Genomic DNA, 56,960 nt, shown 5'->3' on the forward strand with positions numbered 1-56,960 from the left:
CAGCACAAACACCGAAAGCTGTCACATACCCAATTTGCTGAAGCGAGGCCATCTGGTCACGACTCAGTACCCGAATTTCTTGACGACCATAGAGCGTTGGAACCACCTGATCCCATCCCGAACTCAGCAGTGAAACGATGCATCGCCGATGGTAGTGTGGGGTTTCCCCATGTGAGAGTAGGTCATCGTCAAGATTAAATTCCGAAACCCCAATTGCGAAAGCAGTTGGGGTTTTGTTTTGCCTATAGAAAAATTTATCCGGGATAAAGTTCGGGCAGACTATCAAGTTCAAATTCAAAGCCCCGTCGCAATGGAAATTGCGACGGGGCTTTTTGCATTACCGTCAGCCGACGAATTGCCATGGCGAGCCGCGACTACATCATTGATTGTGAACATTAGACAGGATGCACAGTTAACCTTCGTTCAGCTCAACTTTACCCATTGAAGTGCTGACTTCGGTTATGTGTCGGCGACCGTAGACTTCGTATGTGCGGCTGCCGTCATCGCTGTCCGGTTTACGCAATGCCAGTTGCGCGAACAAACCATTCTTTTCGCTGTAACTGCCGAACCAGTCGATCAAAGCACCGATGTAACAATCATTGCCAATGAAGACCGGCAGGTCGGCGACTTTTTCAATGCTGTAATGCGCCGGGCCAAAGCTGTAGTAATCGTTTTCACCGGCACCGGTAGCAGGAATAGGGCAGAGCGGTTCTTTTGAAGGGATAGCGGCGGTTTCATTTACTTTCACCACTGCCAGATTGAGCGCTCGGTGTAGATCGGGTTCGAGTTCAAACGTGCTGTTGCCGTCATCTTTGTGTTGAAGAACGGGCACTTCGAGGTCGTAGCGATAACGGATCGTCATCGTAGGCACCTGGACGTTGATTTTCAGCGGGTTGAGCAAGTAGATCCGATCAGCGCCGTACTCGCTGTTTCGATAAGCCGCGTAAGTCTTGCCACGCAGGCTTATCCAGTCCACTGACTGATTGGCACCGCGATCGTTGGTGTAGAGCAGCGAACTTTCGGGCTCAATAGAGCGTTTGACGAACCGTTCTCCGTCGCGACGCCAGGTTTCCACATAGGTGAACAGGCCCGTGCCCCCGGCGTAGGTATTCACAATCAGATCACGCTGCCCGTCGCCATCCAGATCCTGCAAGGTGTAAGAGGTCAGGCCGGTTTCGGCAGCGTCAGTGATCCGCGAAGCGGTCAACGCTCGCCATTCATTGGCAGTAACGCCTTTGGGCTGCGCTGTCGGAAAGTGCGTTATCGAAGAGTCATCTTCATTGGCATCGCCGTGAAAACCGACGGCAGTCGTTTTGACGGCGAGTGCGGCGAGTGCCCGGTCCAGCGCAAATTCGGGATCATCTTTACTGGCGGCTTGAATGCGTTTTTGCAGATCGTCCAGCGCCTGTTCATCGAGGTCATCCGGTTGATAGGCAAGCGCTGCCTGCCACTGCGCGCGTAACGCTTGCAGGCGCTCTTGATAGTGCTGGCTCAGGCACGAAACGTCTTCGGCGCATTCATTGCGGGCTTTTAACCACAGCCGTTGAGTGCGCTTGAGTTCAGCTTGTGCGGGAGCAGAGGCTTTGAATAAATCCCGATAAACCACACCCATCTGCGCATCCAGTTCGTACAGCGATTCGTTCGCGCAAACAGTGTTTTCGACGGCATTCGCCGCTTTTGTGCAATCCATTCCAGCCGCCATTGCCTGCTGAACAAACAGCAGAGCGCAGGCGGAAGCGATGTAGCGTCCTTTGATGTACACGATCTAAGCCTTGTAGTGGGAGGGTGTCCTAGTGCGCAGGGTAATCGTTGGGTGAGGAATCTTGAAGCGCCGGCTTCAGGGAACAGCACTTCTGGCCGATAACCCATTCGGTGACTTAAAAGTCGCGCGAAATCGCTTGATAGCATTTTGCCGCCAGCTATCATCTGCGCGCCTGAAATTGCCCTCACTTCAATTGCCTGGAAATCTTCGATGCTGTCGTATCACCAAAAAAGTTTTCTGATCGTCGATGATTTCTCGGATTTCCGCAGTTCCGTCCGTTCGATGCTGCGTGAGCTTGGGGTCAAGGACGTCGATACGGCCGACACCGGTGAGCAGGCGCTGAAGATGTGTGCGCAGAAGTCCTACGATTTCATCCTGCAGGACTTCCATCTTGGTGACGGCAAGAAGAACGGCCAGCAGGTGCTCGAAGACCTGATGTCGGAAAAGCTCATCAGCCATGAAGCGGTGTTTGTCATGGTGACGGCCGAGACCAGTCAGGCGATGGTGCTCAGTGCTCTGGAGCACGAGCCGGATGCGTACCTGACCAAACCGTTCAACCGCTCCGGCCTTGCTCAGCGCCTGGAGCGTCTGGAGCAGCGCAAGACGCTGCTCAAACCGATTCTGCAGGCCCTTGATCGTGGCAAACCGGTCGAGGTACTCAACGCCTGCATTGCCTTGTGCAAACAGGACATTCGCTATTCGCCGTTGTGCCTGCGTTATCGCGCCGATGCGCTGCGCGACATGAACCAGAACGAAGCACTCGAACGCCTGTACGACAGCATCATTGCCGACCGACCGTTGCCGTGGGCATTTGCCGGATTGGGCAAGTTGCTGTTCAAGCGTGGCCAGGTGGCGCAAGCCAAAGGCGTCTATGAAAAGGCTCTGAAGGTGTTTCCGATGATGCCGGCGCTGTACGACGGCATGGCCGATGTGCTGGTTTCCGAGGGTGACACCAAAGGTGCGCAGCGGGTGCTGGAGGAGGCGATTCGCCTGTCACCGTTGGCGGTGCGCCGACAGGCGTTGCTGGGCAAACTGGCGATGACCAACGAAGATTTTGAGACGGCTTCGCGCGCCTATCGCCAAGCAGTGTCGCAAGGCGCGCAGTCGCGCTTCAAGGATCCGGAAAGCAACCTCGGGCTGGCTCACGCGCTGATCAGCAAGGGCAGTGAGCGCGGTCTCGACACACGCACGCGGCTGGAGATCAACACCACGCTCAGTGCGGTGGCCAAAGAGAACCCGACTGACCCCGGCCTGCAGATTCGCGCGCGTCTGATGAAGGCTACCAGCCTGTTGCTCAACGATGCCGAAACCGCCGACAAGCTCACCGAGCAAGCGATGATGCGCCTCGACGGCATGGAGCAATTCATGAGTCCTGAAGCAGCGCTGCTGGTTGCCAAGCAATTGCAGATGCTCGGTCAGGCCGAAGCCGGAACGTCAATGCTCAAGAGCTGCGCGGAGATCTACGGTGATGATCCGGCGGTGATGAAAGACATCGCCAAGCTGACCGATGACCCGACTATTCTCAGCTCCAGCAACGCTGCTGCCGACCTCAACCGTCAGGGCGTGCGGGTGTACAAGACCGGCAACCTGGTCGAGGCCCGCGAGGTCTTCCGCAAGGCGCTGAAGATGCAACCGAAGAACATCAGTATCGCGCTGAACATGGCCCAGTCGCTGCTCCACGGCACCGACACCAGTGTGCCGTCGGCGGAGCTGGAAGAATGTCGGGCCTGCCTGAAAATGGTCGGCCTGATGCCCGACACCGACGCGCGTTTTGCGCGTTATCAGAAGCTGAAAAGCAAGGCGTTTGGCGAATGAGCAACGACAAGCAGGCTCTGGATTTTTCCACGGTGATTGCCTCCACCGTCCACGACATGAAGAACTCGCTGGCCATGCTCATGCAGGCCCACAGCCAATGGCTGGCGCGCTTGCCTGAGGCGCAGCGCCAAGGCTCGGAGCAGGGGGTGATCGACTTCGAGTTCGCCCATCTCAACGGCATGCTGGTGCAGTTGCTCGGGCTGTATAAGCTCGGCGTCAACCAGATGCCGCTGCAACCGGCGTATCACGAACTTGATGACTTCATCGAGGCGCAACTGGCAGCGCATCAAGAGGTGTTTGCCAGTCGCGGGATCATCGCCACCTATGAAGTCGATCCGCTGAGTCCGTTGGGTTTCTTCGACCGCGAACTGATTGCCTCGGTGTTGGGCAACTGCATCAACAACGCCATTCGTTACGCCCGCGAATCACTGCTGATCACCGTCAGTGACGAAGCCGGGCAACTGGTGCTGAGTATCAACGACGACGGCGACGGTTATCCGGCCGAGATGCTCGAGCGTCAGGCCGATTACGTGCAAGGCATCAATCACAGCAGCGGCAGCACCGGGCTCGGTTTGTATTTTGCCAATCGGATTGCGGCGCTGCATCAACGCAATGGTGTTGAAGGGCGCACCGAAATCGGCAATGGCGGACCGCTTGGTGGCGGGGTGTTTAGCCTTTATCTGCCGTGACTCAGGTTTTTGTTTGACGCTGCTTGATATTCCGAACAGCCGGAGCCTATTTTGTACGAGTCGCCGTTCGCGGCTCGCACAATAACAAGGATTGCGTCATGACAACCGATGGCCAACGTTCACTCGCGCAGCGATTGACGGGCATTGATGAGATTGAATGTGTCACGCCGGATTTGAACGGCGTGCCGCGAGGCAAAGTGATGACCGCCGAGGGTTTCCTCGAAGGGCGGCGTTTGCAGTTGGCGCGGGGTGTGCTGCTGCAATGCATCATGGGTGGTTATCCTGCGGCGCGGTTTTACGGCAGCGATGACGGTGATCTCGCACTGATTGCTGAACCGACCCAGATCCATCGCTTGCCATGGAGTGACGAACCGCGCGCTCTGGCCATTTGCGATGCCGACGAACTGAGCGGCGAAAGCTCCAACCTGTCGACCCGTGGTCAACTCAAGAAGGTTATTGCCCGTTACGCCGCACGCGGCCTGGCGCCGGTGGTGGCGACCGAGCTGGAGTTTTTCGTCTTCGCGCCCAACACCGATACGACGCAACCGTTCCGCCCTCCCGTTGGCCTCGACGGTCGTCGCGAGGATGGCCTGTCGGCGTTCAGCGTCAGCTCCAATAACGGCCTGCGCCCCTTCTTCAGCGAAGTCTATAAATGCATGGCCGCCCTCGGTCTGCCGCGCGATACGTTTATGCACGAGATGGGCGTCAGCCAGTTCGAGATCAATCTGCTGCACGGTGATCCGCTGCTGCTGGCCGACCAGACGTTCCTGTTCAAGCACCTGCTCAAGGAAGTCGCGCTCAAGCATGGCCTGACCGTGGTGTGCATGGCCAAGCCACTGGCGCACACGCCGGGCAGTTCGATGCACATTCACCAGAGCATCGTCGAGATCGCCAGCGGCAAGAATGTGTTCAGTGACGCGCACGGTGAGCCGACGGCGATGTTCCGCCACTTCATCGCTGGTCAGCAGGCCGGCATGGCCGATTTCACCGCACTGTTTGCACCCAATGTGAATTCCTACCAGCGCCTGTGTCATCCCTACGCATCGCCTAACAACGCCTGCTGGTCCCACGACAACCGTGCGGCCGGGCTACGAATTCCGGCCAGCTCGCCAGTCGCTCGGCGGGTGGAAAATCGTTTGCCGGGCGCCGATGCGAATCCGTATCTGGCGATCGCCGCGAGTCTGGCCGCCGGTTTGCATGGCATCGAGCATGAGCTGGAACCGAGTGAAGCCATTCAGGGCGAGTTCGAGGTGCCGGACAATCTTTCGCTGCCATGTACTTTGCATGCCGCGCTCGAGCGTCTGAAGCGTAGTCAACTGGCGAGGGAACTGTTCGGACAGGAGTTCATCGAAGGCTACATCGCTTCGAAGACCATGGAGTTGACCAGCTTCTTTGATGAAATCACTCCCTGGGAACGGCGTGTTCTAGCAGCCCAGGCCTGACGAACTAACGCCACCGGGCTATCGTTTTGATAGTCCGGTCTTTACTGCAAGGAGCCGCTCGGAACGCCGATGCGCCAAATCTGGAAATCCTTTCGAGCGTTGTATTTCGCCTCGCTGATGATGTTGATCGGCTCGGGCCTTCTATCCACTTATCTGGCCTTGCGTCTGGCGGCTGACAACGTCGACGGTCTCTGGGTCGGTGCGTTGATGGCAGCCAACTATTTCGGCCTGGTGCTGGGCGGCAAGATCGGTCACCGGCTGATCGCCCGGGTCGGGCATATCCGTGCTTATTCAGCGTGTGCCGGGATCGTCGGGGCGGCGGTGCTTGGCCACGGTCTGGTCGATTGGCTGCCGGCGTGGCTGGTGCTGCGGACCATTGTCGGTCTGGGCATGATGTGTCAGTACATGGTGATCGAGAGCTGGCTCAACGAGCAGGCGGATGCCAATCAGCGAGGTCTGGTGTTCAGCGGTTACATGATCGCTTCGTACCTGGGCCTGGTGCTCGGTCAACTGATTCTGGTCATGCATCCGGGCTTGGGCCTGGAACTGCTGATGCTGGTCGCCCTGTGCTTTGCGCTGTGTCTGGTGCCCGTGGCGTTGACTCGACGGATTCACCCGGCGCCCCTGCATCCGGCACCGATGGAGCCGCGCTTCTTTATCAAGCGGGTGCCGCAGTCGTTGAGTACGGTGCTGGGGGCTGGTTTGATCATCGGCTCGTTCTATGGTCTGGCACCGTTGTATGCCTCGCAACAAGGGCTGTCGACCGAGCAGGTCGGTCTGTTCATGGGTAGCTGCATCTTTGCCGGTTTACTGGTGCAGTGGCCGTTGGGCTGGTTGTCCGATCGTTATGACCGAGCGCTGCTGATACGCTGCTTTGCCGGGTTCCTGGCGGTGGCGGCGTTACCGTTGGCGGTGCTGCCGCAGGTTCCGCTCGAGGTGCTGTTCGGGGTTGGCTTTCTCTGTTCGCTGGTGCAGTTCTGTCTGTATCCGTTGGCGGTGGCGTTTTCCAATGACCACGTGGAAGGGGATCGCCGGGTGTCGCTGACAGCAATGTTGTTGGTGACCTACGGGGTCGGCGCGAGCATCGGGCCGTTGCTCGCGGGTGTGCTGATGAAGTTGTTCGGCAGTCAGAGCCTGTATGCGTTCTTCAGCTTCTTCGCGCTGGTACTGGTGTGGCGGATCCGGCCGAAAGCGGTGACCAATCTGCATCAGGTCGACGACGCGCCGCTGCACCACGTGGCCATGCCGGACAGCATGTCCAGTTCACCGCTGGTGGCCGCCCTCGACCCTCGTGTAGATGAGCAAGTGGTGCAGGAGCAGATGGTACAGGACCCGGTGCAGGCGCCGGCAAATCCCGAGCCTGAACCTGCTGCGCCGTCAGAGCCTGCGGCAGAAGGCGAACCGGATACCGATAATCCTGCGCCCGATCTCAGCGGCGGCAGACCCTGAACTGAACAAAAATCACCGCGCATAAAAAAGGGCAGTCCCACCAGGAACTGCCCTTTTTATTGGTCGCTGCGAATCACATATCGTCTTTGTCGAAACGGCGTGCTTCACGTTGCAGCTGATACACGAAACGCTCGACGTTACGTGCGGCCTGACCACTGATGTTGTGGAAACGCAGGCCGGCGAAGGTGATGTTGAGTTTTTCTTCGAAGTGCAGATAACGCAATTCGACGGAGGTCGGCTGGTTGCCGAACAGCGGCGGGGCGATCAGGCGGTCATAGACCTGGCCCAGTTGCAGGCGATCAGTGATATCGCCTTCGAAACGCAGCTTGCAGCCGGTTGCGGAGATATCCAGCAGTTTGCCGTTGATCGGCGCCTTGAGCTTTTCGCCGCCCAGTTCAACGCTGACCAGATCAGTCAGTTTCAGTGCGGCGCGGAAAGCATTACGGCGCTGGTGGTAAACCACTTCGGTCGGTAGCTCGCCGGTGTAGAAACGGTCGCCGTCGGATTCTTCAATGTTCAGCGTGCCGTTGCATTCCCAGGCGATACGAACGCCGTCGTGAAAACCCTCGACCTTGAACGGCTCACCGGCCAGCAGAAAGCGTTCGCCATCACGCGGGATCATCTCGTCCAGCGCGATCGAAGCGCTGTCGCGGTCGACTTTGATCAGGTAGCTCTGGAAGCGCTGGCTGCGCTCATGAAAGGTGATGATCAGCGGATCGTGGCTTTCTTGCAGCTGGCGCAGGTTGCTGGAGATTTCCAGTGGCGTGGTAAGCACCTTAGGGGGCTGCGGAGCATCATCCGCGCTGAGGGCGTTGGACACGGTTTATCAATCTCCAGACAAAATATGACGACTAGCCAGCATTTTGCCAGCATGTTCCGCGGGTTGATAGAGCTGGCGCATCAACGGCTCATGCCTGGCTGAGCGGACGCGGCGTGGCGGGTTTGGCAAATGTACCGCTGGCGTTATAAAGCGCTGGCGCTTCACCACCGGTGAGGATCTTCAGCTGATTGGCCGTGGCGGCCTGCTGGATCTGGATCGACTGACCATTCTTGAGGTTGGCGGCCTGGCATTGCGCGATCAGATCGGTCAATGCGTCGCCTTGCGTCAACAACTGCTCGCCAATGCTCGACTGGCCAGCCAACTGCACAAGACCTGTACGATCAGCGGGCAGGTTGAGGCTGGCGAGAATTTCGCTGCGCTTGCGGCCATGCTGTTCAAGCAGAATGATCAATGCCTGTTTGTGCGCCAGAATTTCTTCCAGCAGCGGCATGTCGCGACCGTGCAACGCGAGGGATTCGGTGTGCAGTAACTCCAGCAATTGTTGAGCTGGAGCAAAGTCGTCGTTGATCAGTTGCAATAAATTAGTGTCGTGCATGGCTGGCCTTGGGTTTTAAGCGTCCAAAAGCCTCGCGCTGGCAAAGGCCTAGCGCTGGGCTTCGAAGTTGAGCAGTTTGCTGGCTACACGGTTGCTGTCGACTTTATAGCTGCCATCGGCAATCGCGGCTTTCAACTCGGCCACACGGGCTTTGTCGACAGCAGGTTGATCGCGCAGCTTGTCAGTGACCTTCTGCAACTGTTGAGCCTCATTGCTGAGGTGTACCGATTCCCCGCTTTTTGCGGTACTGGCCTGTTCGGCCGGGGTATTCAGCGGCGCGGAGGTGCCGGTTTCGGCGGTTTCCTTGGCGTTGCTGGTACGTGTACTGCCCGTAAGTGACGAGGAGCTGTTCAAACGGCTGAAATCGATGACCATGATAAAAAACCTCTGGGAATTTGGACGCTTGCCATGTTTTCGGCCATCCCCTGGAAAACTTTAGGCACATTTACAATGAGCCTTGCATGCGCCGGCGCGTGTCCTGCTGCGGCACAGTTTAGGGAACAGCCGTGGTCAGCGCCAGTTTTCTACATCGCCACTTCCACTTGGCCCGGCGCGGTGACTTGCGCCTTGATGACCCGTTGCGAGTTGAGGTTTTTCACGCGGATCTGTTCTTTCAAACCGCCATTGGCCAGCGCTTCGCCGGGCATGCGCACGGCGAGCGTACCGCTGCGCGCAGTGATGACCACTTGATCGCCCTTGCGAACGACTTCCGCCTGTTCCAGATGAACCAGAGTAATGACCTGATCGGCTACCGTTGGTCGGGTTAATTTCTGTCCGATCGCTTCGTCTACCGAGGTCAGAAAGCCTTGGTTGATCGTGCTCACGTCGCGCTCACGCAGGGTCACGTCCTGTGGTTCGATAATCCCCGCACGTTTGAGCGGGCGCGTGGTCGTCACAATCTCGCGAAACAGGCGGACTTGAGCGGGCACGAACACGGTCCAGGGCGAGGCGCCTTCACAGCGGACCTTCACGGTAACCCGGCCCAGCGGACGTGCCGGACTCTCCAAAGTAGCTGTCAATTCCTTGTCGCACATAGGCATGCGCATACGCGGGTCGAGCTGGTTTACTTCGATTTCGTAGCGGCCTTCCGTTTGACTGGTAGCCAGATAGTCTTCTACGGTGAACTCAAGAAAGCCCTGAGTGACGCCGATAAGCATGTCAGGCAAGGTAACCGCATCAGCAATGGCAGGGCTGCCAGCGAAAAAGCAGCAAATAGCGCCCGCAGCACAAAGCCCTCTGCGAAGGGGTGATGTCAGGCGTCGAAAAAATGTCGTTTGAGCGTTCATACGAGTTAAAAAGCAAGCGCCGTGCCGTTTAGCAATGAATGTGCGTCGCAACAACACTTGGCGTTGGTGTAGGAGTCTGGGCATGGCTGGTGTAATGGATTCGGTGAACCAGCGCACGCAACTGGTAGGGCAGAATCGCCTGGAGCTGTTGTTGTTCCGTCTTGACGGTCAGCAGCTCTACGGAATCAACGTGTTCAAGGTACGGGAAGTGTTGCAGTGCCCGTCGCTGACGTTGATGCCCAAGTCCAGTCCTGTCGTGTGCGGGGTGGCAAATATCCGGGGGGCGACCATTCCGATCCTTGATCTGGCAATGGCCACCGGTTCCGGAGCGTTGAAGGACAAGAACAACCCGTTCGTGATCATCACGGAGTACAACACCAAGACCCAGGGTTTCCTGGTCCGCTCGGTGGAGCGCATCGTCAACATGAACTGGGAAGAGATTCATCCGCCGCCCAAGGGCACGGGTCGCGATCATTACCTGACCGCTGTGACTCGGGTGGACAATCAGTTAGTCGAAATCATCGACGTCGAGAAAGTGTTGGCCGAAGTTGCGCCGACACCGGAAGCGATTTCGGTGGGCGTGGTCGATGTCGAGACCCAGACCAAGGCACTGTCGTTGCGTGTCTTGACGGTCGATGACTCGTCGGTGGCGCGCAAGCAGGTCACGCGTTGTCTGCAGACGATCGGTGTCGAAGTGGTGGCGCTGAACGACGGCAAGCAGGCGCTGGATTACCTGCGCAAGCTGGTCGATGAGGGCAAGAAGCCGGAAGAAGAGTTCCTGATGATGATTTCCGACATCGAGATGCCGGAGATGGACGGGTACACCCTGACGGCGGAAATCCGCGGCGACGCACGCATGCAAAAGCTTCATATCATCCTGCATACTTCGTTGTCCGGGGTATTCAATCAGGCGATGGTCAAGAAAGTCGGTGCTGATGACTTCCTGGCCAAGTTCCGCCCTGATGACCTGGCATCCCGGGTAGTCGACCGGATCAAAGCAGCAGATATCAGCTAGGAGCGCTTTGCTCCTGGCGGTCAACACGATTTAAGAGGCGGCATCATTGTCTACGGGTAATTTGGATTTCGAACAGTTCCGGGTCTTCCTGGAAAAAGCCTGTGGCATTTTGCTCGGTGAAAACAAGCAGTACCTGGTCTCGAGCCGTCTCAACAAACTGATGGAGCAGCAAGGCATCAAATCCCTGGGTGAGCTGGTTCAGCGCATCCAGACCCAGCCGCGCAGCGGTTTGCGCGAGCAGGTGGTCGATGCCATGACGACCAACGAAACCCTGTGGTTTCGTGACACCTATCCGTTTGAAGTCTTGAAGAACAAGGTGCTGCCTGAAGCGATCAAGGCCAGCCCCAACCAGCGTCTGCGGATCTGGTCGGCAGCCTGCTCGTCGGGCCAGGAACCGTACTCGCTGTCGATGTCGATCGACGAGTTCGAGCGCAGCAACCTTGGCCAGCTGAAAATGGGCGTGCAGATCGTTGCCACTGATTTGTCCGGCCTTATGCTGACCAACTGCAAGACGGGCGAATACGACAGCCTGGCGATCGGTCGCGGTTTGTCGCCGGAACGCCTGCAGCGTTACTTCGACCCGAAAGGGCCGGGGCGCTGGGTGATCAAGGCGCCGATCAAGAACCGCGTGGAATTCCGCTCGTTCAACCTGCTCGACAGCTATGCGGCGCTGGGCAAGTTCGACATCGTGTTCTGCCGCAACGTGCTGATCTACTTCTCTGCCGAAGTGAAGAAAGACATCCTGTTGCGCATTCACAGCACGTTGAAGCCGGGCGGTTATCTGTTCCTTGGCGCTTCCGAGGCGCTGAACGGTTTGCCGGACCATTACCAGATGGTTCAGTGCAGCCCGGGGATCATTTACCAGGCGAAGTGAAGCATGCGGAAAAAAGGGAGCCCTCAAGGGCTCCTTTTTTTTGCCGCATGCTTCACGTAGGAGCTGCCGAAGGCTGCGATCTTTTGATTTTGTTTTTTAAGAACAAGATCAAAAGATCGTCCGATCGCGGCCCGAGCCTTCGGCAGCTCCTACAGGGGGGAGGTGTTAACAGGAAGAAGCGGCAGAAAAGCGGCATCCGGCGGAAACCGGTTGCCGCTTTTCTGGCATTGCCGCTTTGCCGACTCCCGGCAAAGCCCCGGTTTATGAGGGTTTTGTGGTTTGGCACGGCGCTTGCTAAAGCTCAGTTACGAAAAACCGGTCACCTGAAGGTTCCCGACATGAGCATCAGCTTCGATAAAGCGCTCGGCATTCACGAAAAGGCATTGGGCTTCCGCGCCCAGCGTGCCGAAGTGCTGGCCAACAACATCGCCAACGCCGATACCCCGAACTACAAGGCGCGGGATCTGGACTTCTCCAAAGTGCTTGAAGCACAGACCCAGAAAAACGCCAACGGCACCATCGCGTTGAACATGACCAACAGCCGTCACATCGAAGCTGAAGGCCTGGGCAACGGCGACGAATCGCTGATGTATCGCACGCCGATGCAACCTTCGATCGACCAGAACACCGTGGACGCCCAACTGGAACAGTCGAACTACGCGGAAAACGCCGTCGGCTTCCAGGCCAGCTTCACCCTGCTCAACAGCAAATTCAAAGGGCTGGTGTCAGCCCTGCGCGGAGAGTAATTCATGTCCCTGTCCAGCGTTTTCAACATTGCCGGCAGCGGCATGAGCGCACAAACCACGCGTCTGAACACCGTGGCCTCGAACATCGCCAACGCCGAGACCGTCTCGTCGAGCATCGACCAGACCTATCGCGCCCGTCACCCGGTATTCGCCACCATGTTCCAGGGCGGCCAGAACAGCGGCAGCAACTCGCTGTTCCAGAGCCAGGACGCGGCCGGTCAGGGCGTACAGGTACTCGGTGTGGTCGAAGACCAGAGCAACCTCGAAGCGCGCTACGAGCCGAACCACCCGGCGGCTGACGCCAAAGGCTACGTCTACTACCCGAACGTCAACGTGGTGGAAGAAATGGCTGACATGATTTCCGCGAGTCGTTCGTTCCAGACCAACGCCGAAATGATGAACACCGCCAAAACCATGATGCAGAAGGTACTGACCCTCGGTCAGTAATAAGGGGCGACTGCCATGAGTGTTACTGATACCACCGCTACGCCGAGCCTGAAGGACATCCTCGCCAACTCGGCGAAGACCAGCAGCACCACGACGGGCGGCATCGCTTCGGCGACCAACAGTGCCACCGGCGGTCAAGCGCTGGGCAAGGACGCGTTCCTGCAATTGCTGGTTACCCAGCTGAAAAACCAGAACCCGCTCGACCCGCAGGACAACAGCGCATTCGTTGCGCAGTTGGCGCAGTTCAGCAGCCTCGAAGGCATCACCACGCTCAACAGCACCGTGAGTGGCCTGGCCGGCAACTACAACTCGTCGCAAGCGCTGCAGGCTTCGTCGCTGGTCGGTCGCAATGTGATCGTGCAGACCAACACCGCGCAGCTCGACGATCCGAGCAAAGGCCTGACCGGTTCGGTGAACCTGTCGACGTCCATTGCTGAAGGTACCGTGACCATCACCGACAGCAGCGGCAAGACGGTTCGTACCATCGATCTGGGCAGTCGCGCCGCTGGCAGTGCCAGCTTCACCTGGGACGGCAAGGACACGTCCGGCACCCTCGTGCCGACCGGTACCTACACCTTCAAGGCGAGCGCACCGATCAACGGCACCGCGACCGATCTGGCCACTTACCTGCCGGCAACGGTGAACAGCGTGACGATCAGCCAGACCGGTGGCGAGCTGATGCTCAACCTGGCTGGCAAGGGCTCCGTTGCCCTGTCCAAAGTACAAACCATTGGTATATAGAGCCGACTAACCGGCAACAAAGGAGTGGAATATGTCTTTCAATATCGGCCTTAGCGGTCTCTATGCAGCCAACAAACAACTGGACGTGACCGGCAACAACATCGCCAACGTCGCGACCGCCGGTTTCAAATCGTCCCGTGCAGAGTTCGAAGACGTTTACTCGGCGACCCGCCTGGGCACCGGCAGCAAAGTCATCGGCAACGGTGTGCGCCTGGCCAACGTTTCCCAGCAGTTCACCCAGGGTGACATCAACAACACCGGCAACGTGTTGGACATGGGTATCAACGGTTCCGGCTTCTTCACCATGAGCAACAACGGCTCGATCTCCTACACCCGTGCCGGTACTTTCAAAGTCGACGACGCCGGTTTCATCACCAACACCGACTACACCTCGCGCCTGCAAGGTTACGCCGTGGATTCCAGCGGCAAGATCATCAAGGGTGTGTTGACCGACCTGAAGATCGACACCTCGAACCTGGCGCCAAAGTCCACTTCCGCCGTGGCTTCGAGCATCAACCTGAACTCGTCGGCACCGGTGATCGTTGATACCGGCGCCACCGCTGTCAAGTTCGACCCGTCCAAGGTCGAGACTTACACCGAGTCGTTCAGCACCCCGATCTATGACACGCAAGGCAACAAGCACAACATGGATCAGTACGTCGTGAAGACGGGCGAAAACACCTGGAAGGTGTACACGCTGGTCGATGGGCGCAACCCGGATGCGACCGGTAGTAATCCGGTGACTGTCCCACCCACTGCTTCGACTCTGACGTTCGACAGTTCCGGCAAGCTGCTTCAGGTCAGCACACCGAGCACTCTGCCGCCGCCGGCTCCGAACCCGATCATCAGCAGCGATCTCACACTGAAAAACTGGGTGCCGGGCACCGTGACCAATGGCAACTTCACGCCTAACGGCGCGGCTGCCAACCCGAATGGCGTGACCGTTTCCCTGGCCAAGACCACTCAGTACAACGCGGATACCTCGCGTACCATCCCGACTCAGGATGGCTACGCCACTGGCCAGATCACCAACCTGACCATCGACGGCACCGGTACGTTGTTCGCCAACTTCAGCAACAACCAGAACAAGGCGATCGGTCAGGTAGCCCTGGCCAGCTTCACTAACGAGCAAGGTCTGCAAGCAGTAGGCGGCACCAGCTGGAAGGAAACCTTCGCTTCGGGTATCCCGGGTTATGACGCTCCGGAAACCGGCACACTGGGTTCCATCCAGTCCAACTCGCTGGAAGAGTCGAACGTTAACCTGACCAACGAGCTGGTTGATCTGATCAAGGGTCAGAGCAACTATCAGGCGAACGCCAAGACCATTTCGACCCAGAGCACCATCATGCAGACCATCATTCAGATGACCTGATATCGATGCTTTGTAAAAAGCTGTAACGGAAAGCCCCTCTTTGAGGGGCTTTCTTGTTTAATGCACGCGCCGCGGCCATCCGTGCCCGGTTCTGGTGAGGGCGAGGGCGTTCTCCCATGCTGCACCACGCAACTCCAGGGCGCCAATGAGTGGTTCGCCCGACCACTGACAGGGATGCAACACATACTTCATGGCTTTTCTCTCTCGCTCCCGGATCGTCATCGGGACGCTGTCCGTTTTTGCCTTGCTGGCCTGGTTTGCCTGGCACCAAGGCTGGGGATCCTCTCCAAAGAAGTACCTGACCACCACGGTGTCCGTCGAGAATCTCGAGGAAACCGTATTGGCCAGCGGCGTGGTCAAACCCTTTCAGCAAGTCAGCGTTGGCGCTCAGGTCAATGGCCAGCTCAAGAGCCTCAAGGCGGAGTTGGGCGATACCGTGCGCCAGGGTCAGTTACTGGCCGAAATCGATCCGCTGTTGCCACAGAATGAGCTGCTCAAGTCGCGGGCCGCATTGCTCAGTGTCCGGGCGCAATACAAAGCCCGACAGGCAATGATTCGTCAGTACGAACTCGATTTTCGGCGTAAGCAAAGCCTGGTCGCCAGTGAGGCAGGATCGCGGGCCGATCTGGAAATTGCCGAAGCGCAACTGCACAGCTCGCGCGCCGAACTGGCGTCCCTGGCCGCACAGATCTCGCAAGCGGAGATCGAAATCAGGATCGCCGAAGTCAACCTTGGCTATACGCGTATCAGCGCGCCGATGGACGGCGAGGTCATCGCCGTGGTGACCAAACAAGGCCAGACCGTGGTGTCGGCGCAGAGTGTCCCGACATTGCTGATCCTTGCCCGACTGGACCGGATGACCGTCGAGGCGCGCATATCGGAAGCAGACGTGGTTCGGGTCAAGGCGGGGCAAGCCGTGTCCTTCAATATCCTAGGCGATCCGGACCGACGTTTTACCAGTCATATTCGAGCGGTAGAGCCAGCGCCGGAGTCGATTGCCCGGCAGGATCAAATGCAGGGTGCCGGTGGCGCAACGGCCGGCGGCGCCGACGCCGCGGTGTATTACAACGCGCTGTTCGACGTACCCAATGAGGATCGCTCGTTGCGTACTTCGATGACGGCGCAGGTCAGTGTTCTGCTCGATTCAGTGCAAAAAGCCACCACCGTCTCGGTGGCTGCGCTGGGCAAGCGCGGTGCCGACGGTCGCTACGAAGTGCGCAAACTGGTCGATGGCCAGCCGCAGACAGTGCAGGTGACCACCGGTTTGCGCAACGACCTCAACGTTCAGGTCCTGGACGGGCTCAAGGAGCATGACGAAGTCGTCCTTGGCGAAGAGCCTGAGCCTCAATGAGCAGCGCCAACGGTCTGCGCGGCGTGACGCCAAACCCCGTGGATGAAGAGCTGCCGGTCACACCGCTGTTGTCCCTTGAAGGTGTACAGCGCTGGTTCGCCGATGGCGAGGCCAGGACTCAGGTACTGCGTGACGTAAATCTGGCGATTGCTGCCGGTGAAATGGTGGCGATCGTCGGGCCGTCCGGTTCCGGCAAGTCCAGTCTGATGAATATCCTTGGATGCCTGGATCGTCCGTCCGCGGGTCGCTACTGCATCAACGGCGTCGACATGGCCGGTATGAGCAGCGATGAATTGGCGACGCTGCGGCGTGAGCATTTCGGCTTCATTTTCCAGCGCTTTCATTTGCTGGCGCATCTGAGCGCCGAAGCCAACGTTCAGGTGCCGGCCATTTATGCCGATCAGCCGTTTATCGAGCATCAGCAAAAGGCCCGGGCGCTGCTGCAGCGCCTCGGGTTGGGCCAGCGCATGCAGCATCGGCCGGGGCAACTTTCCGGTGGTCAGCAGCAACGGGTCAGCATTGCCCGTGCGCTGATCAATGGCGGTGCTGTCATCCTCGCCGACGAGCCTACCGGTTCGCTGGATTCGCGCAGTGGCGAGGAGGTGATGGCGATCCTGCGTGAACTGCATTGCAGCGGTCACACCATCATTATCGTGACCCATGACGCGCAGGTGGCACAGCACGCTGACCGCATCATCGAAATTCATGACGGCGAGATAGTCGCCGATCAACTGAATGCCGAGCGCAAGGCGAGCGCGGTTCAGCTGACCGAGCCCGATGAAAGTACACAAGATCGACAGCGCGACGGGGCGGCAGCGCATTGGCGGCGCTTCAGCGAGGCCTTCAAGATGGCCTGGATTTCCCTGCACAGCCATCGGATGCGTACGTTACTGACCATGCTCGGCATCATTATCGGCATCGCCTCAGTGGTTTCGGTGGTAGCACTGGGGCAGGGCGCACAGACTCGGGTGCTGCGCGACATCAGCGCCATGGGCACCAATACCATTGATGTTTATCCCGGCAAGGACTGGGGTGATGAGCAGGCCGCCTCGATCCGCACCCTGCAGCCTGTGGACTTGCGCATCATCCAGGCGCAGTTCTGGGTCGACAGCGTTTCGGCGATGGTCAATGGCAGCCGGACAATTCGTTACCGCAACCAGCATGTCAGTGCCACCGTTAATGGTGTCAGCCAGGACTACTTTCAGGTGATGGGCATCCGCATGTCCCAAGGGGCAGTGTTCAGCGCCTACGATGTGCTGCGTCGTGGTCAGACTCTGGTCATCGACCACAACACTCGACAACGGCTGTTCAAGGACTGGGAGCAACCGCTGGGCCAGGTGATCCTGGTGGGTGGTCTGCCGTGTACGGTGGTCGGGGTCATGGAAAGTCGTGATGACGGTTTTTCAGGGCCGAGCCTGCAAGTCTATTTGCCCTACACGACGGTGATGGGGCGCTTGTTGGGGCAGAGTCATTTCAACTCGATCAAGGTCAGGCTCAAGGATCAGGTCGCCAGCCCTGCAGCAGAGCAGGCGCTGCAAACCTTGCTGGTGGCACGACATGGGCGTGCGGATTTTTTCCTCAGTTCCAGCGACAGCATCCTCAAGATCGTGCAGAAAACCACGGACACCCTGAAGCTGTTGATCTCTGCCGTGGCGTTCATTTCACTCTTGGTCGGTGGTATCGGGGTGATGAATATCATGCTGGTATCGGTCACCGAGCGAACCCGTGAGATCGGCATTCGCATGGCTGTCGGCGCCCGGCGTGCAGACATCTTGCAGCAGTTTTTGATCGAGGCTGTGCTGGTCTGCCTGTTGGGTGGCCTGCTGGGCGTTCTGCTGTCGTTGTTGATCAGTCAGGTGTTTGGCTACTTCGTGCAGACGATCGTCATGGAGTTCACGGCGCTGGCAATGATTTCAGCCTGTATGTGTTCGCTGCTGGTCGGGGTGTTGTTCGGCTATATCCCGGCGCGCAATGCCGCCCGACTTGATCCTATTCAGGCGTTGTCCCGAGAATGAAGTACATCAATTGCAAGTGGGCTTCGGCATTGCTGTTGCCTGTGTGGTTGGGGGGCTGCGGCGCTCTGTTGCACAGCGAATACCAGCCACCGGAGGTGGAGACGCCAGCCTTCTGGTTGGGTGATGCGACGAGCGAACGTTCCTTGAGTGCGGGCGCGCGATGGTGGGAAACGTTTGGCGATCAGCGTCTCACCGCACTGGTCGACGACGCCCTGGCGCGCAATAACGATCTCGCTGCGGCTGCCCTCAGAGTGCGTCGGGCAACGCTTCAGGCAGGACTCACCGGCACCAGTATCACGCCCGATCTGGACGTGGGGGCGGGTGCAGACTGGAGCAGGAATCTGCGTCGTGACAATGCCAGTCAGCGGCGATTTTCCACGACTTCGTCGATGCGTTACGAAGTCGATCTGTGGGGGCGGTTGGCGAGTACGCGCGATGCAGCTGAATGGGCAGTGTTGGCAACCGACTTTGATCGGCGCGCCAGTGCCCTGAGCTTGATCGGTAACACCGCTCGCTTGTATTGGCGAATCGGTCTGTTCAACGAACTGGCCCGGTCGGCCCGGGAGAGTATCCGCTACGCCGAACAGACACTGCGGCTGGTGCAGTCCCAGCGTCTGGCAGGCGCGGCGACTGGGCTTGAAGAAGCCCAGGCCGAGCAAGTGCTGGCCACGCAACGTGCAGTATTAAGCGATTACCTGCTGCAACTTGAAGTGGCGCGCAACGCACTGGCAATAGTTTTCGATCAGGCACCCGAGCGTCGGTTTGTCGAACTCCAACAATTACCTTCAGCGACATTGCCGAGTGTACCGGCAGGCTTGCCGGCGGATCTGGTTGCCCGGCGTCCCGATCTGCAGGCGGCTGAGTGGCGATTACGGCAGGCGCTGTCTAACTATGACGCAACGCGTGCCAGTTTCTATCCCTCGTTCACGCTGACGGGCAACCTGTCCACCGGCAGTAGTCGGGAGTTGAGCCAAGTGCTCAATAATCCTGTCGGCGTGTTGGGCATCGGCATCAGTCTGCCGTTTGTGCAGTGGAATGTCCGCAAGTACACCGTCGCACTTTCCTTGGTGGACTACGAGGCGGCGATCATTGATTTTCGCCAGGGCCTGTATATCGCGTTGGCGGAAGTTGAAGACGCACTGTCGGCACAAGTGCACTTTGCCGATCAGGGGTTGCAGCGTGAGCAGGCTCTGGCCGCGGCGATGAAAGCCGAAGGATTGGCAGAGATTCGTTATCGCAGCGGGCAGACAGGTATCAAGGAGTGGCTGGATCTGCAAGAGAGTCGTCGTGCCGCGCAAATTTCGCTGGCACAGAATCACTTCGAGCGATTGCAGGCGCAAATGGGGTTGTACCTGGCGCTAGGTGGGGGCTTTACACGTTAGTTCATTGCGCACACAGCTGTGGATGTTTGGGGAGTGTTGTTGGTCATTAAGGAAGATTGTCTAGCGCGTCTAACTTAATTTGGTTTTTGTTTGATGTAAATCAATGTTTTCATATGCAATTAAAGTTGTAGGCGGCTGTTCGTTTGCTGGTTTTTGTTTGTGTTATTTAATTAATGGATAGTTTGCTTTCAGGGCCTTTGTTTTATTGTTTTTAGTTGTGTCGTAACGTAAGGTGCGCGCTCTCTCATCGGGGCTCTTGATGAGGGGGAGAGTGCTCGCTTGAAGTACTCTTATTGAAGTCTCCGGTTGCGTCGACACGATGATGAGTGCTCTGCAATCATCGTGACGGCAGCCTGCCGAGATGTTTATTTGAAATGGAGATCGTTATGTCGCTGCGTATGGGTTTTGGTCTGACTTTGGCCGCAAGTTTGCTGTTGGGTGCTGTAGTTGTTCAGGCTGCACCGGCTTCCTGGTGGCTTTATGAGTCGGCTTCGACCGGCCGTACTATGTGCAGCAATGTTCCGCAGGCCAAAGGCTGGGTTCGTGTTGCCGGTCCTTACAATAACGGCGGCTGCCGCCGCTAAGCGTTATTGGTAAGTATCGAAAAGAGGCTCCTTCAATGAAGGGGCCTTTTTTGTATCTGCCAATACCCGTTCGCTCTTGCAGGGAATGCGGGGCAAAAGAAAACCCCCGACACACCAGAGGTCTGTCGGGGGTTTCTCATTCAGGTGTCTTGCAACACCTGAACACGCTCAGCTTATTGGCAAGCTTCGCAATCCGGTTCGTCGATCGCGCAAGCCTTTGGCACTGGAGCAGGGCCGGCAGGTGCTGCCAGAACCGAATCGTCGCCGTGGTTGCCGCCGCTGGAAACAGCGTTCAGCTTGCCGGTGTTGATGGTCGACTTCTCGGTGCTGGTCGCAGCCAGGGCACGGAGGTAGTAAGTGGTTTTCAGACCACGGTACCAGGCCATGCGGTAGGTCACGTCGAGCTTCTTGCCCGATGCGCCGGCGATGTACAGGTTCAGCGACTGGGCCTGGTCGATCCACTTCTGACGACGGCTGGCCGCGTCAACGATCCACTTGGTGTCCACTTCGAACGCGGTCGCGTAGAGCTCTTTGAGTTCTTGCGGGATGCGCTCGATCTGCTGAACCGAACCGTCGTAGTACTTCAGGTCGTTGATCATGACCGAGTCCCACAGGCCGCGAGCTTTCAGGTCGCGAACCAGGTACGGGTTGATCACGGTGAATTCGCCCGACAGGTTCGATTTCACATACAGGTTCTGGTAGGTCGGTTCGATCGACTGCGAGACGCCAGTGATGTTGGCGATGGTCGCGGTCGGTGCGATGGCCATGATGTTGGAGTTACGAATGCCTTTCTGTACACGGGCGCGAACCGGTGCCCAGTCCAGGGTTTCGTTCAGGTCGACATCGATGTACTTCTGGCCACGAGCCTCGATCAGGATCTGTTGCGAATCCAGCGGCAGGATGCCTTTGGACCACAGCGAACCCTGGAACGTCTCGTACGCGCCGCGCTCGTCAGCCAGGTCGCAGGAAGCCTGGATCGCGTAGTAGCTGACCGCTTCCATCGACTTGTCGGCGAACTCGACGGCAGCGTCGGAACCGTAAGGAATGTGCTGCAGGTACAAAGCGTCCTGGAAGCCCATGATGCCCAGACCGACCGGACGGTGCTTGAAGTTGGAGTTCTTCGCTTGTGGCACCGAGTAGTAGTTGATGTCGATAACGTTATCGAGCATGCGTACAGCGGTGTTCACGGTGCGTTCCAGCTTGGCGGTGTCCAGCTTGCCGTTGACGATGTGGTTCGGCAGGTTGATCGAACCCAGGTTGCAAACGGCGATCTCGTCCTTGTTGGTGTTCAAGGTGATCTCGGTGCACAGGTTCGAGCTGTGAACCACGCCGACGTGCTGCTGCGGGCTACGCAGGTTGCACGGGTCTTTGAAAGTCAGCCATGGGTGGCCGGTTTCAAACAGCATGGAGAGCATTTTGCGCCACAGGTCTTTGGCCTGGATGGTCTTGAACAGTTTGACCTTGCCTGGGTATTCGGTCAGGGCTTCGTAGTACTCGTAGCGCTCTTCGAAGGCTTTACCGGTCAGGTCGTGCAGGTCCGGCACTTCGGATGGCGAGAACAGGGTCCACTTGCCGTCATCGAAGACACGCTTCATGAACAGGTCAGGGATCCAGTTGGCAGTGTTCATGTCGTGGGTACGACGACGATCATCACCGGTGTTCTTGCGCAGCTCGATGAACTCTTCGATGTCCATGTGCCAGGTTTCCAGGTAGGCACACACAGCGCCTTTGCGCTTGCCACCCTGGTTAACGGCAACGGCGGTGTCGTTCACCACTTTCAGGAACGGAACCACGCCTTGCGACTTGCCGTTGGTGCCTTTGATGTACGAACCCAGTGCACGCACCGGCGTCCAGTCATTGCCCAGGCCGCCAGCAAATTTCGACAACATGGCGTTGTCGTGAATCGCGTGGTAGATGCCCGACAGGTCATCCGGCACGGTGGTCAGGTAGCAGCTCGACAGCTGTGGACGCAGGGTACCGGCGTTGAACAGGGTCGGGGTCGACGACATGTAGTCGAAGGACGACAGCAGGTTGTAGAACTCGATCGCACGGTCTTCTTTCTGCTTCTCTTCGATCGCCAGGCCCATGGCCACGCGCATGAAGAAGATCTGCGGCAGTTCGAAACGCACGCCATCCTTGTGGATGAAGTAACGGTCGTACAGGGTTTGCAGGCCCAGGTAGGTGAATTGCTGATCGCGCTCGTGGTTGATCGCCTTGCCCAGTTTTTCCAGGTCGAAGGAGGCCAGCACAGGGTTCAGCAGTTCGAACTCGATACCTTTGGCGATGTATGCCGGCAGAGCCTTGGCGTACAGGTCGACCATTTCGTGGTGAGTGGCGCTTTCGGCCACACCCAGGAAGCCCAGGCCTTCGGCACGCAGGGTGTCCATCAGCAGGCGGGCGGTGACGAACGAGTAGTTCGGCTCACGCTCGACCAGGGTACGGGCGGTCATCACCAGCGCGGTGTTGACGTCGGTCAGGGCCACACCGTCGTACAGGTTTTTCAGGGTTTCGCGCTGGATCAGGTCGCCGTCGACTTCTTCCAGACCTTCGCAGGCTTCGGTGACGATGGTGTTCAGGCGACCCATGTCCAGCGGCGCCAGGCTACCGTCGGCACGGGTGATGCGGATCGACGGGTGCGCGTTGACCGCTTCTTCTGCCGGTGCGTGGGCAGCGCGTTCTTTCGAACGACCGTCACGGTAGATCACGTAGTCGCGAGCGACTTTCTGCTCACCGGCACGCATCAGGGCCAGTTCGACCTGGTCCTGGATTTCTTCGATGTGGATGGTGCCGCCCGACGGCATGCGACGCTTGAAGGTCGCGGTGACCTGTTCGGTCAGACGGGCAACGGTGTCATGGATTCGCGACGAAGCGGCAGCGGTGCCGCCTTCAACTGCGAGGAACGCTTTGGTGATAGCGACGGTGATCTTGTCATCGGTGTAAGGAACGACAGTGCCATTGCGCTTGATCACGCGCAGTTGACCAGGCGCGGTGGCTGCCAGATCCGAATTCGAATCAGCGGCCTGCGGCAAGGTGCCCTGCGGGTTCTCGCGAGTTGTGTCGGTTTGCATGGGGGGTGGTCTCCACATTCTCTATGTTTGTTTGGGCACCATCATGGTGCCCACCGTTCTGTCCAGAAGCACTACAGCCGACGGGCGTCGGGTATAACAACTTCGGGACAGTAGGAAAAAAGGCTGATGAAGCCGCATCCTTGCCGAAGTTTTTGGCTACGAGCCAGGGCCCGAACCGGATTCCTTCCCAGGTGACAGTAATGACTGCAACACCCGTACCGTTCTCGCCGCTGCGCGGTAAAAAACGGTGCCATCCGCAAGTGCGGTTTGGGCTTTGAAAAACTTGCTTGGTTCAACCGGAAACCGGCAATAAAACGCTTGAGTTTCAGGTCTTAAATGTGGTTGGGCGTTTAAGCGGAAAACCCTATATGTAGGGTCTCTCCCTGCGCCGTGCTACAAGATAATGCGTTTCACGGGTGCTTGCAACGTACTAGCTGTGGATAAACCTGTGCGTAAATTGTGTAAGAAATCCGGAATTCGCGTGTAGGCCGCGAACCTGCTGAGCTAGACCGTCTGTCACTGTTTTTTCACCGGGAAAAACGCTTCAGCGGATTTTTAAGGGCGCGAACCCTATCACAAAAAACTGCCTTGTCCGAACGCATTTACCGACTTGTGTTCTGGCTGTACGCCGTTTATACAATCGGCCCATGTGCAGGCATTGTTATCCTCCAGAAACATGACAAAAGGACGGGAGGATCACGCTAAATATCGCGTACCCCTGTAGGAGCTGCCGAAGGCTGCGATCTTTTGATCCTGATCTTGAAAAGCAAGATCAAAAGATCGCAGCCTCGTTTCACTCGACAGCTCCTACAGGGGATTGTGTGTCCGGGCAATCGCCTTCCTTTTATTAATAACAATAGAAAGCAGAGGTCACCGGTGGAGCAACAAGCCTTTCAGGTATTGATCGTCGAAGATGACCAGCGACTGGCCGAACTGACGCGCGACTACCTGCAAGCCAATGGACTGCGCGTGGACATCGAAGGCAACGGTGCGCTGGCGGCGGCGCGGATCATCAAGGAGCAGCCGGATCTGGTGATTCTCGACCTGATGCTGCCCGGCGAAGATGGCCTGAGCATCTGTCGCAAGGTGCGCAATCAGTACGACGGACCGATTCTGATGCTCACCGCACGCACTGACGATGCCGATCAGATCCAGGGCCTCGACCTCGGTGCCGACGATTACGTGTGCAAACCGGTGCGCCCACGTCTTTTGCTGGCGCGCATTCAAGCGTTGCTGCGTCGTAGCGACAGCACCGAAGCGGTGGCAGAGAAATCCCGTCGTCTGCAATTCGGCCCGCTGGTGGTCGACAACGCCTTGCGCGAGGCGTGGCTGAGCGACAACGGCATCGAGCTGACCAGCGCCGAATTCGACCTGCTCTGGCTGTTGGTGTCCAACGCCGGGCGCATTCTGTCCCGCGAAGAAATCTTCACCGCCCTGCGCGGCATCGGCTACGACGGCCAGGACCGCTCGATCGATGTGCGTATCTCGCGGATCCGCCCGAAAATCGGCGACGACCCGGACCACCCGCGCCTGATCAAGACCATTCGCAGCAAAGGTTATCTGTTCGTTCCTGAAGCCTGCGTAGACCTGCCGCTGTGAACTCGATCTTCCTGCGCATCTACGGCGGCATGTGCGCAGCGCTGATTCTGGTGGCGGTGCTCGGTGTGCTGGCGCTGAATCTGCTCAATACCGTGCGCAGCGAGCAGTATCGCGAGCGGCTGGCCCACGGCACCTTTTCGCTGATGGCCGACAACCTGCAACCGATGAACGAAACCGAGCGCCATCGAGCGTTGCTGGTATGGGAGCGGTTGCTGGGGATTCCGCTGGCGCTGAAGAAGTTCGCCGAGACCGATCTCGATCTGTCCCAGCGCACCCGCGTACAGCGCGGTCAGGCCCTGGTCGAGCAGACCGGTCCGCACGCGGCCAAGGTCTACCGGATGGTCAGCGACAAGGAACAACTTGTACTGGTGGGAGAAGTGCAGCAGATCAGCGAGCAACTGGCCCGCGCGACCATTTACCTGCTGGCCGATGAACTGGTGCGCGTACCGGTCGGCGAGCAGCCCAAGCGCCTCGCGCAGATCAAGCAAGAGAAGGGCTTCGGTTTCGATCTGCGCCTGGTCACGGTGAATGACGCCGACATGGACGAGGATCAGAGCCGTCGCGTCTCTGAAGGCGATACGGTGATGGCGCTGGGCAAGGGCGGCGATTCGATCCGCGTATTTGCCGGCATGGTCGGTACGCCGTGGGTGCTGGAGATCGGCCCGCTGTATCAGATGAACCCGTATCCACCGGAATGGCTGGTGCTGATTGCTGCGCTCGGGCTAAGCCTGATCGGTCTTATCGTTTATCTGCTGGTGCGTCAGCTCGAACGGCGTTTACGCGGTCTCGAGGCGGCGGCCACGCGGATTGCCAAGGGCAGCCTGGAAACCCGTGTGCCGGCGCGCGGTGCCGACTCGGTCGGGCGCCTGGCGTCAGCGTTTAACGGCATGGCTGAGCACTTGCAGCAGTTACTGGCGATCCAGCGCGAGTTGGTGCGTGCGGTGTCGCATGAACTGCGCACACCGGTGGCGCGTTTGCGTTTCGGTCTGGAAATGATCGGTTCGGCGACCACCCCGCAAGCGCTGGAGAAATACCGCGAGGGCATGGATCACGACATCGAAGACCTCGATAAGCTGGTCGATGAAATGCTCACCTATGCGCGCCTGGAGCAGGGTTCGCCAGCGCTGACGTTCCAGCGCATCGACCTGGATGCCTTGGTCAATCAAGTGATCGAGGAGCTGGCGCCGTTGCGCGCTGAGGTCACCGTGCAACGTGGTTTGTGCCTGTCTGCGGCGGATAACGATGATGCCTGGGTGGAAGCCGAGCCGCGTTATCTGCACCGCGCATTGCAGAATCTGGTGAGCAACGCCATGCGTCATGCGCGTTCGAGCGTGACGGTGAGTTATCAGGTCGGGCAATTACGCTGCCGCGTCGACGTCGAGGATGACGGGCCGGGTGTACCGGAAGTGGCGTGGGAGCGGATTTTCACGCCATTTCTGCGCCTGGATGACAGTCGCACCCGGGCGTCGGGCGGGCATGGTCTGGGCTTGTCGATTGTGCGGCGGATCATCCACTGGCATGACGGCCGGGCGATCATTGGCAAAAGCAAGAGTCTGGGCGGGGCTTGTTTTAGCCTGAGTTGGCCGAGGAATCAGGAACGCCGTTGAGTTTTGTAGTGCCTGTCATGCCGCCTTCGCGAGCAGGCTCGCTCCCACAGGGGAACGTACTTCAAAATGTGGGAGCGAGCCGGCTCGCGAATGGCCGGCACAGGCGCTAAAGATTTCAGGCCTGAATGCTGACCAGACTCAACAACTGCCCATCCAGCACCCCGAACTGCGCCTCCAGTTCAGTGCCGTTGCGCCATTCGGCAGACAAGTCCGTTAACAGCCGCAACCGGACTTCACCGGCCTCAGTCCACTCCAGCACTTCAGCGTGCTCGAAATAAAAGCGCTTCTGCACAATCGGGTACAGCGCTTTGAACAGACTTTCCTTCACCGAAAATGTCAGCGTCACCCACAGCGCCAACTGATCCCGCGAGGCGGCCGTCATGCGTTGCATTTCAGGTGGCGTCAGAATCTCCCCAGCCAGCCGCTCGGCACGTTCGGTGTCGAGCAGGTTTTCCAGATCCATGCCCAAACCGCGCCAGTGCCTTTTGTTGGCGACAATCGCTGCCGCGCGTCCGGTGCTGTGCGTGATCGAGCCGCAGATATGCGCGGGCCAGATCGGCGCGCGATCTTCGCCAATCGCCGGGACAACGCTGCTGCCTTCCAGTTGTTGCAACGCCGCGCGGGCACAAATCCGCCCGGCGAGAAATTCTGCCTGTCGCTTGGCCACCGAACGCTGAATGCTCGGCGGCGGCTCGATGGCACTGCGGCGAAAGTCATCGCCAAGCAATTGAGCCGGATCGAAGTGAGTACTGAGCAGCACGGTATCAGGCAACACCGTCGGCAACGGCCAATGGCTGTCGAGCGCGGTACAGCAGGCGGGGAGGGCGGGGGTGAGATTCATGGCGGGCATTTTGCCGGTTAGTCGAGACAAGGTCGAGATGATCGTTCCCACGCTCTGCGTGGGAATGCCTCAATGGACGCTCTGCGTTCGCTTTGGGACGCAGAGCGTCCCGGGCTGCATTCCCACGCGGAGCGTGGGAACGATCAGGTGCGGAGGGGTCAGCTAAAGATTTTCTGCAAGAACGCTTTCATGTCCGCCCAGGATTTTTCATCCGCTGCCTTGTTGTACCCGATGTCCGGGCCACCGTGCTCGCCATGGCTCAGGCGATCGGCATCCGGATTGGTAAATCCGTGCTTGGCGCCGTCGAGGCTGACGAACTTATAGTCAGCGCCAGCCTTGTCCATTTCCGTCTTGAACGCCGTGACATTGTCTGGAGTGACCATGCTGTCCAGCGCACCGTGTTCGACCAGAATCTTCGCCTTCACACTGCCGGGTGTCGCCGGGGTTTTGGTTGCCAGCGCACCGTGGAAACTCACCACGCCCGCCAGCGGCTCTCCTTGGCGCGCGGCGTTCAGCACCACCGCACCGCCGAAGCAGTAACCGATGGCGGCGATTTTGTTGACGTCGGTCTGCGCCTGCTTCTTCAGCAAATTCAGCCCGGCCTCAAAGCGCTTGCTGGAAGCCGCCGCATCCTGAGTCGCCGCCTGCATGAACGCCATGGCATCTTTCGGGTGTTCGGTGTTCTTGCCTTCGCCGTACATGTCGATCGCCAGAGCGCTGTAACCGAGTGCGGCGAGATCACGCGCGCGGCGCTTGGCGTAGTCGTTCAGCCCCCACCATTCGTGCACCACGACGACACCCGGGCGTTTGCCTTGGATGGCGTCGTCGTAGGCGTAGTAGCCGATCAGTTTCGTGCCGTCGGCGCTCTGGTAGGGAATTTCTTCAGTCTTGATCGCAGCCTGAGTGAGGCTGCTGACGGCCAGCAAGGTGAGGGCAAGGAACAGGCGCATGGTCGAGTCTCCTGACAGTAAAGGGTCAAAACAGCCTAGTTCATTTGGTTCAGGTCAGGTTCAGAGACGGTTCAGGGGCGGTACAGGGGAGGGTCAGTAACCTTGCGCCATACCCAAACAGCACTGTGAAAGAGGAAATACCCATGACTTTTAACAAACTGTTGCTGGCATTGACCGTAATGAGCGCCAGTATCGCGGCCCAGGCCGATACCACTTCCAACTTCGCCGGCCTGTCCTTCGGCCAGACCAGCGACAAGATCGACAAGTCCCACGCACTGAACAACAACCTCGACCACCCGAACGCCACCGGCGCCATCGACGGCAACAACACCTACGGCGTACGCCTCGGTCAGCAAAACAGCCAGGGTCGCTACTACGCCACCTACGACAACGTGTCGGGTTCGCACAATGGCATTAAACTGCGTCAGGAAAACCTGCTGGGCAGCTACGATCTGTTCTACCCGGTGGGCGGCAGCACCAAGTTGTTCGGCGGTGCAACGGCCGGTCTGACCAAACTGACTCAGGAGTCGCCAGGCTTTAGCCGCGACAGTGATATCGGTTATGCCGTCGGCGGTCAGATCGGTGTGTTGCAACAAGTATCGCAAAACACTTCGGTCGAACTCGGTTACCGTTACCTGCGCAGCAACGCCAGCACCGAGATGAGCGAGCGCGGTGGCAGCAAGCAAGGCTCGCTGGATTTGACCAGCAGCGCGCAGACTTACCTGTCGGCTAACTACAATTTCTAAGGAGTTGCCAGCAGGTTCAATGTGGGAGCGAGCCTGCTCGCGAAAGCGGTGAATCAGTCGATCAATTTATCGACTGCCACACAGCCTTCGCGAGCAGGCTCGTTCCCACAGGTGTGTGACTGGAGATTCTGATTTGCCCGGGAGAGTGTTATGAAACTGTTGGTCGTCGAAGATGAAGCGCTGTTGCGCCATCACCTGCAAACCCGCCTGACGGAAAGTGGCCACGTGGTCGAGTCCGTGGCCAATGCCGAGGAGGCGCTGTACCAGACCGGACAGTTCAACTTCGACCTGGCGGTGATCGATCTCGGCCTGCCGGGCATGGGCGGTCTCGATTTGATCCGCCAATTGCGCGCGGGGGGCAAGACCTTCCCGATCCTGATCCTCACCGCGCGCGGCAACTGGCAGGACAAGGTCGAAGGCCTCGCCGCCGGCGCCGACGATTACGTGGTCAAGCCGTTCCAGTTCGAAGAACTCGACGCGCGCCTGAATGCCTTGCTGCGCCGCTCCAGCGGTTTCACCCAGTCGACCATCGTCGCCGGGCCGCTGCTGCTCGACCTCAATCGCAAACAGGCCACCCTCGACGAGCAACCGCTGGCGCTGACCGCCTACGAGTACCGCATCCTCGAATACCTGATGCGCCATCACCAGCAAGTGGTGCCCAAGGATCGCCTGATGGAACAGCTCTATCCGGATGACGACGAGCGCGATCCGAATGTCATCGAAGTGCTGGTCGGCCGTCTGCGCCGCAAACTTGAAGGCCCGGCCGGGTTCAAGCCGATCGACACCGTGCGCGGTCTCGGCTACCTGTTCAATGAGCGCTGCACTTGATTCGTTCTCTTCGCGTTCGCTTGATGCTCGCCGCCACCACGTTGGCGGTGTTGTTCATGCTCGCCTTGCTGCCGGCGATGCAAGGCGCGTTCAGCCTGGCGTTGCAGGACTCGATCGAGCAGCGCCTGGCTTCGGACGTGACCACGCTGATTTCGGCCGCGCGCATCGAAAACGGTCGACTAGTGATGCCCAATCAGTTGCCGGATGAGCGCTTCAATCTCACCGATTTCCGTTTGCTCGGCTACATCTACGATCGCGAAGGGCACCTGGTGTGGCGCTCGAAAGCCACCCAGGAAGAGCAGATCAACTACAAACCGCGCTACGACGGACTCGGTAACGAGTTCGCGCGGATCCGTGAAACCAATGGCCAGGAATTCTTCGTCTACGACGTCGAAGTCAAACTGCTCGGCGGCAAAAGCGCGGCGTTCAGCATCGTTGCCCTGCAACCGGTGCGCGAGTACGAAACCACCCTCGAAGGCCTGCGCGAAAATCTCTATCTGGGCTTCGGTGCAGCGTTGCTGGTGCTGCTGGCATTGTTGTGGATCGGCCTGACCTGGGGCCTCAAAGCCTTGCGCCGGCTCAGTCAGGAACTCGACGAAATCGAGGGCGGCACCCGCGAAAGTCTCACTGAACAACATCCGCGCGAACTGCTGCGCCTGACCGGCTCGCTCAACCGTTTGCTGCACAGTGAACGCCAACAGCGCAGTCGTTATCGCGACTCTCTCGATGACTTGGCGCACAGCCTGAAAACCCCGTTGGCAGTGTTGCAAGGCGTCAGCGAGGACATGGCCCAACGCCCCGAAGAACGCGATCAGGCCTGGGTGCTGCAAAGCCAGATCGAACGCATGAGCCAGCAGATCAGCTATCAACTGCAACGGGCCAGTTTGCGCAAAAGCGGACTGGTGCGGCATCAGGTGCGCCTGCAACCGGTACTGAAAAGTTTGTGTGACACGCTGGACAAGGTTTATCGCGATAAACATGTACGGGTGGCGTTTGATCTGCCGGAGCATTGTTATGTGCCGATCGAGCAGGGCGCTTTGCTGGAGATGATGGGCAACTTGCTGGAAAACGCTTATCGCCTGTGTCTGGGCGAAGTGCGCATCAGCGTGCGCGAGACCCTCGCCGGGATCGAACTGTGCGTCGAAGATGACGGCCCGGGCGTGCCGCCGGATCAGCGTGCGCGGATTCTGGAGCGTGGCGAACGGCTGGATGCCCAGCATCCGGGGCAGGGGATCGGGTTGGCGGTGGTCAAGGACATTATCGAAAGCTACAACGCCAAACTCGCGTTGGGCGATTCACCGATGGGTGGGGCGGCGTTCAGGATTCATTTTCCGGCGGTGTGATTGGGAGTTGCCCTCACCCTAACCCTCTCCCAGAAGGAGAGGGGACTGACCGAAGTGTCTTTGGAAAATTATCGACCTGAGCGATTTGCAGCGAATATGGATTCAATAGAGAGCTTGCAGGTCGGCGTATTTCTCAAGCATCCCCCAATCAGTCCCCTCTCCCTGAGGGTGTCTGGCGTTTTATATCGACCTGAAATAGCCAGTCGATTATGGATTCAGTAGAGAGCGTTCAGGTCGGCGTACTTCTTGAGCATCCCTCAATCAGTCCCCTCTCCCTCGGGGAGAGGGTTAGGGTGAGGGGCTTTTGATTTAGCGCCTCACTGCTCCTGCGCCCGATAAGCCCCCGGCGTCAGCCCCGTCCACTTCTTGAACGCCCGATGAAACGCCGACGGTTCGGAAAATCCCAACTGCTCGGCAATCTGCTGCAACGACAGATCCGCGCGGCCCAAATGATAAATGGCGATATCCCGCCGCAACTGATCCTTCAACTCCTGAAAACTCGTGCCTTCCTCACGCAAGTGCCGGCGCAAGGTCTGCGGGCTGATGTGCAGATGCGCCGCGACCGCTTCCAGATCCGGCCAGTTCGCACTGTCGCGGCTGAGCAAACGGCGCAGGCGGCTGCTCAGGCTGTCGCCGTCGTCGGGGCGAGAAAGCAGGTCGGCGGGAGAGCGTTCGAGGAAATGTTTGAGCGTGCGTTCGTCCTGCAACAGCGGCATGGACAGATAGCGGCTGTGGAATAAAAGGCTGCTTTGCTCGGTGCCGAAGGTCAGCGGGCAGGGGAACAGCAGATCGTACTCGGCGCCATGCTCGGGGCGTGGATAGCTGAAGCTCGCCTGTTCGAGGCGAATCCGCTGGCCAATCAGCCAACTGCCCAGGCGATGCCAGATCACCAGCAAGCTCTCGGTGAGAAAGTGATCCGGGTCCCATAACTGCGAATCGTCGAGACTCAAACGCACCCACTCGTCTTCGCGCGTGAGGCTCAGGCGCGGGGCTTCGGGGAATAGGCTATAAAACAATAAACCCCGTTGCAGCGCTTTCTCCAGATTGCGGCAGTGAATCGAGGCATGGCACATCATGGCGAAACTGCCGGGTTTGCTTGGTGCGTTGCCGAAACCCAGGTATTCGTCGTCCAGCGCCAGCCACAGGCCCTGAATCAACCGGGTGAATTGTTCCGGGGCAATGCGTGCACGCGGCTCATCGAGCAATTCCGCGCTGATGCCCAGTTGCAGCAGCAGGCCCGAGTAATCGAAACCCACGCGGCGTGCGCCTCCGAGGGCGGCACGGGCGAAATGACTGGCGATGGTGCGTTCGCGCATAAGCGGCAGATCCTTCCTCAGGCGCCGGATGGTAGCTGGCGGCCGGACGCACCTACAAGGCGGATTTCCGCCAAATTGTAGGACGAGAAGCGGCGAGTTGGCGGAAATCCGCCACACTTGAGTCACCGAGTGGTGACATCCATGACGCTGTAATCCCTGATATCAAAAGGCTTGCAGGCAATCGCACCAAAGTGGCACGACGTTTGCGATACAAGCCACAGAAGCGTGCGTTTCGCCCTGATGGACAACGCTGCTCCAACAACAAATCCCTCCAGTGCAGGAGGGTTCGCAATTAAGGTTTCGCGGCCAACAGATGGATGTTGCCACGCGGGACGCTTGAGGAAACCTGCAATGACGACTCGTCAGCCACTGTACAAATCCCTGTATTTCCAGGTGATCGTTGCCATCGCCATCGGCATCCTGCTTGGTCACTTCTACCCTCAGACCGGTGTGGCCCTCAAGCCGCTGGGTGACGGGTTCATCAAACTGATCAAAATGGTCATCGCCCCGATCATCTTCTGTACCGTTGTCAGCGGCATCGCCGGCATGCAGAACATGAAATCCGTGGGCAAGACCGGCGGCTACGCGCTGCTGTACTTCGAAATCGTTTCCACCATTGCCCTGCTGATCGGTCTGATCGTGGTCAACGTTGTGCAACCGGGCGCCGGCATGCACATCGACGTCACCACCCTGGACGCCTCGAAAATCGCCACTTATGTGACGGCCAGTAAAGACCAGAGCATTGTCGGTTTCCTCCTCAATGTAATCCCGAACACCATCGTCGGCGCGTTCGCCACCGGTGACATCCTGCAAGTGCTGATGTTCTCGGTGATCTTCGGCTACGCCCTGCATCGCCTGGGTTCGTACGGTCGTCCGCTGCTGGACATGATCGATCGCTTCGCCCACGTGATGTTCAACATCATCAACATGATCATGAAACTGGCGCCGCTGGGTGCTTTCGGCGCGATGGCCTTCACCATCGGTGCCTACGGCGTCGGCTCGCTGGTGCAACTGGGCCAGTTGATGATCTGCTTCTACATCACCTGCATCCTGTTCGTGGTGGTGGTGCTGGGTGCGATCTGCCGTGCTCACGGTTTCAGCGTGTTTAAACTGGTGCGTTACATCCGTGAAGAGCTGTTGATCGTACTGGGCACGTCCTCCTCGGAATCGGCACTGCCACGCATGCTGATCAAGATGGAGCGTCTGGGCGCGAAGAAATCCGTAGTGGGTCTGGTGATCCCGACCGGTTACTCGTTCAACCTCGACGGTACTTCGATCTACCTGACCATGGCGGCCGTGTTCATCGCTCAGGCGACCGACACCCACATGGACATCACCCACCAGATCACCCTGCTGCTGGTATTGCTGTTGTCCTCCAAAGGCGCGGCTGGCGTGACCGGTTCGGGCTTCATCGTACTGGCCGCGACCCTGTCGGCGGTAGGTCACCTGCCGGTGGCCGGTCTGGCGCTGATCCTCGGTATCGACCGCTTCATGTCCGAAGCCCGCGCACTGACCAACCTGGTCGGTAACGCAGTAGCCACCATCGTGGTTGCCAAGTGGGTCAAGGAGCTGGATACCGATCAGCTGCAAACCGAGCTGGCCTCGGGCGGTCGCGGTATCTCTGATACCCGTCCTGAAGATGATCTGGGTGTGGCTGAAGGCCCAACCCCAAGCAATGTGAAGTAAGCACTGCTTGCCTGGAAAAACCCGCTTCGGCGGGTTTTTTCTTGCCTGCGATTTGAGCGTAACGGTCACACCCGCTGACATTTCCGGTGATTGCCGTACGCGGTATCGCTGCCTAGGCTGAGTGCATCGCCCAAGGAGTTCGCCCATGTCCGCACCGCTGGCCTCACTGAAGATCCTCGATTTCTCGACGCTGCTGCCGGGGCCGTTTGCCTCGTTGTTGCTGGCGGACATGGGCGCGGAAGTGCTGCGCATCGAGTCGCCGACGCGCCTGGATCTGCTGCGCGTTTTGCCGCCGCATGATGGCGGAGTTTCGGCCAGTCATGCCTACCTCAATCGCAACAAGCGCAGCCTGGCGCTGGACCTCAAACAGCCTGAGGCGCTGGACGTGGTCAAGCAATTGCTGACCGATTACGACATCGTCCTCGAGCAGTTTCGCCCCGGTGTCATGGAGCGTTTGGGCCTGGGCTATGAAGCGCTGAAGGCGATCAATCCAAAGTTGATTTATGTGTCGATCACCGGTTACGGCCAGACCGGGCCGTACAAGGATCGCGCCGGGCATGACATCAATTACTTGGCGCTGGCGGGTCTTTCCAGTTACACCGGCCGTACAGACAGCGGCCCGCTGCCGCTGGGCATGCAAGTGGCGGATGTCGCCGGTGGTTCATTGCACGGGGTGATCGGCTTGTTGGCGGCGGTGATTGCGCGGCAGCAAACCGGGCAGGGCACGCATCTGGATGTGAGCATGACCGATTGCGCGTTCAGCCTGAATGCCATGGCCGGGGCCGGCTATCTGGCATGCGGTGAAGAGCCTGGATGGGAAGATCAGATGCTCAACGGTGGCAGTTTCTACGACTACTACCGTTCCCGCGATGGGCGCTGGATGTCGGTGGGCAGTCTGGAACCGGGGTTCATGCAGCAACTGTGTACGGCGTTGGGGCGGCCGGAGTTGGCGGCGCAGGGCTTGTCCTCAAAACCTGAGCAGCAGCGAGCATTGAAATACGCGCTGACGGTGGAGTTTGAAAAGCATGATTTTGCTGAATTGTGCGAGTTGTTTGCCGGGATCGATGCGTGTGTCGAGCCGGTATTGAGTCTGGGGGAGGCGGTAAGCCATCCGCAGTTGCGGGCACGGGAATTGGTGACGCAGGTGCCGCGTGAGGATGGTTCGACGCAGGCGCAGATAGCGTGTCCGTTGAAGTTTTCCGAAGCGTTGCCGGCGCCGCGGCATGTTGGCGCGGTGTTGGGGCAGCATACGGATCAGGTGTTGGGGGAGTTGGGGTTCAGTGTTGAGCGGATTGCTGAATTGCGTTCTGCCAAAGTCATTCTTTAATGCCTGTTCTGGCCTCATCGCTGGTAAGCCAGCTCCCACATTTTTCGAGGTGTCCACAGATTCTGTGTAAGACACCTAAACCTGTGGGAGCTGGCTTGCCAGCGATGGGGCCAGTCGGGGCGACGCAAACTGACTATTCGACGCGCATCTCACCACTGAACACCAAGGTATTGCGGCAGCGGCGACACAAATACCGCCGCCCCTGCCGCACCAGGCTATGGCGCTGCGCCGAAAACGGAAAATCGCTGTCCGCGCACGGGCATTTGTAGATATAGCGGGTCACGCTGCGGCGCTTGATTGCATAGGTGTGACAGCGATCCGGCGGTAGTTCGTAAACGCCGCGCATGATCAGTTGCCATTCCTCGCCGTGGGGTTGAATGCGCTCGCCAAACAACTGATGGGCGATCAGGTGCGCGACTTCGTGGGCCACGGTCTGCTTGAGGAAGTGTTCGGTGTTTTCCCGGTACAGCTGCGGATTGAAGCGCAGCAGATTCTCGTGCAGATGCGCGACACCGGCTTTTTGCCCGCGCAGCTTGAGACTGACGACAGGGCGTGGGAAAGAACGTTTGAAAAAGGCTTCAGCGAGTTGGTAACAGTCTTCGACGCGGGTATTGAGTTGCTCGGGCATGCTTGATGGATCTCCAGAGGCGTCGAGTATGCCGCAACCCTGTGGACTTGCGAATCGCCGAGCTGCCGAATGGTCATCCTTGAAACGACAAGGCCGCCTTGCGGCGGCCTGTGATCAGCCTGTCGAGTCAGTTCGTATACACAGGCCCGACGCCCAGCCCCCAGACAATCACGGTGAATGCCATGATGGCGACCAGCACCACCAGACCCACCGCCAGCACCGAGCTGGAAAACAGGAAGCCCTCGTCCGACGGAATATTCATGAACGTCGGCAGCCCCACATACAACAGATAAACCGTGTAGCAGATGGCCGCCGTACCGACGATCATCCCCAGCCACATATGCGGATACAGCGCCGCCAGACCGCCGACGAACAACGGTGTCGCGGTATAAGTGGCAAATGCGACACAACGGGCCAGACTCGGATTGGCGTCATAGGTACGCGCCATCCAGTGCACGAAGGCACCCATGACCGCGACGCCGCCGAGCATGGCCAGGTACGACATGATCGTCATCCACAGTGCGCTTTCAAAGGTAAGCATCACCGGTGCGCGGTTGCCGATCACCCAGCCAACCTGAGTAGTGCCGATAAACGCCGAGACAGCGGGGATCGCCGCCAGAATCAGCGTGTGGGTGAGGTACATGTGGCTGATGCTTTCCTCTTGGTCGCCACGGATTTCCTTCCATTCCTGATCGGGGTGGGTAAAAAGTCCCACTACGTGATGGATCATGCCAGTCACTCCTCTTGTTATTGCCATCGCCCCCCAGCGGAGCGCCTACGGGCCAAGGTGGCCGAGCAAATACAGGTCTTCAGATTGTGTGCGACCTTATGTCGCAGTATAGAAAGGTCTTACCCGCACAGGTATTAGGGGCTTAGAGCAAATCGCGCTGTAAACAGGGCGGGTAATCGCCTTGGGGTCTGTTAACGCGTCGTCGGCTGGCCGCGACAACCTGTGCCCACAACCCCGGGGTTTTTGCGTAAAATGCCGGCCTTTCGTCACACCTCACGGATTTCGCGTCATGGGCACTCTTACGGTCAACCAGAACAAACTGCAAAAGCGCCTGCGCCGCCTGGCCGGCGAAGCGGTCGCCGATTTCAACATGATTGAAGACGGCGACAAGGTGATGGTCTGCCTGTCCGGCGGCAAGGACAGCTACACCATGCTCGACGTGCTCCTGCACCTGCAGAAGGTTGCCCCGATCAAGTTCGAGATCGTCGCGGTGAACATGGACCAGAAGCAGCCGGGCTTCCCTGAGCATGTGCTGCCGGCCTACCTGAAAGAGCTGGGCGTCGAGTACCACATCGTCGAGAAAGACACCTATTCGGTGGTCAAGGAACTGATCCCGGAAGGCAAGACCACCTGCTCGCTGTGTTCGCGCCTGCGTCGCGGCACGCTGTACACCTTCGCCGACGAAATCGGCGCGACGAAAATGGCCCTCGGTCACCACCGTGACGACATCGTCGAGACGTTCTTCCTCAACATGTTTTTCAACGGCTCGCTCAAGGCAATGCCGCCGAAGCTGCGCGCCGACGATGGTCGCAACGTGGTAATCCGTCCGCTGGCGTACTGCAACGAGAAAGACATTCAGGCTTACTCGGATTTGAAAGAATTCCCGATCATCCCGTGCAACCTCTGCGGTTCGCAGGAAAACCTGCAACGTCAGGTGGTCAAGGAAATGCTTCTGGACTGGGAGCGCAAGACCCCCGGTCGAACTGAAAGCATCTTCCGCAGTCTGCAGAACGTGATCCCGTCGCAACTGGCCGACCGCAACCTGTTCGACTTCACCAGCCTGAAGATCGACGAGACCGCAGCTTCGCGCTTCGTCAACGTCGTCAACCTGTAAACACCTTCAAATGTGGGAGCGAGCCTGCTCGCGAAAGCGGTGTGTCATTCAACTGATTTGTTGACTGAGACTCCCACTTCGCGAGCAGGCTCGCTCCCACATTGGTTTCTTCGCTTTATTCAATAGGAGAGGGCATGCGCGATTACAAGTGGCTGCACGAATACTGTCTGAACCGCTTCGGTTCGGCAGCTGAACTGGAAGCCCATCTGCCCGTTCCCAAGACCCCGGCACAACTGCGCAAGATCAGCGACGACCGCTACCTCTCGACCATGGCCCTGCGCGTGTTCCGTGCAGGCCTCAAACACAGCCTGGTCGACGCCAAGTGGCCGGCGTTCGAGGAAGTGTTCTTCAAGTTCGACCCGGAAAAAGTCGTGCTGATGAGTGCCGAACACCTTGAGCGTCTGATGCAGGATGCGCGAATCATCCGTCACCTCGGCAAGCTCAAGAGCGTGCCGCGCAATGCACAGTTCATTCTCGATGTGGAGAAGGAGAAGGGCAGTTTCGGTGCGCTGATCGCCGACTGGCCGGTGACCGATATCGTCGGTTTATGGACGTACCTGAAAAAGCACGGCCATCAACTGGGCGGGCTGTCGGCGCCACGGTTTTTGCGCATGGTTGGCAAGGACACGTTTGTGCCGAGCTACGACGTGGTCGCGGCGCTGAATGCGCAGAAGATCGTCGACAAGGTGCCGACCAGTTTGCGTGATCTGGCAATTGTCCAGGACACGTTCAACCAGTGGCATGAGCAGAGCGGCGGACGGGCGATGAGCCAGATTTCGATGATGCTCGCGTATACAGTGAATCATTAAAAGATCGCAGCCTTCGGCAGCTCCTACAGGGAAGTGCGCCCCAAGTGTAGGAGCTGCCGAAGGCTGCGATCTTTTTCCATCAGGCGACGGAGATCTCGCCTTCGCCCGCCAGTTTGCGATTCAACTGATACCGCCACCGCACATACAACAGCGCCGAGCAGAACACCGCCAGGCTCGCGATCATCTCCAGCACGCCAAACCACTGTCTGCTCGGGTCATACGCCGCCAGTGCGCCTTTGATGAAATACAGATTCACCACAAAACACATCCACGAATGCCCACGGGCGCTGCCCATGATCATCGCCGGGGCGAGAACAATCCACGGGATCAGCTCGACCAGCAGAATCACCCACGGCCGTGCGCCGTGCAGGTCGGCGAACAGCAAATAGTAGGCAGCGAGCAGCCCGGCGAGGGCGAAAAAGCTCAGCAGGCTGAGCACGCGCATCGCCTTCACTCGCGGTTCAAGCCACTCGACCGAGGGCAGGACTTTCGGCTTTTTCGCCACCGTCAGCCCTCCAGCTTCTGCGCTGTCTTGGCCAAACGCAGACCGAGCGCGCGGCACAGCGCCACTTCGTGCTGATCGAGGCCTTTTTTACCGTCAGCCCCAGCGTGATGGCTGGCACCGTATGGCGTACCGCCGCCCTGGGTTTCCAACAGCGCCGATTCGCTGTAAGGCAGACCGGTGATGAGCATGCCGTGGTGCAACAGTGGCAGCATCATCGACAGCAGGGTGGTTTCCTGACCGCCGTGCAGGCTGGCGGTGGAGGTGAACACGCCAGCCGGTTTGCCGACGAGGGCGCCGGTCAGCCACAGGTTGCTGGTGCCGTCGAGGAAGTATTTCAGCGGTGCGGCCATGTTGCCGAAACGCGTCGGGCTGCCAAGGGCCAAACCCGCGCAGTTCTTCAGGTCATCGAGCGTGGCATACAACGCGCCTTCGTCCGGGATGTCCGGCGACACCGCTTCGCACTCGGTGGAAATGGCTGGCACGGTGCGCAAGCGCGCTTCGAGACCCGCCTGTTCGACACCACGGGCAATCTGCCGGGCCATCTCGTTGGTCGAGCCGTTGCGGCTGTAATACAGCACCAGAATGTACGGCGCGCTCACGGCAACAACTCCAGGATATTTTCCGGCGGACGACCGATGACGGCTTTGTCGCCGACTTCAAGAATTGGCCGTTCCATCAGTTTTGGGTGCTGGGCGATGGCGTCGATCAATTGCGCTTCACTGAGGCTTTCGTCCGCCAGCTGAAGCATCTTGTATTCATCTTCCCCGGTTCGCAGCAACTGGCGTGCGCCGATCCCGAGTTTGCCGAGCAGGGCCTTGATTTGCGCTGCGTTCAGCGGGGTTTCGAGGTAGCGCACGACGTTCGGGGTCAGGCCGCGGGCTTCTAGAAGTTCCAGCGCGCCGCGGGATTTCGAGCAGCGCGGATTGTGATAAAGCGTCAGATCGGTCATGGCGGGTCGCTTCTGGCGTAAAGTGGCGGCTATTCTAACTGTGCAGCGCGCAATCCAGAACCTTCGGAGGCAATGGGTCGCAGGCGCCTTCAAATTTTCACAAGGAACACGACATGACACGGCGATTGGCAGCGGCATTGACGATAATCGGGGCGTTGATGCTGGGGGGCTGCGGCAATGATTACGGTATCGATCAGAACGGTCAGAAGGTTGCGTCCGAGCGTTTGGACAAACAATGGGTAGTGCTCAACTACTGGGCCGAATGGTGCGGTCCGTGCCGGACCGAGATCCCGGAGCTCAACCATTTGGCGGATGAGCTGAAGAGCAAGAACGTTGGCGTGTTCGGGGTGAACTTCGACAATGTGCAGGGTGTGGAGCTGAAAGACGCCAGTGAAAAACTGGGCATCAAGTTCACTGTGCTGGCGCAGGATCCGGCGGAGCTGTTCGAGTTGCCGCGCAGTGAAGCGCTGCCGGTGACGTACATCATCGACAACAAGGGCAAGGTGCGTGAACAGTTGATGGGCGAGCAGACGGCGGCGGGGGTGATGGCCAAGCTTGAGGCTCTGCAGGCGACCCAGTAACGTCAAAAGCCCCTCACCCCAGCCCTCTCCCAGGGGGAGAGGGGGCCGACCGAGGTGTCTGGCGAGTTACATCGACCTGAGAGATCGAGTCGATTGTGGATTCGCGAGAGCCACATCCGGTCGATTATGGAGGCCAGTGCAGGATCCGATCGATTATGGATTCGGCGAAACCTTCCAGGTCGACGTACTTCCTCAATATCCCCCAATCAGTCCCTCTCCCTCTGGGAGAGGGTTAGGGTGAGGGCTTTGGCGGACTCATCGACCTAAACGATCCAGTCGATTATGGATTCAATTGCACTCGTTCAGGTCGGCGTAGCTCCCCAATATTCCCCAATCAGTCCCCTCTCCCCCTGGGAGAGGGCTAGGGTGAGGGCTTTGGCAGGCTCACCAACCTAAATAACCCCCCAATATTCCCCAATCAGTCCCCTCTCCCCCTGGGAGAGGGCTAGGGTGAGGGCTTTGGCAGGCTCACCGACCTAAAAGATCCAGTCGATTATGGATTCAGCTGCGCACGTTCAGGTCGGCGTAGCTCTCCAATATCCCCCAATCAGTCCCTCTCCCTCTGGGAGAGGGCTAGGCGGGCGGCGTTCCGATGAGGGCTTTGGCGATCCTGAGGCTTAACCCTCTTCCAGCCACCAGCGCAACGGCTTGCCTTCAGCCGGCCAGAAGCGCATCTGCTCAATCGGCGAGATGTCCCAGCGTTCGACATGCTCCAGCGCCTGCAGGAAGCGTTGTTCCTGCTCCATCAGCGCCGGCGCGCAGAGTTTGCGGGTCTTGCCGATCTTGCCGAAGGTCAGCTTGTCGCCGTCCAGCGTATACGGCGCGAACCAATGGTTGCAGCCACCGTTGCCGTAGGCGCGGCCATCATCGCCAAGGGTCACGGTCAGATGGCTGTAATCCATCAATGGCCGCTCGCCGATCCATTCCAGAATGTAGCTGCGGTTCTGTTGCAGTTGCACAGGCTCTGCCGCGCAACCCACCAGACCCACACCGACCATAGCGGTCAGGGCAAAGCGTTTCATCACGCAGGCTCCTGGCATTTCGGGCACAGGTGCTTGTCGCCAACGGCTTTCCAGCCCAGCTCGGCGATGCGCGCGGTGGCGGCCGGTTTCTCGGCGGCTTTGCCGAGTTTGGCGTCCACGGCGAATTCGAAGCTCAGCTCTTTGGCGCAGCTGTCGCAGTTGACCTGCCAGGTGTGGATCGCCAGTTCGCCGAACACTGGGCCCGTGGTCATCGCGGTCCATTGGCCCGGCGGGTTGATCAGGTGGCGGACGGTTTCAACGGTCAGGCGCATGGACAAGTCCTTGCTGCCTTTGAGGGTGACCACCAAGGCGTCACCGATGCGAATCGAGCCACCGTTGCCAGTGACCTGATAGCGGCCCGGAACAAGGGCGCGGCATTCGGTGAGGGTGTGTTGCGGGTTCATCAGGGTGTAGCGGAAATCGTGTTCGACCATGGGTCCTCCAAATATGCGCGACATGCTAGCACGGGCTTGATTGCAGAATGATGCGCGCGTGCGACCTTCGATCCGGTTCAAATCGACGGGCGCTCATGGCAAACTGCCGCCCTCGACTCTGAAGGAACGGAACATGGCGCTGATCGAATGTTATGAATGCAAGAAGAGCATCAGCTCCGAAGCCAACGCGTGCATTCACTGCGGGGCTCCAATGGCGGAGCAAACCGCTCACGCCCCGGCGCAGGCAGTCGCGGCACCGGCTCAGCCGTCGACGATTTCTTTTGGCAGTCTGCCGCGTAACAAGGCTGTGCCCGAAGTCAGTGCTCCGGCGCCTGAACCGCAACCTTTACCGAAAGTCATGCCGGCCGCCGCGCGGCGTCGGCGCCAGCAACCAACCGAGCAACCGGCCACTGAGCAGGCCAATGCCGACGGCAGTCGCCCGGTGGAAGGCTGGCTGAAGATCATGATCTTCCTGCTGCCGATGGTTTTCGTCTGGTTCCTGCTGCGCTACGGCCACTCGATGAAACAGCGCTTCTTCGGCTTCGGCTGGCTGGCGTTGTTGATTCTGGCGTCTTCGCTTTCACCGAAATAAGCTGAAAACTCTCAGCCCTCGACCTGGTTCTGTGGCGTTCCCGCCGCCCAGGTCGCGATGTTGTGCAGTGTGGTTGCGGCAATCGCACCCAGTGCTTCACGCGTCAGAAAGGCCTGATGCGCGGTAATGATCACGTTGGGAAAGGTCAGCAATCGCGCCAGCACATCGTCCTGCAAGGGCAGGTCGGAACGATCCTCGAAAAACAGTTGCGCCTCTTCTTCATAGACATCCAGGCCGAGATAGCCGAGCTGGCCGTCCTTCAAGGCGTCAATCAGCGCCGGGGTGTCGACCAGTCCACCGCGACCGGTATTGATGAGCATGGCGCCCGCCTGCATGTGCGCCAGTGAATCGCGGTTGATCAGGTGTTTGCTCTGCTCGTTGAGCGGGCAGTGCAGGCTGATGATCCGCGACTGCGCGAGCAGTTCCGGCAGGCTCAGATAGCGTGCGCCCAACGCCAGCACATCTGGATTCGGGAATGGATCGTAGGCCAGCAACTCACAACCGAAGCCGTGCATGATTTTGGCGAAAGTCGCGCCGATCTGTCCGGTGCCGACAATCCCCACCGTTTTGCCGACCAGATCGAAACCGGTCAGGCCATGCAGGCTGAAATCCCCTTCACGGGTACGGTTATAGGCGCGGTGCAGACGTCTGTTGAGCGCGAGGATCAGCGCTACGGCGTGTTCGGCCACCGCATGCGGCGAATAGGCCGGCACGCGCACCACGGCCAGTCCGAGACGTTTCGCCGCGGGCAGATCGACATGGTTGTAACCCGCCGAGCGCAGCGCAATCAGGCGCGTGCCACCGGCAGCCAGACGCTCCAGCACCGGTGCACTGAGGTCGTCGTTGATAAACGCACAGACCACTTCATGTTCATCGGCCAGCGCCGCCGTATCGAGACTGAGCCGGGCCGGTTGAAACTGCAACTCGATACCCGCCGGGCAATCGGCGGCGAGGAAGCTGTCGCGGTCGTAGGTCTGGCTACTGAAAACGATCGTGCGCATGAAATCCTCCTGGAGCATCGACACGGATTGAATCACCCGAGACCACTTTAGCGTTGCCGGCGTTGGCCGACATTGCCGTGGGTCAGGCGCTGATCTTCGCTTGCGCGGCCAAGCGGTTGATTGCCCGTTCCAGTTCATCCAGCGCCAGCGTGGCTTTCGGGTCGTCCTGTTTGAGCAGGGTTTCGCTGCGCTGGCAGGCTGCGCGCAATTGCGGCACACCGCAGTAGCGCGTCGCGCCATGCAGGCGATGCACGCGTTCGAGCAAGGCATTCTGGTCGTGGCTGTCACGTGCTGCGCGGATGGCTTCACGGTCGGCTTCCAGTGAGGCGAGCAACATGGCCAGCATGTCCGCCGCCAGATCCGCTTTGCCGGCGGCCAGGCGCAAACCTTCCTCGTGATCGAGCACTGGCAGCTCATGGTTGCCCGCCGCACTGTCGCTGATCCGCTCCGGCCCTTGATTGCGCAAGGCCAGGCCAGTCCATTTCAGCACCACTTGCGCCAGTTGCCGCTCGCTGATCGGTTTGGTCAGGTAGTCGTCCATGCCGCTTTGCAGCAGTGCGCGCTTTTCGTTGGCCATGGCGTGGGCGGTGAGGGCGACGATCGGCAGCGGCGTGCAGTGCCGCTCGCTTTCCCACTGGCGAATGGTTTCGGTGCTCTGGCGGCCGTCCATGCCCGGCATCTGCACGTCCATCAACACCAGATCGAAGGATTCGCTTTGCACCGCTTTGACCGCCGCGTAACCGCTTTCCACCGCGAGCACCTTCGCGCCCATGTCTTCGAGCAGGGTTTGCACCAGCAGCAGGTTGGCCGGGTTGTCGTCGACACAGAGCACTTTCGGCGCACGGCTCGACAGCGGTTCGCCCGGCTCATTGCGCGGCTGGCGCGGGTTGACCAGGTCGGCCAGGGCGCGGCGCAATTTGCGCGTGCAGGCCGGTTTCGCTTGCAGTTGGCTGTGCGGGTTCGGCACCGACAGATGGAACAGCGTCTGTTCGGTGGTCGGGCACAGCACCAGCACTTTGCAGCCGAGGTGTTCGAGGTCCCAGATGTGCTGATTCAAACGCTCGGGCAGCATGTCGTTGCTGGTGATGCCGATGACCGCCAGATCAATCGCCTGATCGGTCTGGTGGGCGCCGGTCACGCCGTTGGTCAAGGTTTCGAGAGTGTTGAACGGCGTGACATCGAGGCCGCAATCTTCCAGTTGATGCTGCAAGGCCTGACGCGCCAGTTCGTGATTCTCCAGCACCGCCACGCGGCGCCCGAGCAACGGCGCCGCCGGCAAGTCTTCGGCGTCGTCGCGGGTCTTGGGCAGGCTCAGGCTGATCCAGAATTCCGAGCCTTCGCCCGGTGTGCTGTCGACGCCGATTTCGCCGCCCATCTGTTCGATCAGGCGTTTGGAAATCACCAGCCCCAGACCGGTGCCACCGGGCTGGCGCGACAGCGAATTGTCGGCCTGGCTGAACGCCTGGAACAACGCGCGCACGTCCTGGTTCGACAGACCGATGCCGGTGTCCTGAATGCTGATGCGCAGTTGCACGCTGTCGTCCTGTTCATCTTCAAGCATCGCCCGGGCGACGATGGTGCCTTCGCGGGTGAACTTGATCGCGTTGCTGACCAGGTTGGTAAGGATCTGCTTCAGACGCAGCGGGTCACCGACCAGCGACAGCGGCGTGTCGCGATAAACCAGGCTGACCAGCTCCAGTTGTTTGGCGTGCGCGGCGGGGGCGAGGATGGTCAGGGTGTCCTGCAACAGGTCGCGCAGGTTGAACGGAATATGGTCGAGCACCAGTTTGCCGGCCTCGATTTTCGAGAAGTCGAGGATCTCGTTGATGATTCCCAGCAGGCTGTCAGCGGACTTTTCAATGGTGCCCAGATAGTCGAGCTGGCGCGGGGTCAGTTCGCTTTTCTGCAACAGATGGGTGAAGCCGAGAATACCGTTGAGCGGCGTGCGGATCTCGTGGCTCATGTTGGCGAGGAATTCGGATTTGATCCGGCTGGCCTCCAGTGCCTCTTTGCGTGCCAGATCCAGTTCGATGTTCTGGATTTCGATGGTTTCCAGATTCTGCCGGACGTCTTCGGTGGCCTGATCGACACTGTGCTGCAACTCTTCGCGGGCGTTTTGCAGGGTGCCGGCCATGCGGTTGATGCCGGAGGCCAATTCATCCAGTTCCTGACTGCCGAGCGGCGGCAGACGCGTTTCCAGATGACCATCCTTGAGCTGCGCGACAGCTTGTTTGATCTGGCTCAGCGGACGGTTGATGGTGCGGCCCATGCGTAGTGCCAGCAACGCCGCGCCCGCCAGACCGGCGGCAATCAGCAGCAGACTGGCAAACAGGCTGCGATAACCGCGCAGCAGCATGCCGTTATGGGACAGTTCCAGTTCGACCCAGCCGAGCAAGCGGTCGGACTCTTGCGGGATCAATTCGCCTGCGAGGTTGCGATGCTTGCCAAACACCGGCATCAGGTAACGCGTCGCGTCATTGCCACTGCGCCGTTGCAAATGTGCGCTGTCGCCGCTGGGCGCCTGATTGAGCATGGTCGGGCCGGCGTGGGCCAGCGGCGAGCGGTCCGGGGCGAGGAAGGTCACCGCGCGCACGTCCGGTTGTTCAAGGGACTGAGTGGCGATGCGCTCAAGCAACTCGCTGTTGCCGTGACCCATGGCAGGGGCCACCAGCGGCGCCAGTTGCTCGGCGATCATTTCACCGCGTTGCATCAATTGGCTCTGCAAGTCGGACTGCTGCGTCCAGGTGAAATAACCACCCAGCACCAGCGCCATCAGGCTGGTCGGCAACAAGGTCAGCAATAACACGCGACCTTTGATTCCCAGTTTCTTGAGCACGCCTATCTCCTGCATCCCGCTGATCTGTTGACTCATGCGTGCATCCGGCACGCGACATGGGCGCAGTGTAGCGATTTGCTCGCAGGCAATCTCCGGAAAAATGCTGTCAGGGTGGGTCAGGGCGCCGGTGCTCGTTTGTCAGAAAGGGCAGCCTTGTGTTGCCCGCTGTCCGACAATCTTGAATAATCGCGCTCAACTGAGAATTACTTGCAGATACTCATGACTCCTGTTTCCGTCGGCCAGCCACGCATTCTATCTATCGAAGACGATCCGGTGCTCGGCGCCTATGTTCACGAACATCTGGGCCGCAGCGGCTTTCAGGTTACCTGGTGCCAGAATGGCCAGGAAGGCCTGAGCATCGCCAAACGCCAGCCGTTCGACGTGGTGCTGATGGATATCCTGCTGCCGGGCATGGACGGTTTGAATGTGTTGACGCAATTGCGCCAGAGCCATTCGACGCCGGTGCTGCTGATGTCGGCCCTCGGCGCCGAGGCGGATCGCATCAGCGGTTTTCGTCTGGGTGCCGACGACTATTTGCCCAAGCCGTTCAGCATGGCCGAGTTGCATGTGCGCATCGAAGCGATCCTGCGTCGGGTGGCGCTGGATCGACGCCCGGCATCGCTGGCGGCGCCAGTGGCGGCCGGTACGCTGCGTTTTGACGACGAACAGTGCGATGTGTTTTTCCGCGAGCAAGCCGCCGGGCTGACCCGTAGCGAATACCGTTTGCTGGAAACCCTCAACCGTAATGATGAAGAAGTGCTGAGCAAAGCCTTCCTTTATCAGCACGTTCTGCAGCGTGGCTACGCGGCCCATGACCGCAGCCTCGACATGCACATCAGTCAGATCCGCCGCAAGCTCAAAGCCATCGGTTACATCGAGCGTGAAGTGCGCACCGTCTGGGGCAAGGGTTACGTCTTGAGCGCCGCCGATGAAACGCTCTGAACTGCCGAGGCGGCATTCGCTGTTCTGGAAGCTGGCGTTTCTGCTGGTCGCGTTCTGTCTGCTGATGATCTGGCTGAGCTGGTCGTGGGGCCGTTATATGGAGGAGCGCAATCAGTTCCTCTCCGACGAAGCGCGCGGCACCCTCACTCGTTATGCCGCACAAGCGGAACAGGCGTGGCAGCGCGGTGGACGCAGCGGGGTCGATGACTGGTTGCAGAGCATGGAATTGCGCGAGGCCAGTTGGGTCGGCGTGATCGGCGGCAACTTGCAGTCGTTGAGCAATGACCCGCTGAATGATCAGGAGTTGCAGCGCCTGACCTTCCTGCGCGGCCTCGACTGGCCGATTCACAAACAGGGCCGGCCGTGGTTGCGCATTCCTTTCCCCAAAGAGCCGTCTGCCGGCAGCCTGGTGATCGAACTGCCCGAGCGATTCCTGCCGGGCAAATATCGGCTGTTCTGGCGCGTTATCACTAACGGCGTGATTCCCGGGCTGTTCACGTTATGGCTGTGTGTCGGTCTGTACCGCTTGCTGGTCGTGCCCCTGAACAACCTGCGCGAACAGGCCAACGCCTGGCGCGCCGATCAATTGAATGTGCGGCTGTCGAGCGGCATTACCCAACGGCCGGATGAACTCGGTGAACTGGCGCGGGCATTCGACTCGATGTCTGAGCGCCTGCAATCCACCGTGGCTCTGCAACAGCAATTGCTCCGCGATCTGTCTCACGAATTACGCACGCCGCTGAGCCGACTGCGCGTGGCCAGCGAAAGTGAACAAGGCCTGCCGCAATTGCGCGAGCGCATCGGTCGTGAAGTTGACGGTATGCAAAGGCTGGTCGAAGACACCTTGCAACTGGCCTGGCTCGACACTGACCGCACGCCGCTGCCGGATGAAGCGATCCAGATTCAGGCGCTTTGGGAAATGCTCACAGACAATGCCTGTTATGAAAGCGGCTGGCCGAGTCTGCAATTGCAGTGTTCGGTCGAGGCGTCGTGCTGGGTGCGTGGCAACTTGAATACGCTGGCGCAGGCGTTGGAGAACATTTTGCGCAACGCCATTCGGCATTCGCCACCGGGCGGGATTGTGCGTCTTGATGGACGGCGCGATGGCGATTTCTGGCATCTGTGGCTGGAAGATCAGGGCGGCGGCGTAGCAGAAGGGGATCTGGAACGGATCTTCTCGCCGTTCACCCGCCTCGACGGCTCGCGGCCCGGCGACGGTGGATTTGGCTTGGGGCTGAGCATCGCGCGCAATGCCGTGCAGCGTCAGGGCGGAAGTATTTGGGCGGAGAACAGCGGGGCGGGGTTGCGGTTGAATCTGCGGTTGGTGGCTGAAGGTGATGTTGCGTCGACTGACGCCTTCGCGAGCAGGCTCGCTCCCACATTGGAAATCGGATCGCCGCAGATCGTGTGATCAACAGTTAATAGTGTCATCACTGCTGACACTATTCTGCGAATGACACTACTACCTGTGGGAGCGAGCCTGCTCGCGAAGAGTCTCTGCGCATCACCACCAATGAAAATGGCTCAACACAAAAGTCGCACCACTGGTGCGACTTTTATCGCTTACTCCCATCCCATAGGGAGTGTGTTTTACCCGCAGATTGTTTGAGCAATACAAGACAGTGTCTGCACTGCTGACATTATTAATAGAGCAACACGGGTCACTGTGGGAGCTGGCTTGCCAGCGATGAGGTCATTTGCATCACCGCAAACAAAAATGACCCAGCGTAAAAGTCTCACCAGTGGTGAGACTATTGCTGCTTATTCCCATAAACCATAAGCACCGCACTTTGCGTGATATGGCCTGCGCGGGTTTGCCGGTATGATAGGCGCCCCCGCACGTCTGGATTGCGAATACGCCATGACCCTGCAGTACCCAACCATCGCCGATTGCGTCGGCAACACTCCGCTGGTGCGTTTGCAGCGCCTGCCCGGTGAAACCAGCAACACCCTATTGCTCAAGCTCGAAGGGAATAACCCGGCGGGTTCGGTCAAGGACCGTCCGGCGCTGTCGATGATCACTCGCGCCGAGTTGCGCGGGCAGATCCACGCCGGCGACACGCTGATCGAAGCGACCTCGGGCAACACCGGGATCGCGCTGGCCATGGCTGCGGCGATCAAGGGTTACAAAATGATCCTGATCATGCCCGACAACTCCAGCGCCGAGCGCAAAGCGGCGATGACCGCGTACGGTGCCGAGCTGATTCTGGTCAGCCAGGAAGAGGGCATGGAAGGCGCCCGCGATCTCGCCCAGCGTATGGAAGCCGAAGGCCGTGGCAAGGTGCTCGATCAGTTCGCCAATGGCGACAATCCTGAGGCGCACTACACCACCACCGGCCCGGAAATCTGGCGTCAGACCCAGGGCACCATCACTCATTTTGTCAGTTCGATGGGCACCACCGGTACCATCATGGGCGTGTCGCGCTACTTGAAAGAGCAGAGCGACAGCGTGCAGATCGTCGGCCTGCAACCGATGGAAGGCTCGGCCATTCCCGGTATCCGCCGCTGGCCGCAGGAATATCTGCCGAAGATCTATCAGGCCGACCGCGTTGACCGCATCGTCGACATGGCGCAAAGCGAAGCCGAGGACGTTACCCGACGTCTGGCCCGCGAAGAAGGTATCTTCTGCGGCGTGTCCTCGGGTGGTGCGGTGGCGGCGATGCTGCGCCTGTCCAAAGAAGTTGAAAACGCGGTGATCGTCGCGATCATCTGTGACCGTGGCGACCGTTACTTGTCGACCGGCATTTTCGACGCGCCCAACTGATGGCCAAGCATGAGAGAGGCCTGCGCTTCCAGCCCACGGGCGGAAGCAAGGCGCCGCAAATTCCGACCGGCAAAAAGCAGCGCTTGAGCATCGAGCGCCTGGCCAATGACGGTCGCGGTATCGCGTTTTTCGAAGGCAAAACATGGTTCGTCCTCGGCGCCCTCGCCGGTGAAGAGGTCGAAGCGCGGGTGCTCGGCGCCCACGGCAAAGTGGTCGAGGCGCGCACCGAGCGCGTGTTCAAGGCCAGCGAACTGCGCCGCCCGGCACCGTGTCAACACGCCGGCCGTTGCGGCGGTTGTAGCGTGCAGCATTTGCCCCACAGCGAACAACTCGCCCTGAAACAGCGCATGCTCGCCGAGCAATTGTCGCGTGTCGCCGGTGTCGAACCGGAAGAATGGGCAGCGCCGTTGACCGGTCCCGAATTCGGCTATCGCCGTCGCGCCCGGATTGCGGTGCGCTGGGACATGAAGGCGAAGAAACTCGAAGTCGGTTTCCGTGCCGCCGGCAGTCAGGACATTGTCGCGATCAGCGAATGCCCGGTGCTGGTACAGCCCTTGCAACCGATCATGACCCGTTTGCCGGAGATGCTCCGTCGTTTGAGCAAACCGCAAGCGTTGGGGCATGTCGAGTTGTTCAGCGGCTCGTCACTGGCGGTGCTGCTGCGGCACATGGCGCCGTTGTCCGAAGCGGATCTGACCATCCTCAAGGACTTCTGCCAGTTCCATGAAGCGCAGCTGTGGCTGCATGGCGAAGGCGAGCCGCAACCGGTCGATGCGACCCAGTCGCTGGGCTATCGCCTGGAACAGTGGGATCTGGATCTGGCGTATCGGCCGGGTGACTTCATTCAGGTCAATGCCGGCGTCAACGAAGCCATGGTGGCGCAGGCGCTGGACTGGCTGAAGCCGGGTAGTGATGAGCGTGTGCTGGACCTGTTCTGTGGCCTGGGCAACTTTGCCTTGCCGTTGGCCAAAAGCGTGCGTGAAGTGGTGGCGGTCGAAGGCGTGCAGACCATGGTCGATCGCGCCGAAGCCAACGCGGCCAGTAACAATTTGCATAACACAAAGTTTTTTCAAGCCGATTTATCGCAGCCTTTGACCGATGCCCAGTGGATCGGAAACGGCTTTTCTGCGGTACTCTTGGACCCACCGCGTGACGGTGCTTTCGAGGTGGTTCGCAAGCTGGCGACCCTGGGTGCCAAACGGTTGGTGTATGTGTCGTGCAACCCTGCAACTCTGGCGCGCGACACGGTCGAATTGATCAAGCAGGGCTACCGGTTAAAACGTGCCGGGATTCTCGATATGTTTCCTCAGACGGCACATGTCGAGGCCATGGCGTTATTTGAAGCGAGCCAGGAAGGCTCGTCTGAATCCGCCTGATCTGTCCGCGCAGCGCTCGCTTTAGCCCCGCGAGCGCAAACGGACAATAAGGATCAGCGATTTGACGCATTGAATCTGCGTCGTAGGGAAGGTAAAGCAAGATGGTACAGGTGAGAGCACACCAGCCGATCAACACTGACGGCAGTATCAATCTCGAGGCTTGGCTCGATCACGCGGTCAGTGTCGATCTGGCACTGGATCGCGAAGCCTTGAAAGAAGCCTGCGAGTTCGCTCGCGAGGCCGAACAACAGTCCAATGCCAAGAAGAATCTGTGGGCGGAAGGCTCCGGCAGTTTCAGTACGGGCCTGGAAATCGCCGAGATTCTCGCCGACCTCAAGCTCGATCAGGATTCGCTGGTCGCCGCGGTCCTGTATCGCGGCGTGCGCGAGGGCCAGATCGAACTCGCGGCCGTCGGCCAGCGCTTCGGCCCGGTGGTGGCCAAACTGATCGACGGCGTGCAGCGCATGGCCGCCATCAGCGCCAGCCTCAGCCCGCGTCAGTCGATGGTCATGGGCACGCAAGGGCAGGTGGAAAACCTGCGCAAGATGCTTGTGGCGATGGTCGACGACGTTCGTGTCGCGCTGATCAAACTGGCCGAACGTACCTGTGCCATTCGCGCGGTGAAAACCGCCGACGACGAAAAGCGTAACCGTGTCGCCCGCGAAGTCTTCGACATTTATGCGCCGCTCGCGCACCGCCTCGGTATCGGTCATATCAAATGGGAACTGGAGGACTTGTCCTTCCGTTATCTCGAACCGGATCAATACAAACAGATCGCCAAGCTGCTCCACGAGCGACGGCTTGACCGCGAACGTTTCATCGCCGATGTGATGACCCAGCTCAAGGACGAATTGCAGGCCACCGGCGTCGACGCTGACATCAGCGGCCGGGCCAAACACATCTATTCGATCTGGCGCAAAATGCAGCGCAAGGGTCTGGAATTCAGCCAGATCTACGACGTGCGTGCGGTGCGCGTGCTGGTCCCGGAAATGCGCGACTGCTACACCGCGCTGGGCATCGTCCACACCTTGTGGCGGCACATCCCGAAAGAATTCGACGACTACATCGCCAACCCGAAAGAGAACGGCTACCGCTCGCTGCATACCGCGGTGATCGGCCCTGAGGGTAAAGTGCTTGAGGTGCAGATTCGTACGCACTCGATGCACGAAGAAGCCGAACTCGGCGTCTGCGCGCACTGGCGCTACAAGGGCACCGACGTCAAATCCGGCTCGAACCACTACGAAGAGAAAATCTCCTGGCTGCGTCAGGTCCTCGAGTGGCACGAAGAACTGGGCGATATCGGTGGTCTTGCCGAACAACTGCGTGTCGATATCGAGCCGGATCGGGTCTACATCTTCACCCCCGACGGTCACGCCATCGACTTGCCGAAAGGCGCGACGCCGCTGGACTTCGCCTACCGCGTGCACACCGAGATCGGCCACAACTGCCGTGGCGCGAAGATCAACGGGCGCATCGTGCCGCTCAACTACAGCCTGCAGACCGGTGAGCAGGTCGAGATCATCACCAGCAAACACGGCACGCCGAGCCGCGACTGGCTGAACTCCAACCTCGGTTACGTCACCACCTCGCGGGCGCGGGCGAAGATCGTCCACTGGTTCAAATTGCAGGCGCGCGACCAGAACGTCGCCGCCGGTAAAACCCTGATCGAGCGCGAACTGACGCGCCTTGGTCTGCCAGCGGTGGACTTCGACAAGCTGGCCGACAAGGCCAACATGAAAACCGCCGAAGACATGTTCGCCGCCCTCGGTGCCGGCGACCTGCGTCTGGCGCAACTGGTCAACCTGGCGCAGCAACTGGTCGAGCCGGAACGCGGCAACGAACAACTGGAACTGATTCCACGCAAAGCCACCGGTTACAAACCGGGCAAGCGCGGCGACATTCAGATCCAGGGCGTCGGCAACTTGATGACGCAGATGGCCGGTTGCTGCCAGCCGCTGCCGGGCGATGCGATCGTCGGTTACATCACCCAGGGCCGTGGCGTGAGCATTCACCGTCAGGACTGCGCCTCGGTGCTGCAACTGGGCGGACGCGAGCCGGAGCGGATCATCCAGGTCAGCTGGGGCCCGGTGCCGGTGCTCACCTACCCGGTGGACATTGTCATCCGCGCCTACGACCGTTCCGGTCTGCTGCGTGACGTCTCGCAGGTGCTGCTCAACGAGCGCATCAACGTGCTCGCGGTCAACACCCGCTCGAACAAGGAAGACAACACCGCGCTGATGTCGCTGACCATCGAGATCCCGGGTCTGGATGCGCTGGGGCGCTTGCTGGGGCGGATTTCGCAGTTGCCGAACATCATCGAAACGCGGCGTAACCGTACTCCGTGAAGATGGCATTGATCCAATGTGGGAGCTGGCTTGCCAGCGATGCAGACAACTCGGTCTTTCAGGAACATCGAGGTGATGCAATCGCTGGCAAGCCAGCTCCCACAGGGTTTTGTGGTGAGAGATAAATGATGTACAGCCTTGAAGACCTGCTCCACCTCATGAACCGTCTGCGCGATCCACAGTACGGTTGCCCGTGGGACATCAAGCAAACCTACGCGACCATCGTCCCGCACACCCTCGAAGAAGCCTACGAAGTGGCCGATGCCATCGAACGTGGCGACTTCGATCATTTGCAGGGCGAGTTGGGCGATCTGCTGTTCCAGGTGGTGTATTACAGCCAGTTGGCCAAGGAAGAAGGGCGCTTCGAATTCGCCGGGGTGATCGACAGCATTACCCGCAAGCTGATCCGTCGTCATCCCCATGTGTTCCCCACCGGTGATCTCTACGCACCGCTGGATGTGCCGCGCTTGAGCGAAGAACAGGTCAAGCAGCGCTGGGAAGAGATCAAGGCCGAAGAGCGCGCCGAGAAATCCGCCGCGCCCGAGCAACTGTCGCTGCTCGATGACGTGCCGGCGACGTTGCCGGCATTGTCGCGTTCGGCAAAGTTGCAGAAGCGCGCAGGGCAGATCGGTTTCGACTGGCCGGACGCCTTGCCGGTGCTCGACAAGGTGCGCGAAGAGCTCGATGAAGTGCTCGAAGCCATGTCGGAAAACGATCCCGTCGCCGTGGCTGACGAGATCGGCGACCTGCTGTTTTCCGTGGTCAATCTGGCCCGGCATCTGAAGGTCGACCCGGAAACGGCATTGCGTGGCGCCAACGGCAAGTTCGAAAGACGTTTCCGATTTATCGAACAGGCATTGCGCGACACCCACCGTCCCATAGAAGATTGCACCCTCGAAGAGTTGGACGCCCTGTGGGGTGAAGCCAAACGTCAGGAAAAGAATTTGCCCGGCTGCGGCTGAGCCACTGCCCAAGTGAGTAAGCACCATGAGTATTTCCCTTCGCGACCAGTTGCTCAAAGCAGGCCTGGTCAACCAAAAGCAGGCCAAACAGGTCAGCAAGGACAAGCAGAAGCAGCAGCGTCTGGCGCACAAAGGCCAGATCGAGCTGGACGACTCGCAGCAGCGTGCCGCCCAGGAAGCCATGGCCGAGAAGGTCAAGCGCGACCAGGAGCTGAACCGTCAGCAGAAAGAGAAAGCCGAGGCCAAGGCGCGTGCGGCGCAGGTCAAGCAACTGATCGAAGTCTCGCGTCTGCCGAAGCTGACCACCGAGGACTACTACAACTTCGTCGACGACAAGAAGGTCAAGCGCATCTCGGTCAACACGCTGATGCGCAACAAGCTCAGCAGCGGTTCGCTGGCGATCGTCCACCATGCCGGCGGCTACGAAGTGATTCCGCGTGAAGCGGCCCTGAAGATCCAGGAGCGCGATCCACAGCGCATCGTCCAGCTCAACGTGCAGACCGAAGAGGTCAGCAGCGAGGACGATCCGTACGCGGCGTATCAGATCCCTGATGACCTGATGTGGTAAATCGATAAAGCTGTAACAACGACAAACCCCGCTCATGGCGGGGTTTGTCGTTTTCAATGCTGTGGTTGAATCAGGCGGATTTCAGATCCCGCTGCTGTTCTTGCACTTCCAGTTCGGCCTTGTAGTTGTGGGCGTCGATCTCGTTGTGGAACATGCCGACCAGCAAGTCTTGTTGATGCACATCCCAGATGCGGATACCGGCGGCTACGCCTTCGTGGGACATGTGTGAATCGTCGCGTTCAGTTACTTTTACAGTCATCTGCTAGCTCCAAATCTCAAGTTATCTGCAGCAAGGCGTGTGCAGGACTCTTTTATATGATTTGTTAGCTTGCTAAGTAAACGCTTGATTTGCGCAAGGTGTTATTGCGTTTTTTGCAACAGTGCTGCAGCCCGCGTAATCCGCGACATTCGGTCGCAGGGGGCAAAGTTTCATGACAGAAGTTTCATCTCCAGAGCTCACCGACAACCCTGTGGGAGCTGGCTTGCCAGCGATAGCGGGGTGTCAGGCGACATAGATGTTGATCGTTCCCACGCTCCGCGTGGGAATGCCTCTAGGGACGCTCCGCGTCCAGTGACGCGGAGCGTCACGGGCTGCATTCCCACGCAGAGCGTGGGAACGATCAAAACAGGGATCGGTGGGGTTCCGGCTAATTTCTGCAGGCGAAAAAAAAACGCCCCGAACCAGTCGGGGCGTTTTTGTGTGTGGCTCAAGCGGGGGGAATTACTTGCCTTCCCAGCGCTTCAGTACCAGCGTGGCGTTGGTGCCGCCGAAGCCGAAGCTGTTGCTCATCACGGTGTTGATGGTGGCGTTTTCGCGGGTCTTGGTCAGCACCGGCAGATCGGCCACTTCCGGGTCCAGCTCGTCGATGTTGGCGGAACCGGCAATGAAGTTGCCTTCCATCATCAGCATGCAGTAGATCGCTTCGTGAACGCCGGCGGCGCCCAAGGAGTGACCGGACAGGCTCTTGGTCGAGCTGATCGCTGGAGCCTTGTCGCCGAACACTTCACGCACACCTTTCATTTCCGCAACATCGCCGACCGGAGTCGAAGTGCCGTGGGTGTTCAGGTAGTCGATCGGGGTATCAACGGTGGACATCGCCATCTGCATGCAGCGGATCGCGCCTTCGCCACTCGGGGCAACCATG

52 protein-coding genes and 1 rRNA gene (1 of these 53 running past the window's edge) are annotated in these 56,960 nt (G+C 59.2%); 33 read left to right on the plus strand and 20 right to left on the minus strand.

The window, feature by feature from the left end:
* The first annotated feature begins 78 nt into the window (after positions 1–78).
* Positions 79–194 (plus strand): 5S ribosomal RNA (gene rrf / locus M5G26_RS22065).
* 218 nt (positions 195–412) lie between these two features.
* Here the strand turns inward: rrf and M5G26_RS22070 are convergent.
* Positions 413–1,690, minus strand: a complete 1,278-nt coding sequence (locus tag M5G26_RS22070) for a lysozyme inhibitor LprI family protein (protein WP_273916480.1) — start codon at positions 1,688–1,690, stop codon at positions 413–415.
* A gap of 282 nt (positions 1,691–1,972) precedes the next feature.
* Here M5G26_RS22070 and M5G26_RS22075 point away from each other — a divergent pair, with 282 nt between their 5' ends.
* The 4 genes from M5G26_RS22075 (at position 1,973) to M5G26_RS22090 (ending at position 7,157) form a co-directional block, all read left to right on the plus strand.
* Positions 1,973–3,577 (plus strand): tetratricopeptide repeat-containing response regulator, encoded by a 1,605-nt coding sequence (locus M5G26_RS22075; RefSeq protein WP_134178247.1) that lies wholly within the window; start codon positions 1,973–1,975, stop codon positions 3,575–3,577.
* Positions 3,574–4,266, plus strand: a complete 693-nt coding sequence (locus M5G26_RS22080) for a sensor histidine kinase (RefSeq protein ID WP_134178246.1) — start codon at positions 3,574–3,576, stop codon at positions 4,264–4,266. The genes M5G26_RS22075 and M5G26_RS22080 overlap by 4 nt, the downstream gene beginning before the upstream one ends.
* A 200-nt stretch (positions 4,267–4,466) precedes the next feature.
* A complete protein-coding gene (locus M5G26_RS22085) occupies positions 4,467–5,708 on the plus strand; it encodes a glutamine synthetase family protein (protein WP_273916505.1) in 1,242 nt (413 codons plus the stop codon).
* A gap of 69 nt (positions 5,709–5,777) precedes the next feature.
* On the plus strand, positions 5,778–7,157 hold the full coding sequence (locus M5G26_RS22090) for an MFS transporter (RefSeq protein ID WP_273916481.1): 1,380 nt from the start codon (positions 5,778–5,780) through the stop codon (positions 7,155–7,157).
* Between the two features lie 73 nt (positions 7,158–7,230).
* Here the strand turns inward: M5G26_RS22090 and M5G26_RS22095 are convergent, their stop codons facing one another.
* The 4 genes from M5G26_RS22095 to flgA form a co-directional block, all read right to left on the minus strand.
* Positions 7,231–7,977: a flagellar brake protein gene (locus tag M5G26_RS22095; RefSeq protein WP_134178243.1), complete on the minus strand. Its 747-nt coding sequence runs from the start codon at positions 7,975–7,977 to the stop codon at positions 7,231–7,233.
* Positions 7,978–8,065: 88 nt separating this feature from the next.
* Positions 8,066–8,533 carry a flagella synthesis protein FlgN gene (locus M5G26_RS22100; protein WP_134178242.1) on the minus strand — a complete coding sequence of 156 codons (468 nt, stop codon included), beginning with the start codon at positions 8,531–8,533 and terminating at the stop codon, positions 8,066–8,068.
* A gap of 48 nt (positions 8,534–8,581) precedes the next feature.
* Positions 8,582–8,908: a flagellar biosynthesis anti-sigma factor FlgM gene (gene flgM, locus M5G26_RS22105; RefSeq protein ID WP_007960324.1), complete on the minus strand. Its 327-nt coding sequence runs from the start codon at positions 8,906–8,908 to the stop codon at positions 8,582–8,584.
* 149 nt (positions 8,909–9,057) lie between these two features.
* Positions 9,058–9,819 (minus strand): flagellar basal body P-ring formation chaperone FlgA, encoded by a 762-nt coding sequence (flgA, locus tag M5G26_RS22110; protein ID WP_150776194.1) that lies wholly within the window; start codon positions 9,817–9,819, stop codon positions 9,058–9,060.
* 82 nt (positions 9,820–9,901) lie between these two features.
* Between flgA and M5G26_RS22115 the strand changes: the two genes are divergently transcribed.
* The 10 genes from M5G26_RS22115 (at position 9,902) to M5G26_RS22160 (ending at position 20,346) form a co-directional block, all read left to right on the plus strand.
* Positions 9,902–10,834, plus strand: a complete 933-nt coding sequence (locus M5G26_RS22115; protein ID WP_007917585.1) for a chemotaxis protein CheV — start codon at positions 9,902–9,904, stop codon at positions 10,832–10,834.
* A 46-nt stretch (positions 10,835–10,880) separates the two neighbouring features.
* On the plus strand, positions 10,881–11,708 hold the full coding sequence (cheR, locus tag M5G26_RS22120; protein WP_007917583.1) for a protein-glutamate O-methyltransferase CheR: 828 nt from the start codon (positions 10,881–10,883) through the stop codon (positions 11,706–11,708).
* A gap of 338 nt (positions 11,709–12,046) precedes the next feature.
* Positions 12,047–12,454: a flagellar basal body rod protein FlgB gene (gene flgB / locus M5G26_RS22125; protein ID WP_007917581.1), complete on the plus strand. Its 408-nt coding sequence runs from the start codon at positions 12,047–12,049 to the stop codon at positions 12,452–12,454.
* A 3-nt stretch (positions 12,455–12,457) separates the two neighbouring features.
* A complete protein-coding gene (gene flgC / locus M5G26_RS22130; RefSeq protein WP_003227217.1) occupies positions 12,458–12,901 on the plus strand; it encodes a flagellar basal body rod protein FlgC in 444 nt (147 codons plus the stop codon).
* Positions 12,902–12,916: 15 nt separating this feature from the next.
* The gene (gene flgD / locus M5G26_RS22135; RefSeq protein ID WP_077574149.1) at positions 12,917–13,642 is read left to right on the plus strand and encodes a flagellar hook assembly protein FlgD; all 726 of its coding nucleotides are present in this window, start codon (positions 12,917–12,919) and stop codon (positions 13,640–13,642) included.
* Positions 13,643–13,673: 31 nt separating this feature from the next.
* Entirely contained in the window at positions 13,674–15,014 is a 1,341-nt protein-coding gene (flgE, locus tag M5G26_RS22140) for a flagellar hook protein FlgE (protein ID WP_038369491.1), read from the plus strand.
* 190 nt (positions 15,015–15,204) lie between these two features.
* Entirely contained in the window at positions 15,205–16,365 is a 1,161-nt protein-coding gene (locus tag M5G26_RS22145) for an efflux RND transporter periplasmic adaptor subunit (RefSeq protein ID WP_273916482.1), read from the plus strand.
* Positions 16,362–18,380, plus strand: a complete 2,019-nt coding sequence (locus M5G26_RS22150) for a MacB family efflux pump subunit (RefSeq protein ID WP_273916483.1) — start codon at positions 16,362–16,364, stop codon at positions 18,378–18,380. Before M5G26_RS22145 ends, M5G26_RS22150 begins: the two co-directional genes overlap by 4 nt.
* Positions 18,377–19,762: an efflux transporter outer membrane subunit gene (locus M5G26_RS22155; protein ID WP_134178237.1), complete on the plus strand. Its 1,386-nt coding sequence runs from the start codon at positions 18,377–18,379 to the stop codon at positions 19,760–19,762. The genes M5G26_RS22150 and M5G26_RS22155 overlap by 4 nt, the downstream gene beginning before the upstream one ends.
* Before the next feature lie 386 nt (positions 19,763–20,148).
* On the plus strand, positions 20,149–20,346 hold the full coding sequence (locus M5G26_RS22160; RefSeq protein ID WP_080762086.1) for a hypothetical protein: 198 nt from the start codon (positions 20,149–20,151) through the stop codon (positions 20,344–20,346).
* A gap of 173 nt (positions 20,347–20,519) precedes the next feature.
* On the opposite strand, the gene M5G26_RS22165 is transcribed toward M5G26_RS22160, so the two are convergent.
* Positions 20,520–23,414, minus strand: a complete 2,895-nt coding sequence (locus tag M5G26_RS22165; RefSeq protein WP_095114529.1) for a ribonucleoside-diphosphate reductase subunit alpha — start codon at positions 23,412–23,414, stop codon at positions 20,520–20,522.
* Positions 23,415–24,290: 876 nt separating this feature from the next.
* Here M5G26_RS22165 and M5G26_RS22170 point away from each other — a divergent pair.
* A complete protein-coding gene (locus M5G26_RS22170) occupies positions 24,291–25,013 on the plus strand; it encodes a response regulator (protein ID WP_134178236.1) in 723 nt (240 codons plus the stop codon).
* Positions 25,010–26,620 (plus strand): ATP-binding protein, encoded by a 1,611-nt coding sequence (locus M5G26_RS22175; RefSeq protein WP_038369486.1) that lies wholly within the window; start codon positions 25,010–25,012, stop codon positions 26,618–26,620. Before M5G26_RS22170 ends, M5G26_RS22175 begins: the two co-directional genes overlap by 4 nt.
* 115 nt (positions 26,621–26,735) lie before the next feature.
* On the opposite strand, the gene M5G26_RS22180 is transcribed toward M5G26_RS22175, so the two are convergent.
* Entirely contained in the window at positions 26,736–27,461 is a 726-nt protein-coding gene (locus M5G26_RS22180) for a 4'-phosphopantetheinyl transferase family protein (protein WP_273916484.1), read from the minus strand.
* 158 nt (positions 27,462–27,619) lie between these two features.
* Positions 27,620–28,411: a dienelactone hydrolase family protein gene (locus M5G26_RS22185; RefSeq protein WP_273916485.1), complete on the minus strand. Its 792-nt coding sequence runs from the start codon at positions 28,409–28,411 to the stop codon at positions 27,620–27,622.
* Between the two features lie 143 nt (positions 28,412–28,554).
* Between M5G26_RS22185 and M5G26_RS22190 the strand changes: the two genes are divergently transcribed.
* From M5G26_RS22190 to M5G26_RS22200, 3 genes are all read left to right on the plus strand, one after another.
* Positions 28,555–29,157 carry a hypothetical protein gene (locus M5G26_RS22190; RefSeq protein ID WP_273916486.1) on the plus strand — a complete coding sequence of 201 codons (603 nt, stop codon included), beginning with the start codon at positions 28,555–28,557 and terminating at the stop codon, positions 29,155–29,157.
* Between the two features lie 150 nt (positions 29,158–29,307).
* Positions 29,308–29,985 (plus strand): response regulator transcription factor, encoded by a 678-nt coding sequence (locus M5G26_RS22195; RefSeq protein WP_016987432.1) that lies wholly within the window; start codon positions 29,308–29,310, stop codon positions 29,983–29,985.
* On the plus strand, positions 29,982–31,328 hold the full coding sequence (locus M5G26_RS22200; protein ID WP_016987433.1) for an ATP-binding protein: 1,347 nt from the start codon (positions 29,982–29,984) through the stop codon (positions 31,326–31,328). The genes M5G26_RS22195 and M5G26_RS22200 overlap by 4 nt, the downstream gene beginning before the upstream one ends.
* Before the next feature lie 317 nt (positions 31,329–31,645).
* Here M5G26_RS22200 and M5G26_RS22205 read toward each other — a convergent pair whose 3' ends face one another.
* Positions 31,646–32,644: an AraC family transcriptional regulator gene (locus M5G26_RS22205; protein ID WP_273916487.1), complete on the minus strand. Its 999-nt coding sequence runs from the start codon at positions 32,642–32,644 to the stop codon at positions 31,646–31,648.
* A 351-nt stretch (positions 32,645–32,995) separates the two neighbouring features.
* Between M5G26_RS22205 and M5G26_RS22210 the strand changes: the two genes are divergently transcribed.
* Both M5G26_RS22210 and M5G26_RS22215 read left to right on the plus strand, forming a co-directional pair.
* On the plus strand, positions 32,996–34,330 hold the full coding sequence (locus tag M5G26_RS22210) for a dicarboxylate/amino acid:cation symporter (protein WP_134178230.1): 1,335 nt from the start codon (positions 32,996–32,998) through the stop codon (positions 34,328–34,330).
* A 145-nt stretch (positions 34,331–34,475) separates the two neighbouring features.
* Positions 34,476–35,657 carry a CaiB/BaiF CoA transferase family protein gene (locus M5G26_RS22215; protein ID WP_273916488.1) on the plus strand — a complete coding sequence of 394 codons (1,182 nt, stop codon included), beginning with the start codon at positions 34,476–34,478 and terminating at the stop codon, positions 35,655–35,657.
* A 133-nt stretch (positions 35,658–35,790) separates the two neighbouring features.
* On the opposite strand, the gene M5G26_RS22220 is transcribed toward M5G26_RS22215, so the two are convergent.
* Complete coding sequence (locus M5G26_RS22220) at positions 35,791–36,285, minus strand: SprT family zinc-dependent metalloprotease (RefSeq protein ID WP_095051057.1); 495 nt, start codon at positions 36,283–36,285, stop codon at positions 35,791–35,793.
* A 127-nt stretch (positions 36,286–36,412) separates the two neighbouring features.
* On the minus strand, positions 36,413–37,015 hold the full coding sequence (locus M5G26_RS22225) for a Yip1 family protein (protein WP_016773629.1): 603 nt from the start codon (positions 37,013–37,015) through the stop codon (positions 36,413–36,415).
* A gap of 289 nt (positions 37,016–37,304) precedes the next feature.
* On the opposite strand from M5G26_RS22225, the gene ttcA reads away from it, so the two are divergent.
* Positions 37,305–38,129: a tRNA 2-thiocytidine(32) synthetase TtcA gene (gene ttcA, locus M5G26_RS22230; RefSeq protein WP_038367448.1), complete on the plus strand. Its 825-nt coding sequence runs from the start codon at positions 37,305–37,307 to the stop codon at positions 38,127–38,129.
* Positions 38,130–38,263: 134 nt separating this feature from the next.
* Positions 38,264–38,938 (plus strand): DNA-3-methyladenine glycosylase I, encoded by a 675-nt coding sequence (locus M5G26_RS22235; RefSeq protein ID WP_095051058.1) that lies wholly within the window; start codon positions 38,264–38,266, stop codon positions 38,936–38,938.
* A gap of 79 nt (positions 38,939–39,017) precedes the next feature.
* Here M5G26_RS22235 and M5G26_RS22240 read toward each other — a convergent pair whose 3' ends face one another.
* The 3 genes from M5G26_RS22240 to arsC are packed head-to-tail and all read right to left on the minus strand — an operon-like array spanning position 39,018 to position 40,392.
* Positions 39,018–39,443, minus strand: coding sequence for a DUF2069 domain-containing protein (locus M5G26_RS22240; protein ID WP_273916489.1), 426 nt, complete (start codon positions 39,441–39,443; stop codon positions 39,018–39,020).
* Between the two features lie 2 nt (positions 39,444–39,445).
* On the minus strand, positions 39,446–40,042 hold the full coding sequence (gene wrbA, locus M5G26_RS22245; RefSeq protein WP_077574124.1) for an NAD(P)H:quinone oxidoreductase: 597 nt from the start codon (positions 40,040–40,042) through the stop codon (positions 39,446–39,448).
* Complete coding sequence (gene arsC / locus M5G26_RS22250) at positions 40,039–40,392, minus strand: arsenate reductase (glutaredoxin) (RefSeq protein WP_273916490.1); 354 nt, start codon at positions 40,390–40,392, stop codon at positions 40,039–40,041. The genes wrbA and arsC overlap by 4 nt, the downstream gene beginning before the upstream one ends.
* A gap of 113 nt (positions 40,393–40,505) precedes the next feature.
* Here arsC and M5G26_RS22255 point away from each other — a divergent pair, with 113 nt between their 5' ends.
* The gene (locus M5G26_RS22255) at positions 40,506–40,973 is read left to right on the plus strand and encodes a TlpA disulfide reductase family protein (RefSeq protein ID WP_102901697.1); all 468 of its coding nucleotides are present in this window, start codon (positions 40,506–40,508) and stop codon (positions 40,971–40,973) included.
* Positions 40,974–41,590: 617 nt separating this feature from the next.
* Here M5G26_RS22255 and M5G26_RS22260 read toward each other — a convergent pair.
* Entirely contained in the window at positions 41,591–41,995 is a 405-nt protein-coding gene (locus M5G26_RS22260) for an META domain-containing protein (RefSeq protein ID WP_123453349.1), read from the minus strand.
* Entirely contained in the window at positions 41,995–42,429 is a 435-nt protein-coding gene (locus M5G26_RS22265) for a hypothetical protein (protein WP_273916491.1), read from the minus strand. The genes M5G26_RS22260 and M5G26_RS22265 overlap by 1 nt, the downstream gene beginning before the upstream one ends.
* Positions 42,430–42,562: 133 nt before the next feature.
* Here M5G26_RS22265 and M5G26_RS22270 point away from each other — a divergent pair, with 133 nt between their 5' ends.
* Positions 42,563–43,021 carry a hypothetical protein gene (locus tag M5G26_RS22270; RefSeq protein WP_273916492.1) on the plus strand — a complete coding sequence of 153 codons (459 nt, stop codon included), beginning with the start codon at positions 42,563–42,565 and terminating at the stop codon, positions 43,019–43,021.
* Positions 43,022–43,032: 11 nt separating this feature from the next.
* Here M5G26_RS22270 and M5G26_RS22275 read toward each other — a convergent pair whose 3' ends face one another.
* Positions 43,033–44,022 carry a 2-hydroxyacid dehydrogenase gene (locus M5G26_RS22275; RefSeq protein ID WP_273916493.1) on the minus strand — a complete coding sequence of 330 codons (990 nt, stop codon included), beginning with the start codon at positions 44,020–44,022 and terminating at the stop codon, positions 43,033–43,035.
* An 82-nt stretch (positions 44,023–44,104) separates the two neighbouring features.
* Positions 44,105–46,858 (minus strand): response regulator, encoded by a 2,754-nt coding sequence (locus tag M5G26_RS22280; protein ID WP_134178250.1) that lies wholly within the window; start codon positions 46,856–46,858, stop codon positions 44,105–44,107.
* Between the two features lie 219 nt (positions 46,859–47,077).
* Between M5G26_RS22280 and M5G26_RS22285 the strand changes: the two genes are divergently transcribed.
* From M5G26_RS22285 to M5G26_RS22315, 7 genes are all read left to right on the plus strand, one after another.
* Positions 47,078–47,800, plus strand: a complete 723-nt coding sequence (locus M5G26_RS22285; protein WP_134178222.1) for a response regulator transcription factor — start codon at positions 47,078–47,080, stop codon at positions 47,798–47,800.
* On the plus strand, positions 47,787–49,211 hold the full coding sequence (locus M5G26_RS22290) for a sensor histidine kinase (protein ID WP_273916494.1): 1,425 nt from the start codon (positions 47,787–47,789) through the stop codon (positions 49,209–49,211). The genes M5G26_RS22285 and M5G26_RS22290 overlap by 14 nt, the downstream gene beginning before the upstream one ends.
* Before the next feature lie 450 nt (positions 49,212–49,661).
* Positions 49,662–50,564 carry a cysteine synthase CysM gene (gene cysM / locus M5G26_RS22295; RefSeq protein ID WP_166675007.1) on the plus strand — a complete coding sequence of 301 codons (903 nt, stop codon included), beginning with the start codon at positions 49,662–49,664 and terminating at the stop codon, positions 50,562–50,564.
* Positions 50,564–51,940, plus strand: coding sequence for a 23S rRNA (uracil(1939)-C(5))-methyltransferase RlmD (rlmD, locus tag M5G26_RS22300; protein WP_273916495.1), 1,377 nt, complete (start codon positions 50,564–50,566; stop codon positions 51,938–51,940). The genes cysM and rlmD overlap by 1 nt, the downstream gene beginning before the upstream one ends.
* A gap of 101 nt (positions 51,941–52,041) precedes the next feature.
* Positions 52,042–54,285 (plus strand): GTP diphosphokinase, encoded by a 2,244-nt coding sequence (gene relA / locus M5G26_RS22305; RefSeq protein WP_007917476.1) that lies wholly within the window; start codon positions 52,042–52,044, stop codon positions 54,283–54,285.
* Positions 54,286–54,413: 128 nt separating this feature from the next.
* Positions 54,414–55,247 (plus strand): nucleoside triphosphate pyrophosphohydrolase, encoded by an 834-nt coding sequence (gene mazG, locus M5G26_RS22310; protein ID WP_150694239.1) that lies wholly within the window; start codon positions 54,414–54,416, stop codon positions 55,245–55,247.
* A gap of 25 nt (positions 55,248–55,272) precedes the next feature.
* Positions 55,273–55,815 (plus strand): DUF2058 domain-containing protein, encoded by a 543-nt coding sequence (locus M5G26_RS22315; protein ID WP_038367495.1) that lies wholly within the window; start codon positions 55,273–55,275, stop codon positions 55,813–55,815.
* Between the two features lie 70 nt (positions 55,816–55,885).
* On the opposite strand, the gene M5G26_RS22320 is transcribed toward M5G26_RS22315, so the two are convergent.
* Together M5G26_RS22320 and fabB are read right to left on the minus strand one after the other, a co-directional pair.
* Complete coding sequence (locus M5G26_RS22320; protein ID WP_007917473.1) at positions 55,886–56,074, minus strand: hypothetical protein; 189 nt, start codon at positions 56,072–56,074, stop codon at positions 55,886–55,888.
* A 462-nt stretch (positions 56,075–56,536) separates the two neighbouring features.
* Positions 56,537–56,960, minus strand: partial view of a beta-ketoacyl-ACP synthase I gene (fabB, locus tag M5G26_RS22325; RefSeq protein WP_003227152.1) — the 3' portion only. The gene runs 797 nt beyond the window's last position; only the last 424 of its 1,221 coding nucleotides appear in the window; its start codon lies beyond the right edge, outside the window; its stop codon occupies positions 56,537–56,539.

It is taken from the genome of Pseudomonas sp. TNT2022 ID642 (assembly GCF_028656995.1).
GTDB lineage: Bacteria > Pseudomonadota > Gammaproteobacteria > Pseudomonadales > Pseudomonadaceae > Aquipseudomonas.

Excerpts from the sequence above, each read along its gene's own strand:
- M5G26_RS22070 (WP_273916480.1), bottom strand. The coding sequence starts at position 1,690 with ATGGATTGCACAAAAGCGGCGAATGCCGTCGAAAACACTGTTTGCGCG.
- M5G26_RS22075 (WP_134178247.1), top strand. The coding sequence starts at position 1,973 with ATGCTGTCGTATCACCAAAAAAGTTTTCTGATCGTCGATGATTTCTCG.
- M5G26_RS22080 (WP_134178246.1), top strand. The coding sequence starts at position 3,574 with ATGAGCAACGACAAGCAGGCTCTGGATTTTTCCACGGTGATTGCCTCC.
- M5G26_RS22085 (WP_273916505.1), top strand. The coding sequence starts at position 4,467 with ATGACCGCCGAGGGTTTCCTCGAAGGGCGGCGTTTGCAGTTGGCGCGG.
- M5G26_RS22090 (WP_273916481.1), top strand. The coding sequence starts at position 5,778 with ATGCGCCAAATCTGGAAATCCTTTCGAGCGTTGTATTTCGCCTCGCTG.
- M5G26_RS22100 (WP_134178242.1), bottom strand. The coding sequence starts at position 8,533 with ATGCACGACACTAATTTATTGCAACTGATCAACGACGACTTTGCTCCA.
- flgM (WP_007960324.1), bottom strand. The coding sequence starts at position 8,908 with ATGGTCATCGATTTCAGCCGTTTGAACAGCTCCTCGTCACTTACGGGC.
- flgA (WP_150776194.1), bottom strand. The coding sequence starts at position 9,819 with ATGAACGCTCAAACGACATTTTTTCGACGCCTGACATCACCCCTTCGC.
- M5G26_RS22115 (WP_007917585.1), top strand. The coding sequence starts at position 9,902 with ATGGCTGGTGTAATGGATTCGGTGAACCAGCGCACGCAACTGGTAGGG.
- flgB (WP_007917581.1), top strand. The coding sequence starts at position 12,047 with ATGAGCATCAGCTTCGATAAAGCGCTCGGCATTCACGAAAAGGCATTG.
- flgC (WP_003227217.1), top strand. The coding sequence starts at position 12,458 with ATGTCCCTGTCCAGCGTTTTCAACATTGCCGGCAGCGGCATGAGCGCA.
- flgD (WP_077574149.1), top strand. The coding sequence starts at position 12,917 with ATGAGTGTTACTGATACCACCGCTACGCCGAGCCTGAAGGACATCCTC.
- flgE (WP_038369491.1), top strand. The coding sequence starts at position 13,674 with ATGTCTTTCAATATCGGCCTTAGCGGTCTCTATGCAGCCAACAAACAA.
- M5G26_RS22145 (WP_273916482.1), top strand. The coding sequence starts at position 15,205 with ATGGCTTTTCTCTCTCGCTCCCGGATCGTCATCGGGACGCTGTCCGTT.
- M5G26_RS22150 (WP_273916483.1), top strand. The coding sequence starts at position 16,362 with ATGAGCAGCGCCAACGGTCTGCGCGGCGTGACGCCAAACCCCGTGGAT.
- M5G26_RS22155 (WP_134178237.1), top strand. The coding sequence starts at position 18,377 with ATGAAGTACATCAATTGCAAGTGGGCTTCGGCATTGCTGTTGCCTGTG.
- M5G26_RS22160 (WP_080762086.1), top strand. The coding sequence starts at position 20,149 with ATGTCGCTGCGTATGGGTTTTGGTCTGACTTTGGCCGCAAGTTTGCTG.
- M5G26_RS22165 (WP_095114529.1), bottom strand. The coding sequence starts at position 23,414 with ATGCAAACCGACACAACTCGCGAGAACCCGCAGGGCACCTTGCCGCAG.
- M5G26_RS22180 (WP_273916484.1), bottom strand. The coding sequence starts at position 27,461 with ATGAATCTCACCCCCGCCCTCCCCGCCTGCTGTACCGCGCTCGACAGC.
- M5G26_RS22185 (WP_273916485.1), bottom strand. The coding sequence starts at position 28,411 with ATGCGCCTGTTCCTTGCCCTCACCTTGCTGGCCGTCAGCAGCCTCACT.
- M5G26_RS22190 (WP_273916486.1), top strand. The coding sequence starts at position 28,555 with ATGACTTTTAACAAACTGTTGCTGGCATTGACCGTAATGAGCGCCAGT.
- M5G26_RS22195 (WP_016987432.1), top strand. The coding sequence starts at position 29,308 with ATGAAACTGTTGGTCGTCGAAGATGAAGCGCTGTTGCGCCATCACCTG.
- M5G26_RS22205 (WP_273916487.1), bottom strand. The coding sequence starts at position 32,644 with ATGCGCGAACGCACCATCGCCAGTCATTTCGCCCGTGCCGCCCTCGGA.
- M5G26_RS22210 (WP_134178230.1), top strand. The coding sequence starts at position 32,996 with ATGACGACTCGTCAGCCACTGTACAAATCCCTGTATTTCCAGGTGATC.
- M5G26_RS22215 (WP_273916488.1), top strand. The coding sequence starts at position 34,476 with ATGTCCGCACCGCTGGCCTCACTGAAGATCCTCGATTTCTCGACGCTG.
- M5G26_RS22220 (WP_095051057.1), bottom strand. The coding sequence starts at position 36,285 with ATGCCCGAGCAACTCAATACCCGCGTCGAAGACTGTTACCAACTCGCT.
- M5G26_RS22225 (WP_016773629.1), bottom strand. The coding sequence starts at position 37,015 with ATGATCCATCACGTAGTGGGACTTTTTACCCACCCCGATCAGGAATGG.
- ttcA (WP_038367448.1), top strand. The coding sequence starts at position 37,305 with ATGGGCACTCTTACGGTCAACCAGAACAAACTGCAAAAGCGCCTGCGC.
- M5G26_RS22235 (WP_095051058.1), top strand. The coding sequence starts at position 38,264 with ATGCGCGATTACAAGTGGCTGCACGAATACTGTCTGAACCGCTTCGGT.
- arsC (WP_273916490.1), bottom strand. The coding sequence starts at position 40,392 with ATGACCGATCTGACGCTTTATCACAATCCGCGCTGCTCGAAATCCCGC.
- M5G26_RS22255 (WP_102901697.1), top strand. The coding sequence starts at position 40,506 with ATGACACGGCGATTGGCAGCGGCATTGACGATAATCGGGGCGTTGATG.
- M5G26_RS22260 (WP_123453349.1), bottom strand. The coding sequence starts at position 41,995 with ATGAAACGCTTTGCCCTGACCGCTATGGTCGGTGTGGGTCTGGTGGGT.
- M5G26_RS22265 (WP_273916491.1), bottom strand. The coding sequence starts at position 42,429 with ATGGTCGAACACGATTTCCGCTACACCCTGATGAACCCGCAACACACC.
- M5G26_RS22270 (WP_273916492.1), top strand. The coding sequence starts at position 42,563 with ATGGCGCTGATCGAATGTTATGAATGCAAGAAGAGCATCAGCTCCGAA.
- M5G26_RS22275 (WP_273916493.1), bottom strand. The coding sequence starts at position 44,022 with ATGCGCACGATCGTTTTCAGTAGCCAGACCTACGACCGCGACAGCTTC.
- M5G26_RS22285 (WP_134178222.1), top strand. The coding sequence starts at position 47,078 with ATGACTCCTGTTTCCGTCGGCCAGCCACGCATTCTATCTATCGAAGAC.
- M5G26_RS22290 (WP_273916494.1), top strand. The coding sequence starts at position 47,787 with ATGAAACGCTCTGAACTGCCGAGGCGGCATTCGCTGTTCTGGAAGCTG.
- cysM (WP_166675007.1), top strand. The coding sequence starts at position 49,662 with ATGACCCTGCAGTACCCAACCATCGCCGATTGCGTCGGCAACACTCCG.
- rlmD (WP_273916495.1), top strand. The coding sequence starts at position 50,564 with ATGGCCAAGCATGAGAGAGGCCTGCGCTTCCAGCCCACGGGCGGAAGC.
- relA (WP_007917476.1), top strand. The coding sequence starts at position 52,042 with ATGGTACAGGTGAGAGCACACCAGCCGATCAACACTGACGGCAGTATC.
- mazG (WP_150694239.1), top strand. The coding sequence starts at position 54,414 with ATGTACAGCCTTGAAGACCTGCTCCACCTCATGAACCGTCTGCGCGAT.
- M5G26_RS22315 (WP_038367495.1), top strand. The coding sequence starts at position 55,273 with ATGAGTATTTCCCTTCGCGACCAGTTGCTCAAAGCAGGCCTGGTCAAC.
- M5G26_RS22320 (WP_007917473.1), bottom strand. The coding sequence starts at position 56,074 with ATGACTGTAAAAGTAACTGAACGCGACGATTCACACATGTCCCACGAA.